Source organism: Chryseobacterium potabilaquae, from assembly GCF_902728265.1.
Classification (GTDB): domain Bacteria; phylum Bacteroidota; class Bacteroidia; order Flavobacteriales; family Weeksellaceae; genus Chryseobacterium; species Chryseobacterium potabilaquae.
Genome location: NZ_CACVBR010000028.1, coordinates 1 through 47,065 on the forward strand (window position 1 = coordinate 1; position 47,065 = coordinate 47,065).

The 47,065-nt window shown below is 31.3% G+C and carries 41 protein-coding genes and 1 other RNA gene; 33 read left to right on the forward strand and 9 right to left on the reverse strand.

The window, feature by feature from the left end:
• The first annotated feature begins 245 nt into the window (after positions 1 to 245).
• The 4 genes from CHRY9293_RS13210 (at position 246) to CHRY9293_RS13225 (ending at position 2,135) form a co-directional block, all read left to right on the forward strand.
• Positions 246 to 653, forward strand: coding sequence for a hypothetical protein (locus CHRY9293_RS13210; RefSeq protein WP_162033411.1), 408 nt, complete (start codon positions 246 to 248; stop codon positions 651 to 653).
• Between the two features lie 107 nt (positions 654 to 760).
• The gene (locus CHRY9293_RS13215; protein ID WP_162033412.1) at positions 761 to 1,276 is read left to right on the forward strand and encodes a DUF421 domain-containing protein; all 516 of its coding nucleotides are present in this window, start codon (positions 761 to 763) and stop codon (positions 1,274 to 1,276) included.
• Positions 1,277 to 1,726 carry a GNAT family N-acetyltransferase gene (locus tag CHRY9293_RS13220; RefSeq protein ID WP_162033413.1) on the forward strand — a complete coding sequence of 150 codons (450 nt, stop codon included), beginning with the start codon at positions 1,277 to 1,279 and terminating at the stop codon, positions 1,724 to 1,726. It begins immediately after the preceding gene.
• 217 nt (positions 1,727 to 1,943) lie between these two features.
• Positions 1,944 to 2,135 (forward strand): hypothetical protein, encoded by a 192-nt coding sequence (locus tag CHRY9293_RS13225; RefSeq protein WP_162033414.1) that lies wholly within the window; start codon positions 1,944 to 1,946, stop codon positions 2,133 to 2,135.
• A 96-nt stretch (positions 2,136 to 2,231) separates the two neighbouring features.
• On the opposite strand, the gene CHRY9293_RS13230 is transcribed toward CHRY9293_RS13225, so the two are convergent.
• Entirely contained in the window at positions 2,232 to 2,546 is a 315-nt protein-coding gene (locus CHRY9293_RS13230; RefSeq protein ID WP_162033415.1) for a DUF4286 family protein, read from the reverse strand.
• Between the two features lie 148 nt (positions 2,547 to 2,694).
• Between CHRY9293_RS13230 and gyrA the strand changes: the two genes are divergently transcribed.
• The 6 genes from gyrA to CHRY9293_RS13260 all read left to right on the forward strand — a co-directional run bounded on the left by gyrA (position 2,695) and on the right by CHRY9293_RS13260 (position 9,746).
• On the forward strand, positions 2,695 to 5,280 hold the full coding sequence (gene gyrA, locus CHRY9293_RS13235; protein ID WP_162033416.1) for a DNA gyrase subunit A: 2,586 nt from the start codon (positions 2,695 to 2,697) through the stop codon (positions 5,278 to 5,280).
• A 27-nt stretch (positions 5,281 to 5,307) separates the two neighbouring features.
• On the forward strand, positions 5,308 to 6,339 hold the full coding sequence (locus CHRY9293_RS13240) for a tetratricopeptide repeat protein (protein ID WP_162033417.1): 1,032 nt from the start codon (positions 5,308 to 5,310) through the stop codon (positions 6,337 to 6,339).
• Between the two features lie 156 nt (positions 6,340 to 6,495).
• Positions 6,496 to 7,332, forward strand: coding sequence for a 1,4-dihydroxy-2-naphthoyl-CoA synthase (locus tag CHRY9293_RS13245; protein WP_122636568.1), 837 nt, complete (start codon positions 6,496 to 6,498; stop codon positions 7,330 to 7,332).
• A 29-nt stretch (positions 7,333 to 7,361) separates the two neighbouring features.
• Positions 7,362 to 8,291, forward strand: coding sequence for a 1,4-dihydroxy-2-naphthoate octaprenyltransferase (menA, locus tag CHRY9293_RS13250; protein ID WP_162033418.1), 930 nt, complete (start codon positions 7,362 to 7,364; stop codon positions 8,289 to 8,291).
• A gap of 12 nt (positions 8,292 to 8,303) precedes the next feature.
• Positions 8,304 to 8,750, forward strand: coding sequence for an SRPBCC family protein (locus tag CHRY9293_RS13255; protein ID WP_162033419.1), 447 nt, complete (start codon positions 8,304 to 8,306; stop codon positions 8,748 to 8,750).
• Between the two features lie 309 nt (positions 8,751 to 9,059).
• Positions 9,060 to 9,746, forward strand: coding sequence for a metal-dependent hydrolase (locus CHRY9293_RS13260; protein WP_162033420.1), 687 nt, complete (start codon positions 9,060 to 9,062; stop codon positions 9,744 to 9,746).
• Positions 9,747 to 9,852: 106 nt separating this feature from the next.
• Here CHRY9293_RS13260 and ffs read toward each other — a convergent pair.
• An RNA gene (ffs, locus tag CHRY9293_RS13270) (signal recognition particle sRNA small type) lies at positions 9,853 to 9,950 on the reverse strand.
• Positions 9,951 to 10,081: 131 nt separating this feature from the next.
• Here ffs and CHRY9293_RS13275 point away from each other — a divergent pair.
• The 11 genes from CHRY9293_RS13275 (at position 10,082) to CHRY9293_RS13325 (ending at position 20,291) form a co-directional block, all read left to right on the forward strand.
• Entirely contained in the window at positions 10,082 to 10,666 is a 585-nt protein-coding gene (locus CHRY9293_RS13275) for a DUF4199 domain-containing protein (protein WP_162033421.1), read from the forward strand.
• 17 nt (positions 10,667 to 10,683) lie between these two features.
• The gene (locus CHRY9293_RS13280) at positions 10,684 to 11,634 is read left to right on the forward strand and encodes a glycosyltransferase family 2 protein (RefSeq protein ID WP_162033422.1); all 951 of its coding nucleotides are present in this window, start codon (positions 10,684 to 10,686) and stop codon (positions 11,632 to 11,634) included.
• 55 nt (positions 11,635 to 11,689) lie between these two features.
• On the forward strand, positions 11,690 to 12,418 hold the full coding sequence (locus CHRY9293_RS13285; RefSeq protein ID WP_162033423.1) for a DUF3667 domain-containing protein: 729 nt from the start codon (positions 11,690 to 11,692) through the stop codon (positions 12,416 to 12,418).
• 6 nt (positions 12,419 to 12,424) lie between these two features.
• A complete protein-coding gene (locus CHRY9293_RS13290; protein WP_162033424.1) occupies positions 12,425 to 13,126 on the forward strand; it encodes a GIN domain-containing protein in 702 nt (233 codons plus the stop codon).
• A gap of 85 nt (positions 13,127 to 13,211) precedes the next feature.
• Positions 13,212 to 14,927, forward strand: a complete 1,716-nt coding sequence (locus tag CHRY9293_RS13295) for a phospho-sugar mutase (RefSeq protein WP_162033425.1) — start codon at positions 13,212 to 13,214, stop codon at positions 14,925 to 14,927.
• A 17-nt stretch (positions 14,928 to 14,944) separates the two neighbouring features.
• Positions 14,945 to 15,853 (forward strand): tol-pal system YbgF family protein, encoded by a 909-nt coding sequence (locus CHRY9293_RS13300; RefSeq protein ID WP_162033426.1) that lies wholly within the window; start codon positions 14,945 to 14,947, stop codon positions 15,851 to 15,853.
• Positions 15,854 to 15,876: 23 nt separating this feature from the next.
• The gene (locus tag CHRY9293_RS13305) at positions 15,877 to 17,130 is read left to right on the forward strand and encodes a pyridoxal phosphate-dependent aminotransferase (protein ID WP_162033427.1); all 1,254 of its coding nucleotides are present in this window, start codon (positions 15,877 to 15,879) and stop codon (positions 17,128 to 17,130) included.
• 76 nt (positions 17,131 to 17,206) lie between these two features.
• Entirely contained in the window at positions 17,207 to 18,184 is a 978-nt protein-coding gene (locus tag CHRY9293_RS13310) for a phosphatase PAP2 family protein (protein WP_162033428.1), read from the forward strand.
• A 40-nt stretch (positions 18,185 to 18,224) separates the two neighbouring features.
• Positions 18,225 to 18,950, forward strand: coding sequence for a 3-deoxy-manno-octulosonate cytidylyltransferase (gene kdsB / locus CHRY9293_RS13315; protein ID WP_162033429.1), 726 nt, complete (start codon positions 18,225 to 18,227; stop codon positions 18,948 to 18,950).
• A 57-nt stretch (positions 18,951 to 19,007) separates the two neighbouring features.
• Complete coding sequence (locus CHRY9293_RS13320) at positions 19,008 to 19,670, forward strand: outer membrane lipoprotein-sorting protein (RefSeq protein ID WP_162033430.1); 663 nt, start codon at positions 19,008 to 19,010, stop codon at positions 19,668 to 19,670.
• 45 nt (positions 19,671 to 19,715) lie between these two features.
• Positions 19,716 to 20,291 (forward strand): glutathione peroxidase, encoded by a 576-nt coding sequence (locus tag CHRY9293_RS13325; protein WP_162033431.1) that lies wholly within the window; start codon positions 19,716 to 19,718, stop codon positions 20,289 to 20,291.
• A gap of 130 nt (positions 20,292 to 20,421) precedes the next feature.
• Here the strand turns inward: CHRY9293_RS13325 and CHRY9293_RS13330 are convergent, their stop codons facing one another.
• Entirely contained in the window at positions 20,422 to 21,078 is a 657-nt protein-coding gene (locus CHRY9293_RS13330; protein WP_162033432.1) for an NAD(P)H-binding protein, read from the reverse strand.
• A gap of 118 nt (positions 21,079 to 21,196) precedes the next feature.
• Between CHRY9293_RS13330 and CHRY9293_RS13335 the strand changes: the two genes are divergently transcribed.
• Positions 21,197 to 21,550: an MmcQ/YjbR family DNA-binding protein gene (locus CHRY9293_RS13335; protein ID WP_162033433.1), complete on the forward strand. Its 354-nt coding sequence runs from the start codon at positions 21,197 to 21,199 to the stop codon at positions 21,548 to 21,550.
• On the opposite strand, the gene CHRY9293_RS13340 is transcribed toward CHRY9293_RS13335, so the two are convergent.
• Positions 21,547 to 22,467: a bifunctional riboflavin kinase/FAD synthetase gene (locus CHRY9293_RS13340; RefSeq protein WP_162033434.1), complete on the reverse strand. Its 921-nt coding sequence runs from the start codon at positions 22,465 to 22,467 to the stop codon at positions 21,547 to 21,549. The two genes, CHRY9293_RS13335 and CHRY9293_RS13340, sit on opposite strands and share 4 nt — an antisense overlap.
• A gap of 325 nt (positions 22,468 to 22,792) precedes the next feature.
• On the opposite strand from CHRY9293_RS13340, the gene atpD reads away from it, so the two are divergent.
• From atpD to CHRY9293_RS13355, 3 genes are all read left to right on the forward strand, one after another.
• A complete protein-coding gene (gene atpD, locus CHRY9293_RS13345) occupies positions 22,793 to 24,301 on the forward strand; it encodes a F0F1 ATP synthase subunit beta (RefSeq protein ID WP_162033435.1) in 1,509 nt (502 codons plus the stop codon).
• Between the two features lie 87 nt (positions 24,302 to 24,388).
• Positions 24,389 to 24,670: a FoF1 ATP synthase subunit delta/epsilon gene (locus CHRY9293_RS13350; protein ID WP_122636549.1), complete on the forward strand. Its 282-nt coding sequence runs from the start codon at positions 24,389 to 24,391 to the stop codon at positions 24,668 to 24,670.
• A 79-nt stretch (positions 24,671 to 24,749) separates the two neighbouring features.
• Positions 24,750 to 25,523, forward strand: a complete 774-nt coding sequence (locus tag CHRY9293_RS13355) for a hypothetical protein (protein ID WP_162033436.1) — start codon at positions 24,750 to 24,752, stop codon at positions 25,521 to 25,523.
• Positions 25,524 to 25,551: 28 nt separating this feature from the next.
• On the opposite strand, the gene CHRY9293_RS13360 is transcribed toward CHRY9293_RS13355, so the two are convergent.
• The 5 genes from CHRY9293_RS13360 to CHRY9293_RS13380 all read right to left on the reverse strand — a co-directional run bounded on the left by CHRY9293_RS13360 (position 25,552) and on the right by CHRY9293_RS13380 (position 31,394).
• Positions 25,552 to 25,791, reverse strand: a complete 240-nt coding sequence (locus CHRY9293_RS13360; RefSeq protein ID WP_162033437.1) for a hypothetical protein — start codon at positions 25,789 to 25,791, stop codon at positions 25,552 to 25,554.
• Between the two features lie 32 nt (positions 25,792 to 25,823).
• On the reverse strand, positions 25,824 to 28,010 hold the full coding sequence (locus CHRY9293_RS13365; RefSeq protein WP_162033438.1) for a B12-binding domain-containing radical SAM protein: 2,187 nt from the start codon (positions 28,008 to 28,010) through the stop codon (positions 25,824 to 25,826).
• 40 nt (positions 28,011 to 28,050) lie between these two features.
• Complete coding sequence (locus CHRY9293_RS13370) at positions 28,051 to 28,929, reverse strand: DMT family transporter (protein WP_162033439.1); 879 nt, start codon at positions 28,927 to 28,929, stop codon at positions 28,051 to 28,053.
• A 74-nt stretch (positions 28,930 to 29,003) separates the two neighbouring features.
• Complete coding sequence (locus CHRY9293_RS13375) at positions 29,004 to 30,275, reverse strand: aminotransferase class I/II-fold pyridoxal phosphate-dependent enzyme (RefSeq protein WP_185153219.1); 1,272 nt, start codon at positions 30,273 to 30,275, stop codon at positions 29,004 to 29,006.
• An 81-nt stretch (positions 30,276 to 30,356) separates the two neighbouring features.
• Positions 30,357 to 31,394, reverse strand: coding sequence for a PLP-dependent cysteine synthase family protein (locus CHRY9293_RS13380; RefSeq protein ID WP_122636543.1), 1,038 nt, complete (start codon positions 31,392 to 31,394; stop codon positions 30,357 to 30,359).
• Between the two features lie 222 nt (positions 31,395 to 31,616).
• On the opposite strand from CHRY9293_RS13380, the gene CHRY9293_RS13385 reads away from it, so the two are divergent.
• The 8 genes from CHRY9293_RS13385 to CHRY9293_RS13420 form a co-directional block, all read left to right on the forward strand.
• Positions 31,617 to 35,102: a glycosyltransferase family 117 protein gene (locus CHRY9293_RS13385; RefSeq protein WP_162033441.1), complete on the forward strand. Its 3,486-nt coding sequence runs from the start codon at positions 31,617 to 31,619 to the stop codon at positions 35,100 to 35,102.
• An 89-nt stretch (positions 35,103 to 35,191) separates the two neighbouring features.
• Positions 35,192 to 36,679, forward strand: coding sequence for a hypothetical protein (locus CHRY9293_RS13390; protein WP_162033442.1), 1,488 nt, complete (start codon positions 35,192 to 35,194; stop codon positions 36,677 to 36,679).
• Positions 36,680 to 36,698: 19 nt separating this feature from the next.
• The gene (locus tag CHRY9293_RS13395) at positions 36,699 to 37,229 is read left to right on the forward strand and encodes a DUF1697 domain-containing protein (RefSeq protein ID WP_185153218.1); all 531 of its coding nucleotides are present in this window, start codon (positions 36,699 to 36,701) and stop codon (positions 37,227 to 37,229) included.
• 182 nt (positions 37,230 to 37,411) lie between these two features.
• Positions 37,412 to 38,221 carry a 3-deoxy-8-phosphooctulonate synthase gene (gene kdsA, locus CHRY9293_RS13400; protein ID WP_162033443.1) on the forward strand — a complete coding sequence of 270 codons (810 nt, stop codon included), beginning with the start codon at positions 37,412 to 37,414 and terminating at the stop codon, positions 38,219 to 38,221.
• A 125-nt stretch (positions 38,222 to 38,346) separates the two neighbouring features.
• Complete coding sequence (locus CHRY9293_RS13405) at positions 38,347 to 40,542, forward strand: TonB-dependent receptor plug domain-containing protein (RefSeq protein WP_162033444.1); 2,196 nt, start codon at positions 38,347 to 38,349, stop codon at positions 40,540 to 40,542.
• A 571-nt stretch (positions 40,543 to 41,113) separates the two neighbouring features.
• Positions 41,114 to 43,354: a M12 family metallo-peptidase gene (locus CHRY9293_RS13410; protein WP_162033445.1), complete on the forward strand. Its 2,241-nt coding sequence runs from the start codon at positions 41,114 to 41,116 to the stop codon at positions 43,352 to 43,354.
• Positions 43,355 to 44,052: 698 nt separating this feature from the next.
• Positions 44,053 to 44,526, forward strand: a complete 474-nt coding sequence (locus CHRY9293_RS13415; RefSeq protein WP_162033446.1) for a DUF3347 domain-containing protein — start codon at positions 44,053 to 44,055, stop codon at positions 44,524 to 44,526.
• Between the two features lie 899 nt (positions 44,527 to 45,425).
• A partial coding sequence (locus tag CHRY9293_RS13420) for a condensation domain-containing protein (RefSeq protein ID WP_162033447.1) occupies positions 45,426 to 47,065 on the forward strand: 1,640 nt, incomplete at its 3' end.

Consider the following 47,065-nt stretch of genomic DNA (forward strand, 5'->3'; position numbering starts at 1 on the left):
CGGCTTTTAGTATATCAAAGTGTTCTACCAAAAATTCTGGAAGTAATAATTTAAGAAGTTCCTGATCATTTATCATAAAGCAAAGATAATAGTATTAAAAGTTCCCCCCAACTTTTGCGCCTGAGCCATTTTAATTTTAATGTTAACCAAATGTTAACTCAATATGAAATTAATATGAATTATTTTTGATATCTTTGATGTAGAGAGATGAAATAATTTAATATATAATTAAAAGTCAATAAATTATGAAAAATAAAATTCAAATAGGGATCGCTGTTTTTTTTGTTTGCATAGGGATAGTTGGTGTTAATACCATAAATGCACAACAAACTTCAACAAACAATACTATTCAAGAGGTTCAACTGAATAAAAATGATGTTTTTAATGAAATAAGAGATTTGCTCATGGCGAACTTTGATTTTACGAATTCAGATTATAAACAAGGTATTGTAAATTCTGAAGTTAAATTTGAAGTTACAGAAAATGGGAAATTAGTAAATATTCATTCTAAAGGTGATTGTAAGAATGTAAATCGAGAAATTGAAAGTGTACTAAGTAATCTTCATTATCGGATAGATAGTGATAAGCTAAACGGAAGTATGATAGCTTCTACTTATGTAATGCCTGTAAGAGTAGATATAAATAATCGATAATTTTTAAATATCAACAAGCCATGTAGAAAAAACTATATGGCTTTTTTCATGCCTTCTTGTTTGCGAATCGGAAAAATTAATACATTTAGAGTATATAAGAAAATAGCATGCATTCAATTGTAGATGTAGTAATCCGTTCATTATGCGTTTACCTATTCATGGTAATTGCCATTCGTATTTTTGGGAAAAATCAACTGTCTCAACTTAATGCGGGAGATGTTGTTTTACTTCTGCTAATCTCTAATGCAGTACAAAATGCTATGGTGGGGCCTGATACTTCTTTAGAGGGTGGGCTTATTGCCGCTTTGGTACTGTTTGGGGCGAATTTTATCTTAAAAAGACTGATGTTTTCTTATCGTTCTTTTGATACATTCATGGAGGAAGACCCTGTGATTCTTGTAAAAGACGGAATAATTGACGAGAAAGCTCTAAATAAAGTGAAAATTACAAGAGGAGAATTAGAAGAAGCCATCAGAGAACATGGCGTGAACGGCATTGAACATGTAAAATTATCTATTCTTGAGGTGGATGGAAATATTAGTGTGATTTCTGAAGATGAAAAAAACAAACAAATTAATTATTCAAGGATTAAGAGGAAAAATAAACGTAAATATTACCTATAAATGAACTATGAATTGAGAGAGATGCTTCCTATTGATGAGGAGCAAGTTCTAAAAATATTTAAAGAGGGAATAGAGAGTGGAATTGCTACCTTTGAAACAGAAGTCCCTACTGCGGAGGCTTGGAATATGGAATACTTTAATGAATGCAGGTGGGTTTTGGAAAATGAAAATAATGAAGTAGTGGGGTGGTGTGCCTTAAAGGCAATAAGCAAAAGAAAAGCTCTAAAAGGAGTCGCTGAAGTATGTATATATTTTACTAAAGCTTATCAAGGTAAAGGGTTAGGATCTGTTTTATTAAAAAAGATAATTTTAGATAGTGAAAATCGTGGTTTTTGGACGTTGCAGGGAGGTGTCTTCCCGGAAAATGAAATATCTATCAAGTTTCATCAAAAAAATGGTTTTAGAATAGTAGGGACTCGTAGAAAAATAGGAAAACTAAATGGAGAGTAGAAAGATCTTATTTTGTTTGAAAAAAGAAGTCTCTCAATTATATAATCGATAAATAAATATGTTTTACTGCATTAAAAGGAGGTTATTTTTAATAATTATTACTTTGTAAAATATTATTTGATTCAACTATGTAAAAACGAATTATATTTATTGATTTTAATTTAATTTGGCATTAACATTGATACTTTTTCCTTTTGAAATTTGAAAAAAGGGAAGAATGAAAAGAATGATTACAATTACAGGCTTTATAATCACTGTGTCAATGCTTTTATCTTGTGTGGTTCATGACCATTCTCATGGGAGAGTCGTTCCTCCGGGACATGTAAAAAGAGTATATGTTTATGAAAAAAAAGGACATGGACATCATCATAGACATCATAAATATAGAAAGCATGGGCATCATCGATAAAAGTTAAGAAAAATACAAAAGTGCTGAACTAAATTACCCCAAAAAAGCGAAAGCATTTTGGGGTAACTTATTTAAGAATATGATTCTAATTTTTTATTAAATTTTTAATATTTTAGGATTGAGAAAAGTATTAAAAATCATGATTTCTTTACCAAATTTTTTCTCAATTATTTCACTTAAATTGAGAAGCTCACTGTTAACAAACTCATCTCTTACCTGATCATTGTCGAAAATTAAAAGAAGATTATAGTTTTTACCATCTTCTATGTAATCACTATCTACTTCGGAAAGTATATATTTTGTAACATCCATTAAGTTTTCTGTCATTAAAATCAACGTATTATCAATATAGTTTTCCCATTCTTCTATATTGATTTTGGTACAGTGAAAAGTTATACTTAATATACTCATATTTTATGAATTTTTAAGATTTTGTGGATAAATTCTGCCGCAAAAGTCGGTATTTTTTTCGTAAATTAGCCCGTTAATAAAAATTCAAAAAAAATAATTTTCAGACGTACAGCTAATGGTCTGATTATCATTATAATAAAATTTGTTTATGCAAAAAGAAGGAGAAAGACTGATTCCTATCAACATTGTTGATGAAATGAAGTCATCTTATATCGATTATTCGATGTCGGTTATCGTTTCCAGAGCGCTACCAGACGTGAGAGATGGCTTAAAACCTGTTCATAGAAGAGTGCTGTATGGTATGTATGGATTAGGAGTTTTTTCTAATAGAAAATATTTAAAATCTGCTAGAATTGTTGGGGATGTTTTGGGTAAGTATCACCCACACGGAGACTCCTCTGTATACGATGCGATGGTAAGAATGGCTCAAAATTGGAGTTTGCGTTATCCTCAAGTTGATGGCCAAGGAAATTTTGGTTCAATGGATGGTGATCCTCCTGCTGCAATGCGTTATACCGAAGCAAGATTGAAAAAGATATCTGATGAGATTCTTTCAGACTTAGATAAAGAAACAGTTGATTTTCAAAATAACTTTGATGACAGCTTGCAAGAACCTACAGTTATGCCTACTAAAATTCCAAACCTTTTAGTAAATGGAACATCGGGAATTGCAGTAGGGATGGCAACCAATATGGCTCCACATAATTTGTCGGAGTCTGTAGATGCTATTTGTGCTTATATTGATAATAAAGAAGTTACCATTGATGAATTGATGCAGCATATTATTGCTCCTGATTTTCCAACGGGAGGAATTATCTATGGATATGACGGGGTAAGAGATGCTTTTCATACAGGTCGTGGGAGAGTGGTTCTTAGAGCGAAGGTAGCTTTTGAGGAAATAGGAAACAGAAATGCTATTATAGTAAATGAAGTTCCTTATCAAGTAAATAAGGCTGAAATGATCGCAAGAACAGCTGAACTTGTAAAAGATGAAAAAATTCCTGGAATTTATGAAATCAGAGATGAATCTGATAGAAAAGGTCTTCGTATTGTATATGAATTGAAAAATGATGCGATTCCAAATGTTGTTTTAAATTTACTCTATAAATATACAGCTCTTCAAACGTCTTTTAGCGTTAATAATATTGCTTTGGTACATGGAAGGCCAGAACAATTAAACTTGAAAGACATTATTCATCATTTTGTAGAGCATCGACATGTAGTAATTGTTAGAAGAACTCAATTTGAGCTTAAAAAAGCAAAAGAAAGAGCCCATATTTTAGAAGGCTTTATGAAAGTAATTGGAACGCAAGATTCTTTAGATAAAGCGATTTCAATCATCCGACATAGTACCAACCCGCAAGCGGCAAAAGAAGGTTTAATTTCAGAATTTGATCTTTCTGAAATCCAAGCCCAGGCCATACTTGATTTACGTCTTGCTCGTTTAACAGGAATGGAGCTTGATAAAATTCGTGATGAATATGATGCGATCATGAAAGAAATTACGGATTTGGAAGATATTTTGGCAAATGAGCCTAGAAGATTTCACATTATCAAGGATGAGTTACTGGAAGTGAAAGAGAAATATGGAGATGAAAGAAGAACTGAAATTGATTATTCAGGAGGTGAAATGTCTATAGAAGATATTATACCAAATGAATCTGTGGTTCTTACTATTTCTCATGCAGGATATATTAAGAGAACTTCACTTTCAGAATACAAAATTCAAAGTAGAGGAGGCGTAGGAAATAGAGCGGCAACGACAAGAGATGAAGACTTCCTAGAATATATTGTTTCAGCAACAAATCACCAGTATATGTTATTCTTCACAGAAAAAGGAAGATGTTACTGGTTGAGAGTATTTGAAATTCCTGAAGGTTCTAAAACGGCAAAAGGTAGAGCTGTTCAAAACTTAATTAATATTGAGCCTGACGATAAAATCAAAGCATACATAAGAACCAATAACTTAAAAGATGCTGAATATGTAAACCAAATGAGTGTAGTGATGGTGACAAAAAATGGAACCATCAAGAAAACATCACTTGAAGCATATTCAAGACCAAGAGTGAATGGAGTGAATGCTATTGAAATTAGAGATAATGACCAGTTGCTTGGCGCCTATTTAACAAATGGGAATTCTCAGATTATGATTGCTACCAAAAATGGGAAATGTATTCGCTTCCCAGAAGAGAAAGTAAGAGAAGTAGGAAGAGGATCTATTGGGGTTCGAGGTATTATGATGGAGGATAATGATGAAGCGATTGGAATGATTGTGGTAAACGATGTGGAAAAAGAGACAGTTCTTGTTGTATCTGAAAAAGGATATGGTAAAAGAACAGCAGTAGAAGACTACAGAATCACCAATAGAGGAGGTAAAGGAGTTATTACCTTGAACATTACCGAAAAAACAGGAAATCTAATTGCTATCCAAAATGTAACAGATGAAGACGGATTGATGATTATCAATAAATCAGGGGTGGCTATCAGAATGGGAATGGATGAAATGCGCGTAATGGGAAGAAATACGCAAGGAGTAAGAATGATTAATCTTAAGAAGAATGACGAAATTGCTGCTATTGCAAAAGTAGAAATGGATAAAGATGTAGAGGAAGATTCTGATGAAATAGAAGATGGTATAGAAACGACGGTTGATAACCAAGAAAACAATATAACACCTCAAGTTGAAAGCGAAAATCAACAAGAGGACTCTGAGAATCTTGATTCTGAAGAATAATATTGTACAACTAATATAAAATAGATTATGAGAAAGCTAATTTTGAGTATAGCTATTGTTTCATCAGCCTTTGTTTTCGGACAGAAAGAAGATGTAAATACAAAGCTACAAAATGCTAATAAAGCGGCTATGGCTGCTTATGATGCAAAAAACTATGCTGCTGCGGCTCCTAAATTTATGGAAGTCTATGACTTATTGAAAGGGAATGGCCAGGAGGACAAAGTATATATGTATTATGCAGGTCTTAATTATGCTTTGGCAAATAATAGCGAACAGGCTATTAAAATTTATACTGATTTGATTAATTCGGGATATACAGGAGTTCAAGCGACTTATACTGCAAAGGATAAGAAAACAGGACAAGTGGCAAGCTATGACAAAGCAACTTGGGAATTGTTGAAAAAGTCCGGAGGTGATTATTCTGATTTTAAAACCGAAGAAAGCAAAAGTGTAGAAGCTGATTTATATGAAACTTTAGCAACTTTACTTCTTAATTCCAAAAAGAATACTGAAGCTTTAACAATTATTGAAAAAGGGTTAGCTAAATTCCCAGATAATGCTAAACTAAAAGAGTATCAAGGAACCGCTTTATATGCTACAGGAAACACAGACAAGTTTCTAGCTAATCTGAAAGAACAATTAGCAAAAAATCCTAATGATGCTACTAATTGGTATAATTTAGGGGTTTTACAATCTAAAAATGCAGCGACAACAAACGATGCTATTGCTTCATTTAAAAAAGCAATTGAATTGAAACCGGATATGGCTAATGCTCACCAAAATTTAGTATATACGATTATTGGAGATGATGCTAAAGTAGTAGATGAAATTAATGCACTTAGAAAATCTAATCCTGATGAAGCTACAACCAAAATTGAAGCTAGAAAAGAAAGATTTAATTCAGCGCTTCCCTATGCGGAAAAATGGTATCAGACAACTCCTGATAATCTAGAAGCGGTAATGACGCTTAAGGATATTTATGGTATTCTTAAAAATCAACCTAAAGTGGCAGAAATGAAAGCTAAAGAAGCGGAGCTTCAAGCAAAACAACCTAAATAATAATTAGAATTAAAATCTATAAAAACCGAGGCTTTATTGCTTCGGTTTTCTTTTTTCCGAATACTAAAAACTGGAAATATTTTCTTAGAGATTATCGTTAATTTCTCCTCAAAAATTCTCTGCAATTTCCGTATCTTTGGGAAAAATTTTATAAAAATGATCGAGTGGAAAACCGCTAAAGAATACGAAGATATTACTTACAAAAAATGTAATGGAGTCGCAAGAATTGCTTTCAACAGACCTGAAGTACGTAATGCATTCAGACCCAAAACTACATCAGAGCTATATGATGCTTTTTATGATGCTTATGAAGATTCCTCTATCGGTGTAGTTTTACTTTCAGGTGAAGGGCCAAGTCCTAAAGATGGAGGATGGGCTTTCTGTAGTGGTGGAGATCAAAAGGCAAGAGGGCATCAAGGATATGTAGGTGAGGATGGGAGACATCGTCTCAATATTCTAGAAGTTCAACGCTTGATCCGGTTTATGCCAAAAGTGGTTATCGCAGTTGTTCCCGGCTGGGCAGTAGGAGGAGGACATTCATTACATGTTGTGTGTGATCTTACCTTAGCAAGTCAAGAACATGCTATTTTTAAACAAACGGATGCCGATGTAACCAGTTTCGATGGAGGATATGGATCCGCTTATCTTGCAAAAATGGTAGGACAAAAAAAAGCTCGTGAAATTTTCTTTTTAGGTAGAAATTATTCTGCTCAGGAGGCTTTTGAGATGGGAATGGTAAATAAAGTGGTTCCTCATGCTGAATTAGAAGATACAGCTTATGAATGGGCTCAAGAGATTTTAGAAAAATCTCCTACTTCAATTAGAATGCTAAAATTTGCTATGAACTTAACAGATGATGGTATGGTAGGGCAACAAGTTTTTGCCGGGGAGGCAACACGTTTGGCTTATATGACAGAAGAAGCTCAAGAAGGAAGAAATGCATTCTTAGAAAAAAGAAAACCTGATTTTGGAGAAAATCAATGGATATCTTAAAATGGTATTTAATCTACATTATATAAATTATGACAGATTGGATAAAAGCCGCAAGGCTAAGAACATTACCTCTTTCTTTAAGTGGTATTATAATGGGAGCTTTCATTGCTAAGTGGAGACTTTATGGTGAGGGTGGAATCTGGGATTGGAGAGTTTTGGCATTAGCACTTTTAGTAACGCTTTTATACCAGATTTTATCAAATTATGCGAATGATTATGGTGATGGAGTAAAAGGAACAGATGCAAAAAGAGCTGCAGAAGCAGAAACTAGAGCAGTTGCTTCCGGAAAAATTACAGCAAAGCAAATGAAAAATGCAGTGATTCTATTTTCTATCTTATCCTTTGTAGCGACAATTGCCCTTTTATACCTTGCTTTCATTCCGAATTATATGACTGAATTTTATATATTCATTGGTTTAGGAGTCGCTAGTATTTTAGCTGCAATAGGTTATACAGTCGGTAAAAAACCGTATGGATATATGGGATTAGGAGATATTTTCGTATTTATTTTTTTCGGATTAGTATCTGTGTGTGGGAGCTATTTTTTATTCACAAAAACTTTTAGTTGGGATATTTTGTTACCAGGAACGGCAGTAGGAATGATGAGTATGGCAGTTCTAAATCTTAATAACATGAGAGATATAGAAAGCGATAGACATTCTGGAAAAAATAGTTTTGCATTGAGAATTGGCTTCAAAAATGCGATGATTTATGAAATGATTTTATTGCAACTTCCTTTGATATTAATTTTAATGTTTCTTGGATTAAACGGATTCTTCCAATCCCAGAATTATTATGTTTTTATCGTAATGATTTTGCTATTGCCTCTTATGAAATTAAGAAGAAAGATTATGGCAGTAAAAGAGCCAAAAGAACTTGATCCATTCTTAAAGCAAGTGGGTATTATGACTTTTGTAATGGCTATCCTTACAGCTTTTGGACTTAACTTTTTCAATTAAAATAGCATCATGATGAGTTCAGAAATATATGTGGAAGCTCAAATGTTGATTCGTGCATCTATCGAAGATGTTTTTGAGGCGTTCATTAATCCGGACTTGACTGTTAATTTCTGGTTTACGAAGTCTACAGGAAGATTAGAAGAAGGTGAAACCATTACTTGGGAATGGGAGATGTATGATGCGAGATCAGAAGTTAAAGTTCTTCAAATTGTTCCCAACTCTTTAATAAAGACTGAATGGGGAGATCCTTCGAGTAGGGTAGATTATGAATTTAAGAAGATGAAAGAAGGGACGCTTGTTATTATTAAAAGTTATGGGTTTTCACAAACAGGAGAAGATCTATTAAAAATAATTAATGATAATACAGGGGGCTTTACAACAGTTTTAGATGGTTGTAAAGCTTATCTGGAACATGGAATCAATTTAAATTTAATTAAAGATAAATTTCCAAAAAAATAAAGGGTATTATGAATATAGCTTTAAAAATCAGTTCCTCTTTATCAATTCTTTTAGCTATATTTTTGTTTTATAACTTGATAGATGAATTAGGGGACAGAATGTCAATTTTTGAAATTGCTTTTATTCCTTTTATCATCTTAATCATTGTTATTATTAATGCTATTCTGAGCTTTCTTTTATTAATTGGAAAATTAGCCTCTAAAAAAATAGTATTAATTGTTCAAATAATAATACTTATACCTATATCGGTATTATTATATCAGATTTTATATAATTCAACAATTTCATGTACTTAAAATAATAAAAATTATGAAAATACAATTCTTAGGACAAAATTGTTTTTTATTTACATATAAAGACAAGACTATTTTGAGTGATCCTTTCTACAATTATAAAAAAGTAGAATCAGGATTTGATATTTCGGCTCAGAAAATTGACTATATTCTATTAACGCATGCTCATGGTGATCATATTGCAGATGTGGAAGAAGTATTGCAGCATTATCCGGAAGCTGTAATTATTGCAGTTCCTGAGGTTTGTGGGTATTTTAAAAATGCAAAAAACACCAAGGATGTTAACTTAGGAGGATCAGCAAAAATTGACGACCTGAAAATATCTATGGTAACAGCTCACCATACAAGTTCTTTCCCAGATGGGACTTATGGAGGTGTTCCTGTAGGGTATATTTTTAGATTGCCAGAAGGAAAAAATGTCTATTTGGCAGGAGATACAGGTGTAATGGCGGATATGGAGCTATTTCCACGGCTTTTTGGGGCTATAGATCTATCTATTCTTCCGATTGGGAGTCATTATACGATGTGTCCAAGAAAAGCGGCTTTTGCAGCAGCAGAATTATTAAGAACACCTAGAGTAATAGGGTGTCATTTTGATACTTTTCCTGCTATTGAAATCAATCATGAAAGTGCACTGAAGCATTTTGCAGACAAAAATATAGAACTTGTTTTACCAAAATTAGGAGAGGAGTTCGAATTTTAATAAAAATGCAGAGCAGTAATTTGAAAATTAGTATAGAAATGTGGGAAAGATTAAAAACAAAAAAAGATAATTTTCAAATTACCTCTCTTCAACTTAAACCAATAAAAAATGGCAAGCTACCTAAATCACACCGCTACGACCAATTACCTTTGCTGCGTTCCCACCCTGGAGGATTCTCAGGAGCTGGTTGTTTAGGACTTGCCGTTGCAAAGATAGGAATATTTTATAAACTTGAAAACATTATTAAAGAAAAATAGGCGAAAAAATACAGTAATAGAGCTAAACGGCTGAAATTTAAAGAAATAATTTTTCAACTTTTTTCTAAAAAATTAAATATGACGAAAAGTCCATCAACATTAGGAATTATACTTTTTATTACTACAATGGTTATTTTTTTTGTAGTATATTATTTTTTCTCGGGAATCAATTATTTTGATATCTCATTGAAAGTCAACTCTTTCTTTTTGCCTATATTATATGCAGGAGGCGCTTTTTTATCTGTTAAATCGTACTGGAATACTCATAAAGTAGTAAGCTTTAGAGATGCGTTTAAAAGAGCTTTTATCCCTATGTTTATAGGAGGCATTCTTTCTATTTTTAGTATTTATACTTTTTTAAACTTTATAGATATCGATGCCAAAAAACTATTGAACTATCAATATGTACAAAGACAGAAATCAGAACTGGATGCAGAATATACTTCTGCAAAAAAAATTCTGAAGCATCAAAAAGATATTGACGAACTGGAACAAAAATATAAAGAAGGCTTACAAAGATTTAATCCTGAGTCTATAAAAGGAAAGGATATGCTTACAGCCAGCCATTTTTCAGGATATTTTGCAGCAATTCTTTTATTTTACGTAGTTTTGTCAGTGTTTTTCGGAGCGTTTTTTAGAACAAAAACAGTTCAACCTCAATAAAAATTTTAAAAAATTAAATGAACCTATCTATAGTTATTCCTTTGCTTAATGAAGAAGCTTCTTTGGAAGAGCTTTTCTCAAGAATTGATAATGTTTGTAAGTCAAATCATTTGACCTATGAAATCTGGTTTGTAGATGACGGAAGTACAGACTTATCATGGAATATCATCGAAAATTTGAAAGTGCAATATCCTCAAATAAGAGCAATCAAGTTTTCTAGAAATTATGGTAAATCACAAGCCCTCCATGCTGCATTTGAGCGAGCAAATGGGGAAGTTGTAATCACTATGGATGCTGATTTACAGGATTTCCCAGAAGAAATTCCTGAGCTCTACAACATGATTGTTGAAGACAATTATGATATTGTATCAGGATGGAAAAAGAAACGTTTTGATAACGTGATGACGAAAAATGTACCGTCAAAATTATTCAATGCGGCTGCCAGAAAAGTTTCTGGAGTGTATCTTCATGATTTCAATTGTGGATTGAAGGCTTATAAAAAACAAGTAGTAAAATCCATTGACGTATATGGAGATATGCATCGATATATCCCGGTTTTGGCAGCAAATGCAGGTTTTAGAAGAATTACTGAAAAAGAAGTTCAACACCAAGCAAGACCTTACGGAAGTTCAAAATTTGGAACAGAAAGATTTATCAGAGGCTTTTTAGATTTGGTAACACTTTGGTTTGTCAGTCGTTTTGGAGGAAGGCCTATGCATTTCTTTGGAGCTGTAGGTACCTTAATGTTTATCGTAGGTTTTCTTTCGGCTTTATGGTTAGGCGTTTCAAAATTAATTGATGTTTCAAAAGGAATTTATGGACATTTAATCACTAATAATCCTTGGTTTTATATTGCATTAACCATGATGATCATGGGGACTTTGCTTTTCGTTGCAGGATTTTTAGGCGAAATGATTATTAGAACGAATAGAGAACATAAGAATTATAATATTGATGAAATAATTTAAAATTGCTATGATGTATTTTTCATTATTTCTAGGAAAATAGTGTAATGTATTAATTATGAGTAATAAAATTTGTTTGAATTGCGGACATTCACTTTCTGATGAATTTTGTTCTCATTGTGGGCAAAAATCAAATACAGAAAGGATCACATTCCATTCTCTTATTAAAAATGATATTCTTGGATCAATTTGGCATGTGGAAACTAAATTTTTCCAAACGATAAAAAATGTTTTATTCAGGCCCGGAAAAACAGCCATGGATTATATTTCGGGAAAAAGAATCAGATACAATAATTTTATATCATTGTTACTGATTCTTTTCAGTTTTAATGTGTTAGGGTTGCATTTTTATGAAAAGTTTGCACCTCAGGAAACACTTGCCCAATCTTCAGATATCAAGGCATTTTTTTCAAAATACTCTAAAACCATATTATTTGTTATTATCCCGATGTTAGCTATTAATGCCTATTTTCTTTTTAAAAAAGTAAAATTGAATATTGCGGAGCATTTTATCATTGGAACTGTTAGTCTTTTAGGAATTTTAATCTTATTTTTGTTGGATGATATTGTCAGTTTGATAGGTTTATGGAAGCCTATTTCTATGATTTTCAATATTATTGACAAAATTATATTTGGTCTTTTTATTCTCTTCCCGGCAATTACTTATTGGAATGCTTTTAAAGATTCATACTCAAATCCAGGTTTATTGTGGAGAGTATCAACTTTTTATGTATTAATGGGATTGGAAATTAGTATCATAAGTTTTATCTTATATGAAATATTTTAATTTGGTATGAAAAATATATTGTACACGGTTCTATTGTTAGGAATTATTTCTTGCGGAAAAATTTCTCCTAAGGGAAATATTGAAGTAAAAGATTTGGATGTGTCAGGATTTGCTAATTTAAATTTGAAAGGAAAGTTTCGTGTTTTTTATGCTAAAGGCTCTAAAAATTTTATTGAAATTGAGACCTATCCAAATATTGCTAATAATCTGGATATTGAAGTAAAAGACAATACTCTTTCTATTGAAGAAAAGAGAGGAACAAAAGGGGTAGATTTTTATAATGTAACAATTTATTCAAAGTATAATTTAGAGAAGATCTCTATTTCTGATTCTGTAGAAATGAATATTTCGAGTGAAATTAAGACGGATAATTTTAGGTTGAATTTAAAAAATAATGCTACATTTATGGGTTCAGTAAATACGAGAAGGGCAGAAATTGAAATGTTGAATCGAAGTAGAGCTAACTTTTTAGGGCAGACGAAGGATGCGGTCATAAAAATCTCTGATACAGCGAGTTTAATTGCTCCTTACTGGAAAATTGAAACTTTAAATATAGATTCAAAAAATGGGAATTATGCGGAAGTTAATGTACGGGATTCTTTGAAAGGACATATCCAAAATACTGCAAAATTTTTGTATTATAATGACCCTATCCGTGCATTTAAAATTGAAAAAACTACGCATGTAGAGAATAAAAAATTAGAGTGATTAATAAAAATAAGTGAGGTTGAGCATGAATAGTTGTAATCTGCAAAACAAATTTTACAAAATAAAATAAGTACAAAATATAAATATGACAACGTTAGAAAGGGCAAAGCTTTGGTTAAGCGATACATTTGATAAGGAAACAAGAGATGCCGTACAATTACTTATTGATAGTAATTCTCCTGATTTGGAAGATTCTTTTTACAAGGAGTTGGAATTCGGAACAGGAGGTATGCGCGGAATTATGGGAGTAGGAATTAATCGTTTAAATAAATATACGTTAGGTCAAGCTACACAGGGACTTGCAAATTATATGTTAAGTCAATTTAAAGGGGAAGACATTAAAGTAGCTATTGCTTATGATGTGAGAAATAATTCAAGAGAATTTGGTAAGTTGGTTGCTGATGTTTTAACGGCAAATGGAATTAAAGTATTGTTATTCAAAGATCACAGACCAACTCCTGAATTATCTTTTACTGTTCGGGATAAAAAATGCCATGGAGGAATTGTATTAACAGCATCTCATAATCCTCCTGAATATAATGGATATAAAGTATATTGGAATGATGGAGCACAAATAGTTCCTCCTCATGATGAGGCTATTATTAATGAAGTATATTCTGTTAAATTTGAAGATATTAAATTTGATGGCAATGATCATTTAATTGAATGGATTGGAGAAGAGCAAGATGATGTATATATTGACGCATGTATTGAAAATTCGATTTATCAGGATGTTGGAAAAGAAAATTTAAATATTGTTTTTACATCGATTCATGGAACGACTTATACCACAATTCCAAAAGCATTAAAGAAAGCCGGATTTAAAAAGATAGATTTAGTTAAGGAACAAATGATTCCAAGTGGCAATTTCCCCACAGTAGATTCTCCCAATCCTGAAGAACCTGCTGCTTTGGAAATGGCAATGGATCTGGCAAAAATAACGAATGCAGATATTGTAATTGGAACAGATCCCGATGGTGATAGATTAGGAATTGCAATAAGAAATTTAGAGGGTGAAATTCAGTTGCTTAATGGTAATCAAACCAATACTATTCTTACCTATTATATTTTAAATGAATGGAGAAAACAAGGTAAGATTACAGGAAAAGAATTTATTGGTTCAACGATTGTAACTTCAGATATTTTCTTTGATATCGCTCAAAAATTTGGTGTAGATTGTAAAGTAGGTCTTACGGGTTTCAAATGGATAGGAAAAATGATCCGTGATTTTGAAGGAAAAGAAAAGTTTATATGTGGAGGAGAAGAAAGTTTTGGTTTTATGACAGGAGATTTTGTTCGTGATAAAGATTCTTGTGGTAGTATTTTATTAGCTTGTGAGATTGCTGCTTGGTGTAAAGCGAACGGAAAAACAATGTATCAATACCTTATCGAAATTTATCAAGAAACAGGAATGTATTATGAAGGATTGATAAACCTCGTAAGGAAAGGAAAAGAAGGAGCCGAAGAAATTCAGGAGATGATGAAAAACTTCCGTGAAAATCCTCCGAAAGAACTAGCAGGCTCTTTAGTGGAAGAAATTAAAGATTTTAAAGAACAAACCAATTTTACGGTCTCTAAGAATGAAAGAACTATAATGAATGATATTCCGAAATCTAACGTATTAATTTACTATACTCAGGATGGAACTAAAGTTTGTGTAAGACCATCAGGAACAGAGCCTAAGATTAAATTCTATATCTCAGTAAAAGAGTCAATACATTCGGAAACAGATTTTAGAGATACATTAAAATCTTTAGAACAGAAAATCGAAGATGTGAGAAGAGATTTGAAGTTGAATTAATTAGTAAATCATAAAACATGATTAAAAAGAGGGTAGCAGCTTTTATTTTACTTATAGTTATTCTTTCATGCAAAAAGAATGAACAGATCGTAACTGGAAGAAATATTGTACATGATACCCTCAATAGTATTGTTACAAAAGAAGATTCGTATCGACCTATTGATACAGTATGTTCTCCAAACAATAAAACAAAAGATTATATTGAGGCTCTTCAATGGTATAATGATGAAGTTAGAAAAGAAGTTGCTATGAATCCTCTTGAAAAGAATAATAGACTGTATAAAAATTATCTGAAAATTAGGGATAAATACATTCAGTGCATAAGTGAGATAAACGGAGATGTTTTAGATAAATATGTGAACTATTACGATTCTGAAAATGGAATGTATAAATTTCCTGAAGATATAAAGACACTTTCAGCCGAATTGAAAAAAGTTAATCTTGAATTTAGAGAAGTAGGGGAAGGTTATACAGAAGTTTGGTCAGATTCGAATTATTATTATAATATATTTAAAAATAGTGTTACTTTCGATTATAATGCTTATATTAAGCAACTATCAATAGAGGACAAAGTAAATTATGCAGAAGATGCAGGTATTGTTATATCATGGAAAGAATTGGGTGATAGAGTTATTTTTTGGGAAAATTTTATTAAAAAATACCCGAAAAGTGATTTAATGAATGTGGCTAAAGAAAAATATAATAATTATTTATATGATTATTTATTTGGAATGGATAATACGCCGACGTATGAAAGAGCAGATGGAAAATTATATGATGAAAATAAAGATGAGTTCAATCGGATTATCAAAAAATATCCCAACTCAGAAACGGCAAAAAAAGTGCAAGAACTTTTAGATTTTTTTGAATCGCAAATTTCTGTAGACCAAATACATGATAAAATAAGTTTAGAAAAAAAATATTAACATAAATTTTAAATAAAAGTAAAGTGAAAGTTTCAAAATTAGCAGCGAACCTAATCGGTTCTGAAATTGTAAAAATTGGTAATGAAGTAAATGAATTAAAGGCGAAAGGAGCAGAAATTGCGAATCTTACCATTGGTGATCTGAACTCTAATATTTATCCGATACCGGCAAAATTAAAAGAGGAAATTCAGAAAGCTTATCAGAATAATCTGACAAATTATCCGCCTGCTAATGGACTTTTATCGTTAAGAAAAGAAGTGTCTAAAGATTTAAAAACAAGATGGAATTTAGAATACACCCCCAATGATATTTTAATTACAGCGGGTTCAAGACCATTGATTTATGCAGTTTATAAAACGATTGTTGATGAAGGTGATAAAGTAGTATATCCAACTCCTTCTTGGAATAATAATCACTATGCTTATCTTACTTCAGCAGATGCAATAGAGGTTAAAACGACTCCTGAAAACAATTTCCTTCCCACTGCAGATGATTTAAGACCACACTTGAAAGGCGCTGTATTAGTTGCACTTTGCTCACCTCTGAATCCTACGGGAACGATGTTCACAAAAGAGCAGCTTTCAGAGATATGCGAATTGATTGTAGCGGAAAATAAAAATAGAAGAGAAGATGAAAAACCATTGTACTTGATGTATGATCAAATTTATTCTAATCTTACTTTTGGTGCAGAGCATGTAGATCCTGTTTCTCTTTTCCCGGAAATGAAAGAGTATACTATTTATATCGATGGAATTTCTAAATGTCTTGCAGCAACAGGTGTACGTGTAGGATGGGGATTTGGGCCTACTCATATTATTGATAAAATGAAAGCTCTACTTACGCATGTTGGAGCTTGGGCACCTAAACCGGAGCAAGAAGCTACTGCTAAGTATTATGAAAACCCAGAAGATGTAAATTCTTTCATGGAAGACTTTAAAGGCCAACTGGAAGCTAGTTTAAAAGTACTTCATGGGGGAATTCAGAATTTGAAAGAAAAAGGATTTGCAGTAGACAGTATTGAGCCAATGGGGGCACTTTATTTGACCATCAAATTAGATTATATAGGTAAAACTAAACAAGATGGTTCAGTTATTGAAAATTCTTCTGATCTTGTTTTCTATTTAATTAATGAAGCCGGAGTAGCTTTAGTTCCATTCTCTGCTTTTGGAGAAGCAAAATCGGAACCTTGGTTCCGAGCTTCTGTAGGTGGTTTAGAAATCAATGAAATTGGAGGAATGATGCCAAAGCTGGAAAGCGCTCTAAGCAAATTAAAATAATATATATAAAATGATAATCGACTATTCTAAGTAAAATAGTCGATTGTCTTTTACAGGAAACACAAAAATTCTTAAGATGAAAAAAATTAAATTATTTTTCATATTGATTCCTATGTCAGTATGTTCACAAATGAGAGACAGCGTAGTCATATCCCGTGACACGCTAATGCAAGTAAACACTCAGAGTTATACCTTAAAAGACGGTTCTGTAAGGGTGTATTCAAAACCTAAAATTTTAGACTTCATTACAAAAGCTCCTAGAAATTTTATTAATACAAATAAAGATTTTGTAGCGAAGGATCATGCTTATTATTTAGGAGGAGCAGTAGCAAGTACTTTGATTCTTTTACCTTTTGACCAAAAGTTAATTGATAATTCCCGAGAACTAGGTGAAAAATGGGGAATGAGTGCAGATAATGAGTATACGAAGGTAGGATTTTTAAAAGTTCCCAAAAATATTGGTGGTGGGCTTTACTTAATAGGAAATGGAGCTACAGTGATTGTACTAGGACTAGGCTTTGGGACATATGGGCTTATCAAAAATGATTATAGAGCTCAGGCTACCGCAAGTGGATTAATGGAAAGTTTAATTCTTTCAGGGGTTTTTACCCAAACAATAAAAAGAATTACGGGTAGAGAAAGTCCATTTATAGCAATTGAAAATGGCCATCCTGGAGGTCATTGGACGCCTTTTCCCAGTTTTTCAGCATATACTAAAAACACATCTCAGTATGATGCTATGCCATCAGGACATTTAACCACTTTTATGTCGGCTTTAACAGTTATAGCAGACAATTATCCGGAGGCAGTATGGATTAAGCCTGTGGGATATACTTTGGCAGGAGCATTATGTTTTCAGATGATGCAAAGTCAGGTACATTGGGCATCAGACTATCCTTTAGCTGTTTTGATGGGCTATTTTATTGGTAAAACAATTTCCAAAAGTAGATATAAGGAACTCAATCCTCAAGCTAAAAACAATAAATATAAAATAGATTTTACTGCGTCTCGCTATTTACAGTATAATATGGTAGGAGTCAACGTATCTTTTTGAAATAAAAAAGTATATTTGTTCGTATAAATAAAACTCTTTAATGAAGATCATCGCAGTTATTCCAGCAAGATATGAAGCAAGTCGTTTTCCTGCAAAGCTTATGCAGATGTTGGGAGAAAAAACAGTTATTACAACCACTTATCAGAATGTTCTAGAAACAGGCTTATTTAATGAAGTTTTTGTGGCTACTGATTCGGAAATTATTTTTGATGAAATAATAAAAAGTGGTGGTAAAGCTGTTATGACAGGGCAGCATGAGACAGGAAGTGATCGAATTGCAGAAGCTGTAAAAAATATTGATTGTGATATTGTTATTAACGTTCAAGGAGATGAACCTTTCTTAAAGTTAGAGCCATTAAAACAACTCATTGAAGTTTTTAAAGAAGATCATAATCAGGAAATTTCTTTGGCATCTTTAAAGCTAAAATTGATTGATAAAGAAGAGATAGAAAGTCCTAATAATGTAAAGGTGATTACGGATAACAATGGTTTTGCATTATATTTCAGTCGTTCCGTAATTCCTTTTCATAGGGAAATTTCTTACCATGTGGATTATTTTAAGCATATCGGAGTATATGCGTTCCGAAAGCATGCTTTAATTCAATTTTCTCAATTGGATATGAAGCCTTTGGAAATTTCTGAGAAAATAGAATGTATACGCTATTTGGAGTATGGAATGAAAATTAAAATGATTGAAACTCATTTTGTGGGAGTAGGAATTGATACTCCTGAAGATTTAGAGAGAGCGAGAGAGCTGTTAAGATAAAATTCTAATTTTTTCAGTTTACTTAAAAGCCTTATATTTGAACTATAAATAGACTTAATGAATAAATTTCTTTTAATATTCGCCCTCTTATTTTCACAATTTTATTTATCTCAAACAGCAAAAGAAATTATAGATAAAAATATTGAATTATCGGGAGGATTAACAAGTTGGAAACTTTTAAACTCTGTATTCCTTCAGGGAAAGGTAATTTTAGGAGTTAAAGATGAATATCCTATAAAAATCTATCAATCCCGTCCCAATCTTACCAAAACTGTCATTACGATTAATCATAACGATACTGCGATTGAGGGATACGATGGATCCAAAGGATATGCAATGAACTACGCGACAAATAAACTTCAAGAATATCCAGATTATAAACCCGAAAGTTTTGATAATGACTTTATTGGATGGGAAAATAAAGGGTTTGATGCTAAATATTTAGGACAAGAAAAAATGGGAGATATTTATTGTCATGTTGTGGAACTAACAAAAAACGTTAATAAGAATATATATTATTTCGATACAAAAACATATATGCTTTTAAAAGAAATAAAGAAAGAAGAGACTCTAAATTATTCTGATTATAGAAAAGTAGGAAGTCTTATTATGCCCTATAAAATAGAATCTTCAAGTTCTAAAAAAGATGGTGATTATGTTATTCTTTTGAATAAAATTGAAACGAATAAAGTATTTCCTACAAATATTTATAAATTTTAATAATTTAAATATAAATAGGAAGGCTTAAATATTAATACTAAGGATATGAAAAAAATTTTTTTATTGCTGCTTTCTTTTGTTGCTTTGTTTAATAGCTGTACGCATAAAAAAAGTGAATTGTCTAAAACTAAAACTAAAGAACTTATGGGAAAAACATTATATGATTTCAAAGTAGAAAGCCTTGATGGAAAAGAAATCAATTTTGCTGATTTTAAAGGCAAAAAAATTCTCATTGTGAATACAGCTTCAGAATGTGGTTTTACACCTCAATATACTGATCTTGAGAAGGTTTCGAAGGAGTATGAAAATAAATTAGTAGTGGTAGGCTTTCCGGCAAATAATTTTGGAGGACAAGAGCCGGGAAGTAATGCTGAAATTGGAAGCTTTTGTCAAAAAAATTTCGGAGTAAGTTTTCCAATGGCGGCAAAAGTTTCTGTAAAAGGAGATGATACTGCTCCCATTTTTAAATATTTAACGGAAAAAGACCTCAATGGAGTTAAGAATACTACTATTCTTTGGAACTTCACAAAATTCTTGGTTGATGAAAATGGTAAATTAATTGATTCTTTTGTAAGTACTACTAAGCCAACAGATGAAGCAATTACAAAATATTTGAAGTAAATACATTTATTTACAAACGAGGAATAATAATTGTAATTTCTCAGTTAAAAACTATTTGAGGAGATGCTTAAGGTCTTAAGCATCTCTTGTAATTAAGGGAATAGATATAGAATTATCGATTGCTGTTAACCTAGTCATTACTTTTTTCAGCAAAACAAAAAATATTACCTAGTTTTATACTAGAATATCCATTGCTTTTTATCTTTGAAGATTTAATCATAGCTTTAGCTAAAATATCTGTAGGAAGCGGCTTTTGGCTCTCTAAAAGGCCAATTTTATTGGCAAACTTTATAATACGGCTTCCTAAAACTTCTCCCGTCCGATGTGAGTCTTTTCTCTCCAGCATTCCCGGTTTGAAAATAGTGATTTTATTAAAATGTAAGAGTTTTACAGCTTCTTCCAGTTCACCCTTCATTTTCGAATAGAAAATTTTTGATTTCGGATTCGCACCATATGCGGAGACAAGTATATAATCTTCAACCTGATTTTCTTTGGCTGCTTTTGCAAATTCATATTGGTAATCAAAATCAACTTTTCTTTGAGCATCTTTGCTACCCGCATCTTTTAGAGTAGTTCCCAAGCAAGAGAATGCCACATCTCCTTTAACATGATTTTTCCATTCTTCCGGCTTTTCAAAGTTTACTACATGAATTTTTAATTTTTCATGTTGAATATCAATGGTTTTTCTAACAAAAATAGCAACCTCTTCAAAATCTTTATCATTGAGTAGTTGATTGACCAAATCTTTTCCTGTAGCACCCGTTGCACCAATTATCAAAGCTTTCATAAATTGTGATTTCTTGTTATTAGTATTTACCTTCTTAAATTTACTAAATTTGAGATAATTTTGAAAATTATAATTTAGGTCTTACATACAATCTCACGATAAATAAAAAATATAAAAGATGGATGCCAACGAAATTTTAGATTATTGTCTTTTGAAAAAAGGGGTCACTGAAAGCTTTCCTTTTGATAATGAAACGCTTGTATTGAAGGTCGGCAATAAAATGTTTTTATTAATGAGTTTAGAAAAGCAACCTTTAGTGATTAATGTAAAAACAGATCCAGAATGGAGCGCTGAACTCCGTGAACAGTATCTACAAATTACCGGGGCATACCATATGAATAAAACCCATTGGAATTCAGTTTTAGTAGAAGGATTGAAAAAGGAACTTATTATAAAAATGATTGATCAGTCTTATGAATTAGTATTTTCATCGTTAACAAAAAAGATGAAAGAAGATATTTTAAATAATTAAAAATCAAATTCTTCGGTTAACCTTTTATCCTCATCAAGTCTCTCAATAAGTTTTTCAAGCCCTTCAAACTTGATTTCATCATGAAGAAAATCTCTAAATTTTACGGTAATTTTTTCATCATAAATATCTCCATTAAAGTCTAAAATGTATACTTCCGTAGTAAGTTTATCCCCGTTTACAGTAGGGTTTGTACCCACACTCAACATTCCCTTATACTGTTGATCTTTAATAAAAACCTCCACAATATAGGCTCCTTTTTTAGGCAAAAGCTTAATAGACTCTGTTTCAATATTCGCTGTGGGATAGCCTATCGTTCTGCCAATTTTTTTACCATGAACAACTGTTCCCGAAACGGAATAGGGATACCCCAACATTTCATTAGCTTCTACAATATTTCCGGCTAAAAGTGCATTTCGAATTTTAGTGGAGCTAATATTATTTTCATGAATATTAATAGCTTCCATTTGTTCAACCTCAAAATCCAATTCTTGAGATAACTTTTTAAGAAGTTCAAAATTTCCGCTTTTATTTTTCCCAAAAGAATGATCGTGCCCAATAATGAGATATTTTACGTTTAGTTTTTCCACCAAAATTTGGCGGATAAATTCTTCACCTGTTAAGTTTCTAAATTCCTCGTCAAATTCCTTCAGAAATAAATTTTCAATACCATATTTTTCCAATAATAATTGTTTCTCTTCTAATGTATTAAGAAGTTTTAAATCTTCATTTGCATTAAAAACAAACCTTGGATGCGGCCAAAAGGTGAGAATAGCAGTGTCTAAATTATGCTTGCTACCTATCTTTGCTAGCTTCTCAATAATACTTTTATGGCCTAAATGTACCCCATCAAACATACCTAAAGATAATGCTAAAGACTTTTGAGAAGAATACTCTTTAAAATTTTTGAAAACTTTCAAAACGGAAAAATTTTGAATGCAAATATAAAGCCTTTAAATTATCTATGTTATATATAATAAGATATTTTTTATGTTACTATATTTTATGCTATCTATTGAAATACGTTTTTAAACGGATGTAAAGAATATAATATAATAAATATTTCATTTTCCAATGAACTAGATTAATTTAAAAATAGGGTTAATATGAAAAACTGAGATTAAATACCAATATACGTTTGGAAATTTGGATTTCAAATACTTTAAAAGTATGACAAAAATCTTTTTTTTACCAATTGTGGGTTTATGAAGAATCATTATATTTGCACCAAGAAAAAATTTAGCAATGGCAAACCAAATTAAAGGTAGAATTTCTCAAATTATTGGTCCGGTAATCGATGTTGTCTTTACAAACGTGGAAGCAGTTCCAAGTATATATGACGCATTAGAAATTACAAAGGAAAACGGTGAAAAAGTAATCTTAGAAGTAGAACAACATATTGGCGAAGATACAGTAAGATGTATTGCTATGGATGCTACAGATGGTCTTAAAAGAGGACAAGATGTAATTGGATATGGAAATCCTATTACAATGCCAATTGGGGAGGCTGTTAATGGAAGATTATTCAACGTTGTTGGGGATGCTATCGACGGGCTTCAAAATATTTCTAAAGATGGAGGTTTACCTATCCACAGAGAAGCTCCAAAATTTGATCAACTTTCAACTTCTGCAGAAGTTTTATTTACAGGTATTAAAGTAATCGATCTAGTTGAGCCTTATGCAAAAGGAGGTAAAATTGGATTGTTTGGTGGTGCTGGTGTAGGTAAAACAGTACTTATTCAGGAGTTGATTAATAATATTGCAAAAGGGCACGGAGGACTTTCTGTATTTGCCGGAGTAGGTGAAAGAACGAGAGAAGGAAATGACCTGTTAAGAGAGATGTTGGAATCAGGAATTATCAAGTATGGTGATGATTTTATGCATTCTATGGAAAATGGAGGATGGGATCTTTCTAAAGTTGATTTAGAAGTAATGAAAGATTCTAAAGCAGCATTCGTTTTCGGACAGATGAATGAGCCACCAGGTGCGAGAGCTAGAGTAGCACTTTCTGGTCTTACATTAGCAGAATACTATAGAGATGGAGGAGAAAGCGGACAAGGTAGAGATGTACTTTTCTTTGTAGACAATATCTTCCGTTTTACACAAGCTGGTTCTGAGGTGTCTGCACTTCTAGGTCGTATGCCATCAGCAGTAGGATATCAGCCGACTCTTGCTTCTGAAATGGGGGCGATGCAGGAAAGAATTACATCGACAAAAAATGGTTCAATTACTTCAGTACAAGCAGTTTATGTTCCTGCGGATGACTTAACTGACCCAGCTCCTGCAACTACATTTGCTCACTTAGATGCAACAACAGTATTGGATAGAAAAATTGCTTCATTAGGTATTTACCCTGCTGTAGATCCATTAGCTTCTACTTCAAGAATCTTGGCTCCTGAAGTTATTGGTGAAGAACATTATAACTGTGCTCAAAGAGTAAAAGAAATTCTTCAGAGATATAAAGCTCTTCAAGATATTATTGCTATCCTTGGTATGGAAGAACTTTCTGAAGAAGATAAAGCAGTTGTTTATCGTGCAAGAAAAGTTCAGAGATTCTTATCTCAGCCTTTCCATGTTGCTGAACAGTTTACAGGTATTCCAGGATCTTTAGTAGACATCAAAGACACAATCAAAGGATTTAACATGATTATTGATGGCGAACTAGATCACTTGCCAGAAGCTGCTTTCAACTTGAAAGGAACCATTGAGGAAGCTATCGAAGCAGGACAAAAAATGTTAGCTGATAACGCTTAATAATTAGACATAAAGATAGCAGATACCAGACATGAGACTTTAGGTTGTCTGAAATCTGAAATCTGAAATCTTCAAATCTAAATTAAAATGAATATAAAAATTTTAACACCAGAATACGTAGTTTTTGAAGGAGAAGTAGACTCTGTATTGTTGCCTGGAAAAAATGGTGAGTTTCACATCATGAAAAACCACGCAGGAATTGTTTCTTCTTTAATTGGTGGTAAAGTAAAACTATTTGCTAAATCTATTGATGAAGCTTATACTAAAAACTTAACTAAAGAAAATGAGAAAGACTCTGTTTTTTCTTATCCTATCAAAAGCGGTGTGATAGAATTTAATCATAATAAAGGAATTATCCTTTGTGAATAATTAAATGAAAAGCTAAATATATTTTCAAAAAAGTGTAACTTTGGTTACACTTTTTTTTATTATGTAAGAATATGATTTTATGAAAGGTAATTTAATCATTTTATTTACGATTTTTAGCTTTTTATTAAATGCCCAAGATATAAGAACTAAAAGAGGAATTGTAAGCCTTGATGGAATACATGTAGCCAAAATTTCTAATAAATCTAGTTTATATACTTTTATAGACTTAAAGGAAACTCCAATTTATACCATTGAGTTTATTGATAAAAGTATAGTTGATTCTGTAAGAGATAGTTATATTAAACTTAATAGAATCTATAATAGAGATAGTTCGATAGAATTAGATTATATTTCACCCTCTGCATTTTCAGGAGAAGAGAAATCTGCAGTTTATACTTCTATTAAAGAATTTAAAATAATCGATAATAGAGGGATTAATATTAAGAATTTAGATGAGCTGTTTAAAAATCCTCCCAAAAGAAAACTGGATAATAAAACGAAAGAGGCGTATGGCATCAGAAGTAAAATTGATAAACTGAATATTACAGTTAACAATGTAGGGGAAATTTTAAGTAATGGAATTCCAGTGGGATATTTTACTAATCTACCTATAAGCTTTGGCTCTGAAGATGTGATCACCGATAAAACTTTTATGGATATTGAGATTTATGATGCCAATAGTAAATATATAGGAAAGTATATTACTACAACAAAACAGATAAAAACAGCCAATGGAAAAACTTTTACTTTATATAGGGAAATGTCTGGTAGAGCATCTATTTTAAAATTTCCTGCTTATAAATCTATTGCTGAGAGAATTGCCATAATGGATCCGAATTTTATAAAGATGTAGTATCAATATTTTTAATAACCACATAAAATTATTTATTTAGGCCATTAATAATATCAAGATTTTGTCTATTCAATCCATATTTAGAAGAAATATTCTCAATAAATAAAGGGTTTGGAGGAAATTTTGCTCTCCCAAGTATTCCAGCAACATTTTCACAAAATTCCTTATGAGTTTTTAAAGAATAATCTGGTTTTTCAAAATTAAAAAACTCCTTTAAATCATTATTTGTAATAAAATTAGGCAAACTAACAGCATATAGTTTTAACAACCACTTAATTAGTTTTTTATCTAAGATAATAATTAAATGGTTAAAATTACTGCATTTTCTTTTAATTGCTGTATAGGTTTTGAAAACCAAAATAATTCAAAATCATCAAAACTTTCTTCAAAATTTTGTTTGAGTTGTTGAAGAGTTATTTTTTTATATGGGTCTATTGAACTTTCATCAAATATCTTTATTAACCAATTTGCCTTTTCTTGCTCTAAATCTATACTAATTATATTAGTTTTTAAATGGATTGTAATTCGCGTATATGGGTAAGTATATTTCTTTTTTGTTTTTACGTGATTCTCAGCGATTACGTTTTTAGCTAAAAAAACAATCTTTGAATTTCCTTTAAAATTAAAATCACTGTCTTCCAACAAACAATCATGGATATAATCAGGATGGATATTTGTTTTAGGAATTTTAAAATCAAACCACTCTTGAAGAGGAAGTTCAAAATTAATTCCATGCATATAATTAAACAGTGATTTTTTTAAACCAAAACTAAACGCACTATGATCGATTCCTGTTTTATCTTTAAAATCGATATCATTATTTGCGAATAAAATTTCTTTTTTTATCGGAGTTACACCAAAACTTTCCGGGTCTATACCAACAGGAGAGTGTGCAGTCATAGCGAACTGATGCCAAAATCCACTTTGCAAAATTCCCATTTCAAACATTTGGCGAACCATTTCCAAAGAATCAACTGTTTCTTGGATAGTTTGAGTAGGGTAGCCATACATTAAATATGCATGTACCATAATTCCTGCTTCGGTAAAATTTCTTGTTACTTTAGCAACTTGATCCACTGAAACCCCCTTATCGATTAACTGTAAAAGCCGGTCACTAGCCACCTCAAGTCCTCCAGAAACGGCGACACAACCTGATAGTTTTAATAAATAGCATAAGTCTTGGGTAAAGCTTTTTTCAAATCGAATATTTGTCCACCACGTTACCACAAGTTTTCTTCGTAAAATTTCCAATGCAACTTCTCTCATGAGAGCCGGAGGAGCAGCTTCATCTACAAAGTGGAATCCGGTTTCCCCAGTTTTTTGTATCAGTTCTTCCATTCTATCCACTAAAATTTTAGCCGAAATAGGCTCATAAATCTTAATGTAATCTAAAGAAATATCACAAAAAGTACATTTTCCCCAATAACAACCATGTGCCATTGTTAATTTATTCCATCTTCCGTCACTCCATAAACTATGCATCGGATTGGCAATTTCAATAACCGAAATATAATTGTCTAATAGTAAATCAGTGTAATCTGGTGTTCCAATATCGGCTTGTTTATAATCGTGTTTTTTGGAATTATTTTTATAAATAACTTTTTGATTTTCAATTAAAAATGTTCTTTTGAATTCTAATTCTTTTTCTTTTGTTAGATTTTTATAGAGAAGTTCCATGGGAAGCTCGCCATCGTCTAAGGTTATAAAATCAAAAAAGTCAAAAACTCTTTTGTCTTTTATTTCTCTTAATTCTGTATTGGGAAATCCTCCTCCCATAGCTGTTTTTGTATGAGGAGAATGTTTTTTGATATATTGTGCACATCGAAAAGCAGAGTACAAATTTCCAGGAAAAGGAATTGAAAAACATACGAGCTTAGGTTGGATCGATTCTAATTTTTGCTTAAGAATTTTTAAAGTGATATGATCAATAAATGTTGGTGGATCTAATAACTTCTTATATAATTCATCAAAAGAATTAGCACTCTTTCCTAAACGTTCCGCATATCTGCTAAATCCAAAATCGGAATCAATATTTTCAACTATATAATCGGATAAGTCTTCTAAATATAGGGTAGCTAAATGTTTTGCTTTGTCTTGAAGCCCCATATTTCCAAAAGCAAATTCTAGATCATCAAGTTGATTGAAACGTGATGCTTCCGGAAGAAAATTCATACTACAAATTTGTCTCGCCAAAGTAGCATTTTTTCCTTGTAGAAAAAGAATTACTTGATCAATTGTTTTTATATATTCTTCTCTTAAAGCAAAAATTCTTTGGGAGTTTTCTGAAATAGATTGTATGTCGATTTCCTGATTGAAAATTTCTTGAATTCCACTTTTTGAAAATAATTCTAAAATTACCTCAATACCTAAATCCATCTGACAGCTTGAAATATTTTTGGTATTTAAAAAGCCTTTGATATAAGCTGTGGCAGGATAAGGTGTGTTTAGCTGAGTAAAAGGTGGCGTAATAAGAAGCAGATCTTTCAAGGATAATTTTTTTGCAAAGTTATTTTAAAAATTTTAAATGTTAAACGTGAGCTACTTTTTTCCCACCAGCAAGAACATTTAGAATTACTCCAAGGAGAATGAGTGTGATACCAATAAATAAATTAGTTGTGAATTCTTCATTAAATAGTAATACACTTACTATTACAGCAACGACAGGTTCTAGAGCTCCTAAAATAGCAGCAGCAGTAGATCCAATATTTTTAATGGCAAAAACCAAACATAAAGTTGAAATTACAGTCGTTAAAAATGCAAAAATTAGGAAGTTCAATAAAATAGATACAGAAGGAATTACAAATGATTCTCCACCTATAATTGCTTTAAGCATAAAAAAGATTGAGGTGAAAATCATGGAGTAAAAGGACAGTTTAAATCCAGACACTTTCATATCGGATTTATTAACGATAATAATATAGAGTGCATAAAAAATAGAGCTTATCATTACAATACCCAACCCTGTATAATTTATTTCCAAGCTATTATTTTTTAAACATAGTATGATGACTCCGGCAAAAGCAAGCACAAGTGATAAGATTGATAATTTTGTCAATTTCTCTTTATAAAAGAAAAACATAATCAATGCTACAATTACGGGGTAAATAAATAAGACCGTTGAAGCAATTCCTGCAGTGAGATAATCATATCCAAGAAACAAAAATTCAGAAGAGAGGCCATAACACAATCCTAATGAAGACAATATGAGTCCTTCTTTTTTATTAATAGAAAGGCTTTCTTTCGAATACAATAAATATCCTCCAATGATGATAGCAGAGAAAAAGAATCTGTAAAAAAGGGTGATATCTAATGAGAAATGAGCCTGTTTAACAGGGAGGATAAAAATGGGGATTAGTCCATATGAAACCGATGAAATAATTCCGAAAGCATAACCTTTAAACTTCATTATATTGTTAACTTTTAATGATAAAAACCACTGATGTATTTTCAGTGGTTTTTTAATTTTTATAATAGAATTAATTAAATTTCTTTGAAACTTAATCCTTTTTCGTGTAAAAGTTTTTGTTCCTGATCTTTATAATAACCACTTACTAATTTATTATAAATGGCCTCAAAGGCAGAAAGTGTTTCGTTAATTTCTGCATCGGTGTGAGATGCTGTAGGAATTAATCTTAATAAAATCATTCCTTTAGGAATTACTGGATACACTACAACAGAGGTGAAAATTCCGTAAATTTCTCTTAAGTCTTTTACTAAAAGAGTAGCTTCTACCGGAGTACCTTGCATCATAACCGGGGTTACACAAGTATTTGTATCTCCGATATTAAATCCTCTTTCTTTAAGCCCATTTTGAAGTTTATGGGTATTTTCCCAAAGTTTTGCTTTGATTTCAGGTTTGGTTCTTAATAATTCCAACCTTTTTAAACCTCCAATTACCATAGGCATTGTTAGAGATTTGGCAAAGATTTGAGATCTTAAGTTAAACTTTAAATATCTAATAATTTCTTTATCTCCTGCAATAAAAGCTCCGAAACCTGCCATTGATTTAGCAAAAGTTGAAAAGTAAACATCTATCTGATCCTGACATTCTTGCTCTTCACCCGCACCCGCACCTGTTTTACCTAAGGTTCCGAATCCATGCGCATCATCGACTAAAAGCCTAAATTGATATTTCGATTTAAGTTCACATATCTCTTTTAGTTTCCCCTGCTGACCTCTCATACCGAAAACCCCTTCTGTGATTACAAGAATACCTCCTCCCGTTTCTTGAGCAACTTTAGTAGCTCTTTGAAGGTTTTTTTCAAGGCTTTCAATATCATTATGTTTATAGGTAAATCTTTTTCCTGCATGAAGTCTTACTCCATCTACGATACAAGCGTGAGAATCAACATCATATACAATTACATCATTTCTTCCTACCAATGCATCGATAGTAGAAACCATCCCTTGATACCCAAAATTTAATAAATAAGCAGACTCTTTTTGAACAAAATCAGCCAATTCTCTTTCTAATTGCAAATGCTGCTCAGTTTCACCGGACATGGCCCTTGCTCCCATAGGATAAAACATTCCATATTCAGCAGCAGCTTTGGCATCAGCTTCTTTCACTTCAGGATGATTACACATTCCTAAATAATCATTAGCACTCCAGAAAATTACTTCTCTCCCTTGAAATTGCATTCTAGGTCCAATTGGGCCTTCTAATCTTGGGAAAATAAAATAACCTTCACCATAGTCTGCAAATTGTCCAAGAGGTCCTGGATTTTCTTTTATTCTTTCAAAAATATCCAACATTATATTTTAGTACTTTTTGAGTAAAAAAGCCTTTTTTGATTGATAAAAGGCTTGATACGTATCATGATTTATATATTTTTATTTAATGAATTCTGTTTTGAAAACTTCATCATAGTTATGAACACAATTGTTTACAAATCCCTGTTCAGCCATCCATTTATCACTGTAAACTTTAGTAATATATCTGGATCCATGATCGGGATAAATTAAGACAACAAGATCGTTTTCAGAAAATTCATGAGATTGTGCGTATTGTAGAAGAGCTTGTGTAACAGCTCCTGTTGTATATCCTCCCATGATGGCTTCCTTGAGTGCAATTTCACGAGTCCTATAAGCAGACATTTCATCGTTTACTCGGATAAATGTATCTACTTTATCAAAAAGGAGAGCTGAAGGGATTAGATTTTTACCCATTCCTTCAATTTGATAAGGGTGGACATCTTCTTTATGAATTTCTCCCGTTTCGTGATAGCTTTTTAGGATAGAGCCGTCAGCATCTACACCAATAATTTTTATATTAGGATTTTTCTCTTTCAAGAACTTTCCTGAACCAGATAAAGTTCCACCGGTTCCTGTACAAGCAAAAAGATGGGTGATTTTTCCTTCCGTTTGTTCCCAAATCTCAGGCCCTGTAGTTTGGTAATGGGCATCAATATTCAATTCATTAAAATATTGATTAATGTATACAGAATTTGGAGTTTCTGAAGCAATTCTCTTTGCCACTTCATAATAAGACCTAGGATCATCCGCAGGTACATTTGCAGGACAAACATATACGGTAGCACCAAGGGCCTTCAAGTAGGAAATTTTTTCAGGTTTGGTTTTATCACTTACAGCAAGAATACATTTATATCCTTTTATAATGCAAACCATTGCAAGAGAAAATCCAGTGTTTCCAGAAGTTGTTTCTACAATTACAGAATCTTCTTTTAATAAACCTTTTTTCTCAGCATTTTCAATAATGTGAAGTGCAATTCTATCTTTAGTGGAATGTCCAGGATTGTGTGATTCTAACTTGGCATAAACGGTCGCTAGAATATCTTTTGTGACAGTATTTAGCTTTACCATAGGAGTATTTCCTATAAGACCAAGAATATTATCGTAAACATTACTCATTTATTTGCTATTTTTCAATAAAAATCTGACTGCAAAAATACAAAAAAATAAATACTATCTAAACTTTTGTTTGATTTGTAAGCACAGAATAGATAATTTTTTTTTGTATTTGCGACAATCAAAGATAAAAGTTTTCGAAAAACTAACCAAAATTTTTAAATTTTGTTAAAAAGAATATAAACTAATCTAAAAACCTTATTTTCGCGTAATTGATTTAATACTATGAAAAATTGGACTTTTAGGCAATGGAACACCATTCTTGGATGGGGGATTTTCTTTATTGCATTTTTCACGTACTTGTCCACAATAGAACCTAATTTCAGTTTTTGGGATTGTGGAGAGTACATTTCTTCTGCCGTAAAATTAGAAGTAACACATGCGCCCGGCGCTGCGTTATTTCAGATAGTAGGTGCTGTGGCAGCAATATTTGCATTAGGAAAAGGCGAAAATTATTCAATTGTAATTAATGCAATGTCTGCATTATTTAGTGCATTGACTATTTTATTTTTGTTTTGGACAATTACCCATTTTTTAAGAAGACTTTTGAATAAAGATTTTGATGAAATCACTAAACATCAAGAAATTTCTATTCTTTTTGCAGGTGCCATTGGAGCATTATGTTTCACTTTTTCAGATACATTCTGGTTTTCTGCGGTAGAAGGTGAAGTATATTCTATGGCTTCTCTGTTTATTGCTCTTTTAGTTTGGTTAATTACTAAATGGGAAAATGAATATACTGCCCCAGATAATGAAAGATGGATTATTCTTATTTTCTTTGTATTAGGCCTTTCTGTAGGGGTTCATATGATGGGTATGCTGACTATTCCTGCAGTTTGTTTGGTGTATTATGCCAGGAATTATAAGTTTACATGGAAAAATTTTATTTGGGCTAATTTTATTACGTTGATTATTTTAGCAATGGTTTTTAAGGGAATCTTTCCATTTATTATGACGATGTTTGGAAAACTGGAAATATTCTTTGTAAATGGCTTAGGATTACCATTCCATTCCGGAACCATTGCAGCGTTTATATTAATGGTAATCATTTGTTACCTTATTATTAAATACGCCAGAAGATCAAAGAAAAATATATATCAAACTATAGCTTTATCTGTTGTATATATGATGATCGGTTTTTCTTGTTGGATGGTAATTCCTATTAGAGCGAATGCTAATCCGCCAATGAATCTTAACGATCCTGATACAGCAATCGGTATGCTTGATTATTATAATAGAGAGCAATATGGTGATTGGCCAACTATATACGGCCAAAATTATACTGCTTTTTTAGATGCAAAAGGGATTGAAAAAAATGAAGATGGAAGCTACAAAACATTGAAAACAGGGGAGATTTATGAAAAGGATGAAAAAAACGGAACTTATAGAAAGACAGGAGATCGATTTAACTATGTTTTCAAAAAATCTCAAGTGAGTTTAATGCCAAGAATGTTTAATGAGGATAAAGATGTAATGGCTAATTATATCTCTATGTATGGGGCTCCTGATTTTACATTTAATTATGATAATGAAGATGTGGCGGATAGCCCGGAAGCTAAAAAGATTTTTGATGAATTGAGAAAGAAATACGAAGATAAATCTATTACAGCAGCAGATTACCTAAAGGTAAAACCTTATGATCTTATTAACGTTCAGAGGCCTTCATTTGCTCAGAATATGGATTATTTTCTCACTTTCCAAAATGGATATTATTTTGTAAGATACTTGATGTGGAACTTTGTAGGTCGTCAAAATGATCTTGAGGGAAATATGGAGAGTACAAAAGGAAATTGGATTTCCGGTTTTTCCTTTATAGATAATGCGTTATGGGGAAGCCAAGAGAAGATGCCTGCTAAATTCAAAAATGAAAGTACGGTAAAATTCTTTTTCTTGCCTCTTATTTTAGGATTAATTGGTTTCTTTTTTCAATTAAATAGAGATTTTGGAAGATTCTATGCGTTATTATCCATATTCGTAATAATGAGTGTTGGAATTATTTTCTACACGGGAGTAAAACCTTTTGAGCCTAGGGAGAGAGATTATGCGATGGTAGGATCTTTTTATGTTTTTGCATTATGGATTGGTCTTGGAGCAGGGGCTATTTTATGGTTTCTACAATCTAAAGTTAAATCAAATGCAATCAATATAGTAGCTGGTGTAGTGTTATTAGGTGTACCTTTTATGATGGGCTTTCAAAACTATAATGTACATGACAGAAGTAATAGATATACAGCCTATGATTATGCTTATTCCGTATTAAAATCATTACCAAAAGAGGATATCTTATTTGTGTATGGAGATAATGATACTTATCCGGTTTGGGCAATCCAAGAAACAGAGCAATTCAGAGATGATGTAAAAGTAGTTAATTTTACTCTAGCATCGACTCCGTGGAATATTGATCAAATCAGACAAAGAACATATAATGCTAATGCTATTCCGAGTCAATTAACCCATGATGATTACCGAGATGGTGTTAATGATCAAATTTATTTGATGAAAAAAACAGACTGGGAGGGAATATTTTCTATGTTGAAAGAACAAGGTGCACCAGAAACAGAATTTGCAGAATTCAAAAAATACCTTACACAGGATTCTATGACATTGAAAGAGGCTTTAAACTTTATCAAATATAAGTCGCCTGCAAAAGATGAATTGCTAAAGATGTATTTTGGAGAAGAGAAATATGAAAAATATAATATTATTCCGGTTACCAAATTTATTTTGCCCGTGAATAAAGAAAATGCGGTGAAATGTGGAATCATTAATCCGGCTGATCTTCCCAATACAGCAAATCAGATTATGATTAATTATAAAGGAAATACTCTTTTTAAAAATAATCTGATCATGCTTGATATTCTGGCCAATTTTGATTGGAAAAGGCCTATTAATTTTTCTTCCGGAGGTATTTATGATGCGGAAAATGTATTTTATTTGGATGAATATCTTCAGTTTGACGGGTTTAGTTATAGATTAATCCCTATTCATAGCCCACAAACTCCGGATGGAGAAATGGGTAGAGTAGATGCCAATTCTTTATATAATGTAGTGAAAAACTTCAGATGGGGTAATTTTAAAAACTTGAATGTTCATTTTGATGAAACTGCTACTTCGAATATTATGAGCTACAGAAGTTCAGCAAGCAGAGCTGCAGCTGCATTAGCGATCAATGGGCAAAAAGATAAAGCCGTTGAGCTGTTGGATCTTGCGGCAAAAGAAATTCCTGCTGAGAAGTATAATGATCCTCGTTCTCTGAGTTCTATGGTATATGGCTATATTGTAGCGGGACAGGAGCAAAAGGGATTGAAATTAGCAGAAATACTGAAAAAGGGTATTTTTGATGAGTACGATTACTATTTGAGTCTTAGTCCACAAGAGCAACGTTATTTGAAAAGACAAATGAGATCAAAACCAATGGAGTATTCTCTTGTCGTATCAGCCGTAACGGACGCTTATAAAAGGATAGAACAAAAAGATAAAGCATATGCATACCTTGTACAATCTATAGAGCCGATTGATAAAAAATTCAATGGTTTTGTTAAAGATCTTCAGCAAATGGGTAAAGAAAAGGCTATGAGTGAGTCTGAAAAAGTACAAACAATCACTCCTTTCTACCAATATTTATTTGATATTATGGAACCGTTTGACTCTACTTACTCAAAAGAAAAAGAAGACCAGATTACGAATGCGATTATCAAAGCGACACAATAAAAAATAGATATTTAAACGGAACTTAGGTTCCGTTTTTTTATTGTATTCAAAAATTTTAAGATTATATTTGTGTGATATAAAAAAGCACGATGACCAACACGAAAAATAGTAAACTCCCCGTTTTCGCAGTAATTTTCACTGTGATCTTTAAGCTTATTTTTCTTTTAACGCATTATATTCAAGAGGATGCTTTTATTACCTGGAGAGTGGCTCAAAATGTATTAGATTATGGTGTCATAGGATTTAATGGAGGTACTAAAATATCAGCATCTACGACTCATTTGTATGTTTTCATATCCTATGTTTTTAATTTGATTTTTGGGAAAGAAAATTTCATTGAGCCTCTTCTTATTTTTAACTCTTTGCTTTTTACGATAGGAACGCTGTTTTTATCCCATTTATTACTAAAAAATCCTTGGCATAAAGCCCTGTTTATTTTTCTCATCGGAATTTTGCCTCCCGCAATTAAAATTTCTATTTTAGGAATGGAATATGGTATTCTTTTCTTTTTAGAAATGGCATTGCTTTACTATGGTTTTAGTAAAGAAAAAAAATGGATTCAAATTATAGTACCTCTTTTAATTTTATTTACAAGAATTGATACGGTAATTTTTTTAGGAGTTGTTTTTTTAGTTGATATTGTATGGAATAAAAAAATAAAATGGAGCTATATATTAGGAGGTGTTATTGGGGTGTCTTCTGTACTTGCTTTTAATTGGTTTTATTTTGGGGAATTAATTAATAATACTATTATAGCTAAAAAGTTACTCTATGGACAAAACTTTAGTTTAGCTCAAAATTTGGAATATTTTAATACGAGTTATGGTAATTTTTGGGGAATGCTAAAGCTTCCAGGGAATTTTAATCCTTTGACCATTATCATGATTGTTTTTGAATTAATGTGTTTCATTTATCTTATGCGACAAAAAGAGAGTAGAAATTACTTCCTGTGGATTATTTTTACTTTTGGGTGGCTAAAACAAATCATTTTTCTCTCTCAAAAAAGTTTATTTGATTGGTATTATTGGGTTCCTCAGATATTACTTTTTGTACCGGTGCTTATTTTTGTATTGGAGCAAAAAGCAAAAAGAAATCTATGGCTTTCATTATTGATTATATTCTATATAATACCAATGTTGCTTTTCCAAATTGTGAACTCAATTGCGACAGGAAATGGAGAATGGAATTATCGAAGACAAATAGGCTTATTTCTTCATGATTATGAAAAAGATAAAAAGCAATGGATTTTGTTAGAGCCCGCGGGTTATATTCCTTATTTTTCGGGATTAAAGGCTATAGATGAAGTAGGTTTGGTAGATAAAAAAATTCAGGAGGAAATAAAGAAAGATAAACCTAATTATTGGATCAATACAGTTAAGAAAAGAAAGCCTAAATATCTTCTTTCTTATAAAAACTTATATGATGATAAAAATGCGGAATATTATAAAGCACATTATAAATTATTAAAAGAGTTTAGAATAAAAGATCACTTAAAAAATAGTAATAAGATTCTAGAAAAAATATATCATTTGAAACCATCCGGAACGGATTATAATTTATATATAAAGATCGATTAAATTATATTACTACTATATCATGAAATACTGTGCTTTTCTTCGAGGTGTGAATGTAAAAGGAACCAATATGAAAATGGTAGATGTATGTCATGTTTTTACCCATGCCGGTGTAAAAGATGTGAGTTCAATTCTGGCTTCCGGAAATATTATTTTTTCATCGGAAAAAGACCCTATACAGATAAAAAGTATTCTTGAAAAAGAGATGTCTCAATATTTTTCTTATGAAGCGTACTTATTTATAAAATCTCAAGAAGAAACGGAGCGTTTTTGGAAAGGAAATCCGTTTGATAAAAGAGATGAGTTGCATGTATATGCATTTGTGGGAAATGAAGGAATTGAAAATATTTTGATGGAAGAGTTTGAAAATTCTTCTACAACAGAAAATGAAAAAGCTAAGATCATAGATGGTATTTTTTATTGGCAAGTTCCTAAGGGAAACACACTAGACTCTACATTTGGAAAAGTTTTGGGTAAAAAAAAGTTGAAAGATCAATTTACGAGCAGGAATATCAATACCTTTGAAAAAATTATAAAAAAAATGAAGTCATAGTATTATGGACTTATTCCTCTCATTTGTTTTCGAAAATTTGAAATTGAATGGGAAGTGTTAAAAAGAGAAATAAGATAATTACTTTTGACCTAGTAATTTAGGGTAGAAAATAGATTATAGATAATTGATTCTATTATATATTAAAAATTAGAAGAAAAATAATAAATAAAAATCAAAACTAAATGATTCAGTATTTAGATAATATCCACCACAAAAATTCAAATAATTTTTTTCTTATTGCAGGACCTTGTATTATTGAAGGAGAAGATATGGCTTTAAGAATTGCTGAAAAAATAATTGAAATTACCAATAAGTATAATATTCCTTATATTTTTAAAGGAAGCTTTAAAAAAGCAAACAGAAGTAGAGTAGATTCATTTACTACGATTGGAGAAGAAAAATCGTTAGAAATTTTAAAAAAAGTTGGGGAAACGTTTAATATTCCCACAACAACAGATATTCATGAAAATGAGCACGCTTCATTGGCAGCTCAATATGTTGATGTACTTCAGATTCCGGCATTTTTAGTTCGGCAAACTGACTTATTAGTAGCGGCAGCAAAAACAGGAAAATGTGTTACGCTAAAAAAAGGACAGTTCTTATCACCTGAATCCATGAAATTTGCCGTAGAGAAGGTGACGGACTCCGATAATCACAAAGTAGCTATTATTGAAAGAGGAAATTCTTTTGGTTATACGGACTTAGTGGTTGATTATAGGGGAATTCCTACGATGAAAAATTATGCACCCGTTATTCTTGATGTAACGCATTCATTACAGCAACCTAATCAAAGTTCAGGAGTTACAGGAGGAAGGCCTGAGTTGATAGAAACCATAGCGAAAGCAGGAATTGCAGTAGGTGCAGATGGTATTTTTATTGAAACACATCCTACGCCCGAAACTGCACTTTCTGATGGGGCAAATATGCTAAGATTAGATTTGCTCGAAGATTTATTGAAAAAATTAACAAAAGTGAGAGAGGCTATTTTGTAATTTTCTCATAAAAGAATAAGACTATTTGAAAAACTTATGGAAGAATGATCAAAAGTTTTTCTACAAGGTTAAATTATCAAATAAAATTTATAAATTCCCGTTTTAAAATTTTTAAAACATTTCTTTTGAAAAAACTAGTTTTACCTTTAAGTCTAATAGTTCCCGTACTGGTGTTCTCCCAAAATAAAAAAAGAGATACCCTTACAAAAGTAACTGATATTGAAGAAGTTGTTTTCCAGAAAAAAATAACTGGAAGGACAAATGACATTACGAATGTGAAAATTTCAACAAAAAATGCTAAAGATGTCGCAACCATCAGTGGAGGAATTGAAGGACTTTTAAAAACCCTTCCTTCTGTAAATTCTAATACTGAGCTTTCTTCTCAGTATATGGTTCGTGGGGGAAATTATGATGAGAATCTCATATATATCAATGATATAGAAATATATAGACCATTCCTTATTCGAAATTCACAACAGGAGGGAATGAGTATTATTAATCCTGATATGGTTTCTGCTGTTAACTTTTCTGCAGGAGGATTTGAACCGAAGTATGGAGATAAAATGTCTTCTGCGTTGAATATTTATTATCGTGAACCTGAGAAATTTGAAGTTTCAGGGGAAGGAAGTTTAATAGGAGGTAGATTAACAACAGGGTTTGCTTCACAAAATAAAAAACTGACCGCTTTATTTTCAGGAAGATATAGAAATACCAATTTGGTTTTAAACACATTGAATGAAGATACGGACTTTAATCCTACTTACTGGGATTTTCAGTCTTATATCAATTATCATCTCAATGATAAGTTTTCTATTTCATTTATTGGATATTATTCTAAGAACGAATATGAAATGGTTCCTAAAGCAAGAAGTGTTACTTTTGGAAGTCTTCAGCAACCTATCACGGTGAATATTGGTTATGAAGGTCGAGAAGAAGACATGTATAAGAATATGATGGGAACGGTATCCATGAATTATAAGCCTTCGGATAAGTGGAAATTTACATTAGATAGTTTTGCATACCAAAATAGAGAAAAAGAGTATTATACGATAAATTCGAGCTACGAGCTTCAGACTTTCGATCAAACGGGTGCCCCAATAACTTCTTATGATGTTGGTGGGCAGATTGAGCATGCAAGAAATGACTTGTTTGTAAAAACATACGGAGCTCAACTGAGAACTCGTTTTTCACCTAATGTAAATACTGATATTGAGGTAGGCTTTAAATATGAAAAGGAAAATTTGAAAGATCTTACTAACGAATGGAAATTAGTAGATTCTACAGGATATAGTCTACCAGTTCCAGTAAATGATTTCAGAAATCCGGCAGATCTCAAATTATTTTATAGTATAGCTGGCAAAAATAATATAGAGCCTACTCGGTTGTCAGCTTATGCCCAGTATTCACAAAAGTTCTTTTGGGGTTCAAGTAAAGTTTTTCTTAATGCAGGAGCCAGAATTGCTCACTGGAGTTTTAATAATGAAACCATCATTTCCCCAAGAGCTCAGTTTGCGATAAAGCCTGATTGGGATTCCGACATGTTATTTAAGCTTTCGGGAGGTATATATTATCAAGCTCCTTTTTATAAAGAAATTAAAGATTTAGATGGTAACTTTAACAATAATATAAAATCTCAACGATCGATTCAGGCTATTTTAGCCAATGATTATGAGTTTTATATGTATGATAGACCTTTTAAGCTTACAACAGAACTTTATTATAAGAAAATGGATAATATTATCCCATATTATATGGATAATGTAAGAATCCGATATTCCGGAAAAAATAATGCTTCGGGATATGCTTATGGAATTGATACTAGATTATTTGGAGAGTTTGTACCAGGCGTTGATTCTTGGTTATCTGCAAGCTATGCTAGAGTTTTTGAAAATATAGATGGTAGAGGAAATATTCCGAGACCTACAGATCAAAGATTTAGATTTTCTATGTTTTATCAAGATTATATGCCAGCATTTCCTTCCATGCGTGTAAATCTTACATTAGTATATGCTATGGGATTACCTAATGGAGCTCCGGTTTTTACAGATCCATATCAATATCAAAGAACCTTACCTGCCTATAAAAGAGTAGATATAGGACTTTCAAAAGTATTTATAGACTCTAAAGATAAAAATAAAAGATATGGTTTTTGGGGTAATTTTGAAGAAGTAACGTTGGGCGTACAGATATTTAATGCGTTTAATATTAATAATACTGTTGCTAATCAATGGATAACGGATTATAATTCAAGTATTATGTATCCGGTCCCAGTTCGATTAACGGGAAGATTCTTTAATGTAAAACTTGAATTTAAATTGTAAATTATATATAGCTCCTGAAAATTTTCAGGAGTTTTTAATTTCTGATTTTTCTTTACTAAGAAAACGATTCCTGCAATTATATTTTCTATTATTCACTTCGAATTTCATGCCTGAGTGATTTTAATTTTGTTTTTTCAAAAAAAATATTATATTTGTATATAAATCACAAATAGTTGAAATAATATCCCTTCACTGATATTATTCTGGTTAAAATTAAAGGAAATTTATTCTCATATATTTTCTTTAAATAGAATGTATACTTTACTAAAGAAATTTTAGTATAAAGGTGAGCTCTCATTGAGTTTCGAATGGATTCTTTACTGGAATTAGAAATTTCTATCCCAATTTATTAACGAAATAATATTCAACTAATAAAGGGGGGGAAATTAATATTTCTCATTTAAATTAATCAAAACAAAATTTATTTAAAAAAGACTTAAATAGGGTATTTACTTTATTAACCTTCCTCTTGTCAATAGAGGGATTTTCAGCATTTTAATTGCTTATATCTTTGTCAAAGCAGCTACTTACACAAGATAGACATAAAACTTTAACCTTTAAAAGAAATATTATGAAGAACTATTTATTATTAGTCCTAGGGTTATTTTTTTTGCAATTACAATCTCAAAACCCTACTATCTTGTTGAATTCTAGCTCTAAAACATTAATAGAAAAACATGATGAGAATTCTCCTAGAGAGAAAGCACAACAATTGAGACCTGTGGCTCAAAAAATATTGGAACATCACAGGAAAGGTAAAATTACAAAATTTAACTTATTTGAAGTTAATAAAACTTCAAGTAAAGAGGCTGAATATAAAAAAGCAGCTACAGATATTACGGTAATGAAGGTTAAGACAGATGAACTTAAAAAGTTAGTTAGTTTAAAGCCTGAATTTATTGAAGTATCTTTTCCTTTTCAAGAGAATAAAGAAGTTACGGTTGAACTCTATAGAAATGAAATTTTTACCAATGATTTTCAAGTAACTACGGGAAAAGGAGAGATTGTGAATTATACTCCCGGTGTGTATTATCAGGGAATTGTAAAAGGAAATAATAACTCTATCGTTGCTTTTAGTTTTTTTGACGATGATGTAGTAGGTACCGTTTCTGATTCTGAATTCGAAAATATAGTGGTAGGAAAAGCCAAAGATTCTGATGATTTTCTCAGTTATTCAGAATCAAAATTGACCATAAAAAATCCTCATATTTGTGAGGCTAATGAACTAAAAGAAAATCAATCTCAAAAAATTTCCTTTGATCCACAAGCAATAAATAGAGCTGATAAAGCCTCAAATAAATGTGTAAGAATATTTTATGAACTTAGCTATAAAACTTTTCAGAATAATGATTATAATGTAACAGCTACTACAAATTGGATTACGGCTATTCATAATAATGTGGCAACACTTTATTATAATGATGGCATTAGTATAGCTATGAGTAGTGTGTATGTGTGGACGACTCAAGATCCTTATTATAGCAGTCTCGACCGTTTTAGAAACTACAGGACCTCTTTTAATGGGGATTTGGCGCATTTGGTAGACCTTGGATCAGGAGGTGTTGCTTATTTGAATGGACTTTGTACAAATTATAGATACGGATATTCGGGTGTTTATCAAAACTATTCAAATGTTCCTACTTATTCTTGGACGGTTGGAGTCATCACCCATGAAATAGGACATAATTTAGGATCCCCTCATACCCATGATTGTTCTTGGAATGGAAATAAAGCTATCGATTCTTGTGGAGCCGTAGTAGGGTATGGAGGAGGATGTAATGCTTCAATTCCTTCGGGGGGAGGAACAATTATGAGTTATTGTCATATGACTTCCGTGGGGATTAATTTTAGTAAGGGATTTGGTACGCAACCGGGAGCATTAATCAGAAATAGAATTGCTTCAAGAACTTGTCTTGGAAATGGCTGTACAGCTCCTCCAATTTCTTGTAAAGGTTTAGTTACTAATCTAACAATTTCTCAGATTGAGGAAAATTCGGCCAATATAGAGATTATAGGAACGAATACTACTTCTTGGAAATATAGACTCACTACAATGAATGGTACTGTGGTAGCAGCCAATAATGTAAATACTTCCAATTTTAGTATTTCCAATCTTCAGCCTGGAACTTATTATAAATTATTTGTTGCTGCAGCGTGTTCAAATGATTTTCAAATATCAAAAGTTTTTTTAACAGATGCCAATTGGTGTGAAGGGATAGCATTTGTAGATACTGGTGGATCAAGTGGTAATTATGGCGATAAAGAAGAAATAATAAAAACTTTTTACCCGGCTATTGCGGGTACGACTATGACTTTAACGTTTTCGCAGTTTGATTTAGAAAATAATTATGATTATATGTATGTTTACAATGGACCATCTACGACATCTCCATTATTTACCAATGGAACATTAACGGGATCTACCTTACCACCTGCTTTTACTTCTTCTCATTTTTCAGGCGCAATCACTGTAAAATTTGTATCGGATGAGTATGTTAATAATAGGGGTTGGATAGCTAGATTGTTCTGTGGTTATATGAATAAAAAATATATTTCATCTATTCCTTCTAATGAAAAAACTGATGTCCAAATTTTCCCAAATCCGGCGAAGGATATAATTACTATTTCTACTAAAGAAAAATTGAAGTCTTACAGTATATATGATCAAGCAGGCCGATTTATGATATCTTCTTCTTTAGTAGGAAATCGAGCTGTCGTCAATATTTCTTCTTTCCCAAAAGGAAAGTATACTCTGTTAATAGAGATAGAAACAGAAAAGCAACCAATAATTAAGTCGATAATTAAGAAGTAGTATAATTGAGTTTTAAGAAAATCAAATTTTTATATTACTTTTATTAGCTATATAAAAAGGCTTTAAATTAGATGTTTAAAATTTAATTTATAATATAGCTCCTGAATATTTTCAGGAGTTTTTTTGTTTTTTCCGAATTTTATAACAACTCTACTCAATTCCATAACAAGATATTGAAAGATATTCATAGATTTGTTTTATCATGAAAAAGATTCTTGCAATTATATTTTCTATCTTTTACTTTGGATTTTCTTCCGGGGTGATTTTTAGTATCCATTATTGTATGAATAATTTGTCTTCTATAAATCCCAAAAGTGATAATTTTTGTCAGAAATGTGGTGTAAAAGACAAAAATGGTTGTTGTAAAACCGAATTTAAAATTTTTAAAGTCGATGATTTTCAAAAATCGGAACTGTTTAAAACCAACTTTTTACCATTAGTTCATGAAAATAAAGAAAAATGTGATTTTCTATTTTTAGATCGATGTTTTTCTACATCAAAGTATATTCGGATTTCAATTAATGGACCCCCTGAAAAGAAATCTCTACCCATTTATATAAATCATTGTCACTTTAGAATTTAGAATTAATCTATTATAATCTTTTAATGCCTATTATTGAGGCGTATTGTTTATTGTGTATATGCAATAATTTTTCATATTTAAAATTCTATTTAATTAATTCTAAAAAATTTCAGCAATGAAAAAATATATCATTACCATACTATTTTCTTTATTTACAGCCGTTTCTCTTTCTGCTCAATCTAAAAAAAATGCTCAAGTTGCAAAACTATATCAAAATTACATTCAAATTAAATCAGCATTGAGTTCGGATAATGCAGATAAAGCATCAAGAGCAGCTTTAGAGTTTATAAAAACAGCTTCAACGCTCAATTATAAAGTTGTTTCTGAAGGTAATTTAAATATACTTAAGAAGGATGCAGCCACTATTTCAGATTCAAGAATAATCAATACCCAAAGAGAAACATTTTTCAATCTTTCTGATAATATGATTGCGTTGGCAAAAGAATACATAATCTCTGACAAACCCGTTTATATCCAATATTGTCCGATGGCAGATGGAAGCTGGTTAAGTAATGAATCCAATATTGTAAATCCTTATTATGGTAGTTCCATGCTTTCCTGTGGGAGTGTTAAGTCAATAATAAAATAATATCTTCATTCTATTGATTAATAAATTATTGTATTTTTTGTGTTAGCAATTAATTACTTGCAAATTAAATACGCTTGAATAATTTTATATAAATACATATAATATAAAGGGAGGTTTAAGAGGATTGACTCTGCCCTATAAATAAATACACTAAAAGGCTTAGATTTAATAATCTAGGTCTTTTCTAATTTAACGAAATAGGTAATTATCTTAAAACACAAATTATAATTAATCTATTTAAATCTGTTTATCAATTTTAATATGATTTTTATTTTAATTGTACGCATTGACTTAAATTTAATTAGATATAGAAAATAATTAGTTATTTATTAGTTTTAATATTTCGATAAAGGTAAAATTGTAATTATCTATCAAAATAAATTGTTTATATTTGCGTATAAAACAAAAACACGAAGATGCAACATATAAAACTCTTATTCCTAATATTCGATTCTTATCTGCTTAAGAATATTTTATATAATAAGAATCTAAAACTTTATTTCCGGTCTAAATCTTAAATTTATTATTATATGTATAGGTTAGGATTGGTATACAATTCCGATCACTATATTTTTTAATAGAGAATATTATAAATGTCTTAATCATATTTTGATTTTTTCTATCTAAAATTTTTATAAGGTAGTATACACTTTCTATAAGGGAAAGCTTATCTTATTCTAATTACAAATTTTTGGGCTTAAAGGAAGCTTATTATTACTTATACATTATAATAATCCATTTACATTAGTTTTCTCTTACATATAAGGGAGTAATAACAATCTATATTTTCCATTAACTCTAAGGAAGTATCCTAAGCCATTTTTCTCATAAAAATGGCTTAGGATGTAAAAATATATCCGATTAGGTATCGGATTAAATTAATAATTATAATAGCACAAATGAAAAATCTTCAATTTTTAATAAAGCTAACACCTTACCAAGAATTTTTTTATTACGAATGGATACTTAATCCTTTAAGAAGTGATTATAATATGACTTTTGATCAATCAATATGTGGTGTTCTGGATATTGAAAGACTGAATGCCAGCTTGGTAAGATTTGTTAATAATTATTTATTAATAAACAGTAATGTTATCAATAACTCAGGTGACCTTTTTTGGAAAAGTCGCCCTTTATTATCAGAGGATGCACGAATTCTAACTTATTTCCCTCAAGAGCTTAACAGTAAAGAATTATTAAGTTTGGTTTTACAACCCTTTGATCTTGAAAAGGATCAGCTTGTAAGATTTTATGCTATTCAATTAAATGAAAGAACATATAGGATAGTGTATGTATTCTCTCATATTGTGGTAGATGGATTAAGTACTAATTTTTTATATGAGGAAATCAGTAATTATTATAATAATCCTAGGTATATAGGTCCAGTGAGTCTTAACGACCAGATGCTTCTGCATGAACAACTGAGTAATCAATTGGATCAGATTTTCAATAAAGGAAAAGTGAGTATGTCTGATTTTTGGCAAAAGCAGTTAAAAGATTTAGATAATATTGGATTTAAATTTTTACAACCTTCCGGCCTATCAAAAGAACCTTTGGCTCTCAATAAGATCAGAGAATTTAGATTTGGATTTCAAGAGGAAATTTTTTTTAAAGTAAAACAACTGGCAAGAAGCTATAAACTGACTCCTTATACCTATGGTCAATTGATTTTTGCTATTACACTCTATAGAATTTCAGGGATAGAAAACCTATCTATTAACTACCCTGTAGGAATTAAAGAAGGAAAGGATTTTATATTTGGTGCTCACATTAATACAATTTTAAAAGATTATCGCTTTAATAAACATTCTACACTTTCTGAACTTATTAATCAAAATCTAAACTATACTACTAATTTAAAGAAAACTAAAGCTCATTATCTTCCCATAGGGGAACTTATTAGATATGCCCCAAAATCAGAGATATTAGAATTTACCTTTGTTCAGGCTAATCTTAAAGATATTTCTACTAATTATGAAGGAACTTATGATGTAATTATTAATAATGAACTAAATATAGATTTGCCGGGGAAAATTGTATTTGAACAAGAAGTTAGAGACAATCATTTAAACTATAGAGTTAAATATAACTCTTTTGAATTAGATTCCGAATTGGTTTCTCAATTTATCGAAATTTATAAAAGACTATTTGGCCAGGTATTAGATGATATTTTAGAAAATAAAACAGATACTAAGATTTCTTCCTATGAAGTATTAGATAAAGTCAGCTATCAAACGATCATTCATGATTGGAATGTTACCAGAGTTGACTATGACACTAAAGTTACGCTTCATGATTTATTTGAGAGACAGGTGGAGAAGACTCCTGATCATATAGCATTGGTGTATGAAGATGTAAAGTTAACTTATAGAGAGCTTAATGAAAGATCAAACCAATTGGCTTATTATTTACTACAAAACCATCAAATCCAACCAGATGATCTCATTCCATTATGCTTAGAAAGATCGGAGCAGATGCTCATAGCAATCTTAGGAGTTTTGAAGTCAGGCGGAGCCTATGTTCCCATGGATCCAAATTA

What these genes read in the sequence shown, in the direction of transcription:
- CHRY9293_RS13210 (WP_162033411.1), top strand. Translation starts at nt 246, where the DNA reads ATGAAAAATAAAATTCAAATAGGGATCGCTGTTTTTTTTGTTTGCATA.
- CHRY9293_RS13215 (WP_162033412.1), top strand. Translation starts at nt 761, where the DNA reads ATGCATTCAATTGTAGATGTAGTAATCCGTTCATTATGCGTTTACCTA.
- CHRY9293_RS13220 (WP_162033413.1), top strand. Translation starts at nt 1,277, where the DNA reads ATGAACTATGAATTGAGAGAGATGCTTCCTATTGATGAGGAGCAAGTT.
- CHRY9293_RS13225 (WP_162033414.1), top strand. Translation starts at nt 1,944, where the DNA reads ATGAAAAGAATGATTACAATTACAGGCTTTATAATCACTGTGTCAATG.
- CHRY9293_RS13230 (WP_162033415.1), bottom strand. Translation starts at nt 2,546, where the DNA reads ATGAGTATATTAAGTATAACTTTTCACTGTACCAAAATCAATATAGAA.
- gyrA (WP_162033416.1), top strand. Translation starts at nt 2,695, where the DNA reads ATGCAAAAAGAAGGAGAAAGACTGATTCCTATCAACATTGTTGATGAA.
- CHRY9293_RS13240 (WP_162033417.1), top strand. Translation starts at nt 5,308, where the DNA reads ATGAGAAAGCTAATTTTGAGTATAGCTATTGTTTCATCAGCCTTTGTT.
- CHRY9293_RS13245 (WP_122636568.1), top strand. Translation starts at nt 6,496, where the DNA reads ATGATCGAGTGGAAAACCGCTAAAGAATACGAAGATATTACTTACAAA.
- menA (WP_162033418.1), top strand. Translation starts at nt 7,362, where the DNA reads ATGACAGATTGGATAAAAGCCGCAAGGCTAAGAACATTACCTCTTTCT.
- CHRY9293_RS13255 (WP_162033419.1), top strand. Translation starts at nt 8,304, where the DNA reads ATGAGTTCAGAAATATATGTGGAAGCTCAAATGTTGATTCGTGCATCT.
- CHRY9293_RS13260 (WP_162033420.1), top strand. Translation starts at nt 9,060, where the DNA reads ATGAAAATACAATTCTTAGGACAAAATTGTTTTTTATTTACATATAAA.
- CHRY9293_RS13275 (WP_162033421.1), top strand. Translation starts at nt 10,082, where the DNA reads ATGACGAAAAGTCCATCAACATTAGGAATTATACTTTTTATTACTACA.
- CHRY9293_RS13280 (WP_162033422.1), top strand. Translation starts at nt 10,684, where the DNA reads ATGAACCTATCTATAGTTATTCCTTTGCTTAATGAAGAAGCTTCTTTG.
- CHRY9293_RS13285 (WP_162033423.1), top strand. Translation starts at nt 11,690, where the DNA reads ATGAGTAATAAAATTTGTTTGAATTGCGGACATTCACTTTCTGATGAA.
- CHRY9293_RS13290 (WP_162033424.1), top strand. Translation starts at nt 12,425, where the DNA reads ATGAAAAATATATTGTACACGGTTCTATTGTTAGGAATTATTTCTTGC.
- CHRY9293_RS13295 (WP_162033425.1), top strand. Translation starts at nt 13,212, where the DNA reads ATGACAACGTTAGAAAGGGCAAAGCTTTGGTTAAGCGATACATTTGAT.
- CHRY9293_RS13300 (WP_162033426.1), top strand. Translation starts at nt 14,945, where the DNA reads ATGATTAAAAAGAGGGTAGCAGCTTTTATTTTACTTATAGTTATTCTT.
- CHRY9293_RS13310 (WP_162033428.1), top strand. Translation starts at nt 17,207, where the DNA reads ATGAAAAAAATTAAATTATTTTTCATATTGATTCCTATGTCAGTATGT.
- kdsB (WP_162033429.1), top strand. Translation starts at nt 18,225, where the DNA reads ATGAAGATCATCGCAGTTATTCCAGCAAGATATGAAGCAAGTCGTTTT.
- CHRY9293_RS13320 (WP_162033430.1), top strand. Translation starts at nt 19,008, where the DNA reads ATGAATAAATTTCTTTTAATATTCGCCCTCTTATTTTCACAATTTTAT.
- CHRY9293_RS13325 (WP_162033431.1), top strand. Translation starts at nt 19,716, where the DNA reads ATGAAAAAAATTTTTTTATTGCTGCTTTCTTTTGTTGCTTTGTTTAAT.
- CHRY9293_RS13330 (WP_162033432.1), bottom strand. Translation starts at nt 21,078, where the DNA reads ATGAAAGCTTTGATAATTGGTGCAACGGGTGCTACAGGAAAAGATTTG.
- CHRY9293_RS13335 (WP_162033433.1), top strand. Translation starts at nt 21,197, where the DNA reads ATGGATGCCAACGAAATTTTAGATTATTGTCTTTTGAAAAAAGGGGTC.
- atpD (WP_162033435.1), top strand. Translation starts at nt 22,793, where the DNA reads ATGGCAAACCAAATTAAAGGTAGAATTTCTCAAATTATTGGTCCGGTA.
- CHRY9293_RS13350 (WP_122636549.1), top strand. Translation starts at nt 24,389, where the DNA reads ATGAATATAAAAATTTTAACACCAGAATACGTAGTTTTTGAAGGAGAA.
- CHRY9293_RS13355 (WP_162033436.1), top strand. Translation starts at nt 24,750, where the DNA reads ATGAAAGGTAATTTAATCATTTTATTTACGATTTTTAGCTTTTTATTA.
- CHRY9293_RS13370 (WP_162033439.1), bottom strand. Translation starts at nt 28,929, where the DNA reads ATGAAGTTTAAAGGTTATGCTTTCGGAATTATTTCATCGGTTTCATAT.
- CHRY9293_RS13380 (WP_122636543.1), bottom strand. Translation starts at nt 31,394, where the DNA reads ATGAGTAATGTTTACGATAATATTCTTGGTCTTATAGGAAATACTCCT.
- CHRY9293_RS13385 (WP_162033441.1), top strand. Translation starts at nt 31,617, where the DNA reads ATGAAAAATTGGACTTTTAGGCAATGGAACACCATTCTTGGATGGGGG.
- CHRY9293_RS13390 (WP_162033442.1), top strand. Translation starts at nt 35,192, where the DNA reads ATGACCAACACGAAAAATAGTAAACTCCCCGTTTTCGCAGTAATTTTC.
- CHRY9293_RS13395 (WP_185153218.1), top strand. Translation starts at nt 36,699, where the DNA reads ATGAAATACTGTGCTTTTCTTCGAGGTGTGAATGTAAAAGGAACCAAT.
- kdsA (WP_162033443.1), top strand. Translation starts at nt 37,412, where the DNA reads ATGATTCAGTATTTAGATAATATCCACCACAAAAATTCAAATAATTTT.
- CHRY9293_RS13410 (WP_162033445.1), top strand. Translation starts at nt 41,114, where the DNA reads ATGAAGAACTATTTATTATTAGTCCTAGGGTTATTTTTTTTGCAATTA.
- CHRY9293_RS13415 (WP_162033446.1), top strand. Translation starts at nt 44,053, where the DNA reads ATGAAAAAATATATCATTACCATACTATTTTCTTTATTTACAGCCGTT.